This is a genomic window from Streptomyces chryseus (genome assembly GCF_014650755.1).
GTDB lineage: Bacteria > Actinomycetota > Actinomycetes > Streptomycetales > Streptomycetaceae > Streptomyces > Streptomyces chryseus.
The window spans coordinates 1-55,053 of record NZ_BMVO01000008.1 but is presented as its reverse complement, the minus strand read 5'-3'; the positions used below and the strand labels follow the sequence as shown (position 1 = coordinate 55,053).

Below are 55,053 nucleotides of genomic sequence, written 5' to 3'. Positions count from 1 at the left end.
GCGGAGGAGCTGTTCGACGAGATCGAGGAGATCGGGGTCCGTGACGGCGCGAACCTGACGGTCGACGGTTACGACTTCGCGCCGTCCTTCTCCATCTGGACGACGATCGAGGAGTGCCTGAACCCGCCGGTGATCTGGGAGAAGGACCGCGGCTGGTTCACCACCGCTCCCTTCAGCGAACCGGAGGTCTTCGACTTCCCCGAGGGCATCGGCCCGGTCGAGTGCGTCAACGTCGAACACGAGGAGGTGCTGCTGATCCCGCGCTGGGTGGACGCCGAGCGGGTGACGTTCAAGTACGGACTGGGCGACGAGTTCATCGAGACCCTCAAGACGCTGCACAAGCTGGGCCTCGACCGTACCGAGAAGGTGACCCTGCCCGGCGGCGCCGAGGTCTCCCCGCGTGACGTCGTGGCGGCCTGCCTGCCCGACCCGGCCACGCTCGGCGACCGTATGCACGGCAAGACGTGCGCCGGCACCTGGGTGAAGGGCACCAAGGACGGGCGTGCGCGCGAGGTGTACCTGTACCACGTGGTCGACAACCAGTGGTCGATGCGTGAGTACGGCTCGCAGGCCGTGGTCTGGCAGACGGCCGTCAACCCGGTCGTCGCCCTGGAACTGCTGGCGAACGGCACCTGGGCCGGCACCGGTGTCCTCGGCCCCGAAGCCTTCGCTCCCCGGCCCTTCCTGGACCTGCTGACCGAGTACGGCTCCCCCTGGGGGATGCGCGACCAGTAGATCCGACGCGGTCGAGCGCCCCGGCCACGCCACGGACCGGGGCGCCACGCCCCATCCACCCCCTCTCGTGCTTTCAAACTCAGCGCGGGGACCACCCAGCACCAGCTACGCCGACACCCCGAAGCGAGGGAAAATGAACGACGACATCGCGGGCGCCCAACCGCCCCGCGGACTGAAGCCCAATGCGATCGGCTTCACCGACGCGCTCGTCATCGGCCTGAACTCCACCTCCCCGGCGTACTCACTGGCCGCGGCCATCGGCCCGGTCGTGGCGCTCGTGGGGGTGTACGCCCCCGGCGTCATGCTCGCCGCGTTCGTACCGATGCTGCTGATCGCCTCGGCGTTCTTCTACCTCAACAAGGCCGACCAGGACTGCGGCACGACCTTCTCCTGGGTCACCCGGGCGATGGGACCGTGGGCCGGTTGGCTCGGCGGCTGGGCCGTCGCGATGACCGGCGTGCTCGTCGTCGGATCGCTGGCCGACGTCGCGGTCACCTTCGGCCTGCTCACCGTCGGCCTGGACAGCTGGGCCGAGAGCGATCTGGTGCGCCAGCTGCTGACCGTACTCCTCATCCTGGTGATGACAGCCGTGTGTGTCATCGGTACCGAGGCGTCGGCCAGGGTGCAGAATGTTCTCATCCTCGCCCAGGTCGCCTGCCTCCTGGTCTTCGCGGCGGTGGCGCTCTACCGCGTGTACGCCGAGACGACGTCGCTCGAGTCCCTCACCCCCGCGATCGGCTGGCTCGACCCGTTCGGTGCCGGAGGCGCGGCGCTGACCGGAGGACTCCTGCTGGGGGTCTTCATCTACTGGGGCTGGGAATCGGCGGTCAACCTCACCGAGGAGGTCAAGGACTCCGCCACCGCGCCGGGCAAAGCGGGCGTCTGGTCGACCGTCGTGCTCCTGGTGACATACGTGTCGGTCGCCTTCGCCGTCGTCGCCTACGCCGGCACCACCTTCCTGACCGACAACGCCGACGAGGAGGAAGCGATCTTCGCCCTGCTCGCCGGGGAAGTCATGGGCGGCTGGGACTGGATCCTGCTCCTCGCGGTCTCCACCTCCGCACTCGCATCGACCCAGACCACGATCATCCCCGCCTCCCGCACCATCCTGTCCATGTCCCGACGCCACGCCCTCCCCGCTCACTTCTCCCGCATCCACCCCCGCTTCCGCACCCCGCACACCAGCACCTGGTGGGTCGCGGCCGTGGCCATCGCCTGGTACCTGGCGGTCAACCAGATCAGTACCAACGCCCTGTTCGACTCACTGACCGCCCTGTCGCTGCTCATCGCGTTCTACTACGCCCTCACCGGCCTGGCCTGCGCGGTCTACTACCGCCGCCGGCTGACCGACAGCCTCCGTAACCTGCTCTTCATCGGGATCGGCCCGCTGATCGGCGCCGCACTGCTGATCTGGCTGCTCGTCGAGTCGGTCATCGACATGTCCGATCCGGAGAACTCCTACAGCGGCGTCTCCTGGTTCGGCCTCGGCCCGCCGCTCGTCATCGGCATCGGCATCGCGACCACTGGAGTGATCATCATGCTTGTCTGGCGCCTCCTCTCGCCCGTCTACTGGTCCGAACGCCCCGGTGTGGTCGCCCCCGACGCCAAGCCCGGAAAGGAGCGGTGACATGTCGGTCGTTCTCGGATACGACGAATCCAGTGGCGCGGCCCGCGCGTTGCGCGTCGCCATCGAAGTGGCGCACGCGTTCGACGAGCGGCTGGTACTGGTCTACGGCGCCGCAGCCCCCGGCGGCATGGGCGAGGAGTACCGGAGCCACCAGGAGGCCATCCGCCAAGTGGGCCGCACCGCGCTCGGCCGTGCTGTCGAGGCCGCCGACGCGGTGGGCGTGCCGACGACCGTGGAAATCCTCGATGAGAAACCGGCCCAAGCCCTCATCGAAGCCGCGACACGCCACCAGGCCCGGGTCATCGTTGTCGGGAGCTGGGGCGAGAGCCCCATGCGGGGTGCCCTTCTCGGTTCGACGCCGCACAAACTGCTGCACATGTCACCGATCCCGGTGCTCTGCGTCCCGACCGACGACTGATCGGCGGGTGGTTGCTCCGGGGTCGGCGGACGGCTTGTCCGAGGGCGGTGCGAGGATGGCGATGTGTTCCGGGAGACGACCGGAGCGAGGGCATGGGCGGGTTTCGAGCGGTCGGAGGCGGCATGGCCAAGGAATTCCAGGTGACTTACGACTGCGCCGATCCGGGCGCGCAGGCAGTGTTCTGGGCTGAGGCGCTGGGCTATCGCGTCCAGCCACCGCCCGAGGGCTTCCCCGACTGGGCGGCTGCGCTGACGGCTTGGGGCGTACCGCCTGAGCACCACGACGACCGGGCGGCCATCACGGATCCGGACGGCAAGGGGCCGCGGGTGTACTTCCAGAAGGTCCCGGAGGGCAAGACGGCGAAGAACCGCTTGCACCTGGATGTGCGCGCAGCACCCGGCCTGACGGGGGACAAGCGGATGGCCACGCTGGAGGAGGAGTCCACCAGGCTGGAGGGGCTGGGAGCGAAGCGGCTGTACCGGCTCGAGCCCAATGGCGTGGACGAGGGGATCATCGTGATGACCGACCCGGAGGGGAACGAGTTCTGTCTGGATTGAGGGCGGGGTGCTGGTGCGAGAAGGCTTCTCGAACCGGTCGGTAGGCTTGATCAGGGGAACCGGGCTCCGGATCGGGTGATCACTGCGGTGTCGGCGAATGAAGGACGGGCATCTCGGTGGCTCGGAGCTGCGGAGCTCAAGAGCACCAAGGAAGCCCCGCTGCAGTGGTGCCGCGTGACCACGTCCCTCACGAACAGGCAACCGCCATCCGTTCGCTGATCTCATTACCGGGCCTTGGCGCTCTGCGATCCGGGCGGACTGTGAACGACTCGTCAAACGGGAGACGCCCACGCATGAACACGCCACCATCGCCACCTGTAGCCGAGCGGAGTGAGGGATCACCCGTCCGGATCGGTGCTCTGGTTCCGCTGACCCGGCCTGGCTGGGTCGAGGCAGGCCAACACCTGCTCGCTGGGCTCGAACTGGCCGTATCCGAAATCAATGACGCCGGCGGGATCGTCGGAAGACCGCTCGAGCTGGTGGTCCGAGACACCGCGGCTGATCCACGGAGGGCTGCGGCGGCCGTGGATGAACTGGCTCGCCTGGGCGTGGCTGCCTTGGCGGGGGAGTATCACAGCGTCGTCGCTCGCGCCGCTGCCGTCAGGGCCGACGCCCTCGGTCTGCCGTTCCTCTGCTCGTCAGCGGTTCTCGACGCGCTCACCGAGCAGTCGACGCAGTGGGTCGCGCGCATCGCCCCGGCGCAGTCCCACGGCTGGCAGATCTACGCGGACTTCCTCCTCGGCGCGGGCCACGGTCGAATCGCCGTAGCAGCCGAGCCGAGTGTCTACTGGGCATCTGGAACCCGCATTCTGCGGGACTACCTCGCTCCACGCGGCGGCACCGTCATCGAACTCGACATGCGCGCGCTCACCCCCACGGCTGTGTGCGACGAACTCGTCGACAGTCGTGCGACGGCCCTCCTTCTTCTGGTCGGCCACCCGGAGCCGGCAGTACCGATCGTCAAGACCGTCCGCCGCGACCAGCGCCTCGCCGAGGTCATGATCGGTGCTCCGGCCGGGCAACCGGAGTTCCCCGAGTGGGCGGCGTTGCTGGGCGACGACGGCGCCGCCATCCCGTTCTTGCGCTACTTGCCCGAGCGCCTCAGCCCACTCGGTGCACGGGTCGAGACGGTTCTCCGGGAGCGGCTGGCCGAAGCGCCCTCCTTCGTCGCCTTCGAGGGCTACGACACGATCGCCGTCCTCGCCGAAGTGCTGAGCTCCCACGGCGCGGACCGGGCGCGCACCGCCGAGTCCTGGCCGCGCGTCGCGGTCGAAGGCACGCGTGGAAAGATCCAGTTCTCGCGCACGCCGGGCATCAGCGTTTGGCAATGGGCTTGGACGCCAATCCAAGTTGTTGATCGAGATCCGGCGGAACCCAACCGCTTTCGGGTTCTTCACGCTGGTTGAGAGCGCACGGAGGTCCGACTGCCCAGCTCTGACCTATGCCGAGGTCCATCCCCGGAGGACGGCGCCTGGCATCGCATCCAGTACCCCGAGCAGCTTCCGGAGGACGGGCCTGAAGGCGCGCTGCCTTGGTGGGCTCGGCGGAGGAAAGTTCTGCGCCCCTCACGGCTGTCCTGGCGAACGCCGAAGGCGTGATGCGGGTCAGAGGGACATGCACGCGGCAGCGGAAGGCAGACGAAGTCGATCTGCTGGCGGTCCATGGGGTTGTACTGCCGTCCAGGTCCTGGCCGACGAAGACGGCACGCCCGCCCCCGACCACGGTCGTTCGGGCCGGCCGTCACCGTATGCCTCCAGCGCCCAGTGCGAAGGTGACGGCCCGTGCCCACAGGCGGGCGGGGCTGTCGAGGGATCGGTCAGCCCTGAGGCTCCACATCCTTGGACAAGGGGACCTGTCCGGTGTTCGCTACGTGGCGCGCCGCAACCCAGACGGGCTTGTCCCGCAGCAGGTACCAGATGCCGTTGCCGTCGATGACCTGGGCATTGACCTTGCTCCGCAGGCCGATCTGGGCCCCGTGGGCGAGTGTTCCGGAGACTGCGGAATCGGTGCTGGGGTACTTGCGCAGATTGACACCGATGTCGCTGACGACAGTGCCGAACGGCTGCTGCGGGCTGGCCATCTCTCCTCCAGGTCGTTGTCAGTGCGGCTGTGATGACCCCACCCGGTGATCGGGCGCGGTGACCGCAGAGTAGATCGTCGGAACGCGGAAATGCTGGAGGCTGTCATATGCCCGTGGCCGGGTCGCCCGGCGTAGCGCGTGTGATCACCGTGCAGGACGCCCCGCTCCACATTGGTATGCACCTGATGATCACGTCTCTGACCGTGACGTTCACCCGGAGCCACGCTCGGCGGCATCGAGTCCGGCCAGCGGCCGGCTATCGGTCTTGCCGAGGCTGGTGGTCTCGTGCACGCGGGAAGGTGGGTACTGCTCGCCCGCCGTCAGGTTGCCGCCTTCTTCCAGGCGATGCTCCGGCCCGGCCGGTGGTCGGCTCGACAGTCGTGCTGGGAGGTGGCCCACCGATTCTCCGCCTGTACACGGTCCCGCTGTGTGAGAACAGCGATCGATGGGGTACATGCGCCGACATGACTTCAAAGCAGCCTCAGCCTTTGGCTCCGCGGGTGGTGCGGCAGTTGCGTCGTACTCGCTCGGTCTACGCGGCAGGTATCGCCCTGTGGGGGATAGGCGCGACTCTGGAGGTGTGGCAGCGTCCTGGAAGCCACCAGATGTGGGTGTTCTTGCTGTTCTTGATCGTCTTTACCGGGTTGTTGGTCGTGACGTCCTGGTGGTTGTGGCGCCATCAGGACGCCCTACGAGGCGTCCGGCGTGAAGCGCGCGTTGCGGGGGCACGACGCTGAGCGCGTGACCGGCGCCGCGCGCCGAACAAGCTTGGCAGGCTCCGGTGACGTGCCCGCACCGCATTGCCGCCATGCAACCTGAGTCTCGCTCTACCTGCGTCTCCTTGATCGTCGCACTGCTTGATCGGACACTCTCTCCCCCCGTGGGCACCTGACCAGGCACACTGGTGTTCGCGGGGAGCATGCGCCCCCGCGGGGAGGGAGAGCGCTGTGGATCCTGCTGGTGTGACCGTCGCCACCGCCGCGACCACCCCCGTCGCCGCCATGACCACGGATGCCTGGGGCATGCCAAACACGGCTTCGCCCGGCTGCTGAAGCTGGAGCGGCGTACCGAAGGAGCCGGCGGCGCCGAGGAGGAGTTGGAGCAGGCGCGCAGCACCGTCCTCGCCGCCCGTGACCACGGCGACGCGACGAGAGAACGCGCCGCGTTCGACCTCCTGGCGGCGCGGCTCGGCGCGGTCCTGAAGGCCAACGCGCACCGTGCGGACGAGGCGGAGGAGATCCTGCGCCACCTGCTCGCCGAGAACCTCACCGCGGACGCGCAGATCCACGCCCTCACCGAGGTGCTGAAGCAGCGCGGCAATACCGTCTACAACCAGTGGGTGGACAACGGCGGTGGCGGCGCCCAGGGGCCCGGGGGCCCGGGGCAAGTGTGACCCTCAACCATCACTCCTCGTCGTCGACCGGAGCGCCGCGGGCTCCGCGCTGTACAACCTCCTCGACGCGCTCCTGAAGACGAAGCGCTTCGAGAAGGCCGTTGCCGCCGGCCTAGGGGCCGCCGCCGCGTTCAGCGCGGCCGGCGCGCGGACGGCCGAGGTCCAGGCGCTGTTCCACCTGGTCATGGGCCTGCGGACGCCGGGCGGAAGAACCTGGCCCTCCCGGTACTCCGGCAGTACCTCACCACCTGCCGGCAGACCGCAGACCGCCCCCGTGAAGCTCAGGCCCTCCTCCTGCTCGGCGCGACGCTCGTCGATACCCGCCAGTACGAGGAGGCCATCGGCATCACCCGACAGGCGGCCGACCTCTACCGGGCACTCGGCGACGACCACGATGCTGCGCACCTGACGTTGAGCCACCGGCAGATCGCGCTGCGGGCGTTGGGCCGGAGTGACGGGCAGGCACATTGGCGCCGGGACAGGAAGGCCGACCGAGCTCGTCGAAGGCCAGCCGTCCCAGTGCGAGGAGAGTGCCCTGCCCGAAGACGAGCATCAGCCATGCCCCGTCGTGCCAGTACCAGTCCTCGGTCCAAGGCCGTGTGATCGCCCGGCGTCACGATGTGATGCGATACGGCGATGCCGATGCCGACCTGCCGCCGCCGGGGACACAAGAGCGGCGGCGCCGCCCGGAGCGTGGAGGCCAGCACCATCAAGGGAGCGACGAGGGGCAGGCTGGACATGGCAGCCCTCGCGATCGCTGGAAAGTGTCAGCAACCATCACACCGGTCGGCCCGGAGTGCCAGCCCTGCGTGATGTCGCCCGGATCACGATGCGGGCGATGCGGGCGATGCGGGCGTCGCCGGGCCCGGACCGACGACGGACTGATGCAAGCAAGACGCGCTAGGCGAACCGGGCGATCCGGGGTTCCCGACGGAGGCGATGGCCCGGAACCCGGCTTCGTTGGGATGCAGGCCGCCCTCGAACACGTAACTAGGCGCGGCGGGGCGGGATCGCCGGAGTGCGACAGTGCACGGTCGACGTCGAGGACGCAGTCGTACGCACCGCTGGCGCGAATTCAGTGGTTGACGGCGGACCGGACCTTCTCGCCCCGCTCGCTGTGGGCGGAGCCCCGTCCCTCACCGGAAACCGCGTAACAGGTCGAGGTGCCGACCACGGTCTCGGAGGCAGGTGTGTGCGGCCACCAGCACTGAAAAGGGTTTGGCGGAGGGCGTTCGTCGTGACAAGGTGATCAACAACGAAGGGGTGTAGCTCAGAGGCCAGAGCGCCGGTCTCCAAAACCGGATGCCGCAGGTTCGACTCCTGTCACCCCTGCCATTCACCGCCACGGTCGAGCCGTTTCTCGAACCAGTGGTGGGCGTACGGCTCGTCGTTGAAGGCGGGCACCTCCTGGAAGCCGCAGGAGCGGTACAGACCGACTGCGGCGGCGAGCGCCTTGTTGGTGTCCAGGCGCAACAGGTCGCGGCCGTGCCCGACGGCCCGCCCCTCCAGCTCGGTCAGGAACCGCCTGCCGAGGCCGAGCCGCCGGGCGTGCCGGGCAACCCACATGCGTTTGATCTCGGCCGGAGCGTCGGGCGGCAGCTTAAGACCGGCGCAGCCGATGGGTTCACCGTGCAGCCGGGCCACGAGGAACAGGCCGCGTGGCGGACGCAGTTCGCCTGCGTCGGGCAGCAGGCTCAGCGCGGGGTCGAAGCCGGCCTCGAAGCGTTCTTGCAACTCGGTGAAGTAGGACCGCAGGCAGTGCTCGGCGTCGGGGTGGCGGGGGTCGACGGCCTCCATGGTGACGGTCGCGGCGGTGAGCAACCGGTCGACTTCGGCCATGGCGGCCACGAGCCGGGCGCGCTGGGCCGCGTTGAGCGGCGCAAGGAGCGATCCGGCCAGCTCGTCGCTGCGGCGGTCGAGTACGGCGCGCTCAGTGCGGCCGGCGTCCGTGAGCAGCACGGTACGCACCCGCTTGTCGCCGGGTTGCGGCTCCATCGTCACCAGGCCGTCGCTCTCCAGGGAGCGCAACAGCCGGCTGATGTACCCGGAATCGAGTCCCAGGCGTTCGCGCAGCTGCCGTACGGTCTGGCCGTGCTCCCCGATCTCCCAGAGCAGCCGGGCCTCGCCGACGGGCCGGTCACGGCCCAGGAAGCGGTCGTGGAGCACGCCTACGCGTGCAGAGACGGTGCGGTTGAACCTGCGCACCGTGTTGATCTGCTCAGCACCCATTTGCCTGACCTTAGTCAGGAAATCTGTGTCAGGCCAGAGGCTGGGAGCGCTGAAGGGCGACGGGAGGGAAGTACGGCCTTCGGCCCGCGTCCTGGGAAGGCTCGTCGGTCCGGGCCGTCGTGCTCGGACGAGAAGTCCGGGCGGGCCCGTGCAGCGACCTTTACCCGCTGCGGCCGTGGCGGCTGGGCAGCCCGCATTGTCAGTGGCGGCTGGAATGCTGGAGGGATGAACGGCGACGAGCAGCTGCTGCGCGGCCGGGTCTACGGCCATGACCACGACGACCCTGACCCCGGCCCACGCCCCGGACGGACCTACGTCGAACTGACCGGCGGCCCCCTGGACGGGCTGCTCCTGGATGTCACAGGCTGGACGCCCGACGAGATCGACGCCGGAGCCGCCCTGACCACGGAGCTAGGACAGTTCCCCGGCGGCCGGGTGCTGTACGACCCGCGCCCCGGCGAGACGGGCCGCTTCCACTGGTCCGGCGACACACCCTGACTGACCGCGTCCGCGCGCCGCGCATCCATGCGTCCACGGCCCAAGCTGTTTTCGGCTGATCGGTGTGCGCGCTCAGGTACGCCGCGTGAACCGCATCGTGGAGTCCCGTAAACGGGGGCCACATCGATCAACCGGATCGGATGGCCGCCGCCAGGTGATGGTGCGGTGAGGCACCGAATCTCGCTGCGTGCCGTGTGTGAAACGCCTTACCGTGGCCGGGTGACGACTCAGATGATCATTCTCAACGGCGGTTCCAGTTCCGGGAAGTCCGGGATCGTTCGGTGTCTGCAGTCCGTACTGCCCGATCCGTGGTTGGCCTTCGGGTGCGACTCGTTTGTCGATGCCATGCCCGCGAGCATGCGCGCCTCGGGCGAGGGAATCGTGTTCGCGGCGGATGGCCGGGTGAGCGTCGGGGCGGACTTCCTGGCACTGGAGGCGGCCTGGACGGACGGCATGGTGGCGATGGCCCGTGCAGGCGCCAGAATCATCATTGATGACGTCTTCCTAGGCGGGGCGGCGTCCCAGCAGCGGTGGCAGAAGGCTCTGGGCGGACTCGTCGTGTTGTGGGTTGGCGTCAGGTGCGAGAGCGCGGTCGCCGCAGGCCGCGAGGTCGCACGAGGGGACCGCATCCATGGGATGGCCGCGTCACAGGCGGATGTGGTGCACGACGGAGTGCTCTACGACCTGGAGGTCGACACGACGCGGACCGAGTCCCTGGTGTGCGCCCGAACCATCGCCGCCCACGTCAGCTGATCGTCGGGTGGGTTCCCGGCTGCCCGACCGCAGCCCACATGCGTTCAAGCTGCGGCGGCCCTGGGGCGGCCTCCCCAGCGCGGTCATCGCAGCGGTCGCCTGCTTGAACATGACCGGCGGCTTCGATGCCTTCGTCTCGTCAGGATCCGCCAGGTGCAGAGCAGGTGATGGAGACAGCCGCTACCTGTTTCCTGCGGCTGGGATGGCTGATCCTGCTGAGTTGATGTCCCTGCGCAAAAGCACTTCGAGCCCGGACACTGTCGCCGTGGACGCGCCGTTTAGGGTGCGGCCATGATCTCGCACAGCTATCTCTCCGAACTCTTCTCGCTGGACGGCCGCGTCGCCGTGGTGACAGGCGGCAGTTCCGGCATCGGCCGAGCCATCACCGGAGCTCTCGCGCAGGCGGGGGCGAGCGTAGTGATCGTGGCGCGCAAGGAACCGGAGCTGACCGCCACGGTCGGCGAGCTGACGGCGGACGGGTGCCGGGCGGCTTGGGTGAGCGCCGACCTCAGCAGCAGGGACGGAGTGCGCGCGGCGGCGGAGCAGGCAGCCGAGGCGTTCGGTGAGCCCGACATCCTCGTCAACAGTGCCGGGGTCAATCTCCGGCCCCCGATGGGCGAGCTGGGCGAGGAGGTGTGGGACGCCACCATGGCGCTGAACCTGGAGGCGCCCTACTTGTTGGGCCAGCGGTTCGGGCCCGGCATGGCCGAGCGGGGCTTCGGGCGGATCATTCACATCACCTCCCAGCAGGCGCACCGGGCGTTCGTCCAGAGCGGTGCCTACGGAGTCTCCAAGGGGGCGTTGGAGTCGCTGGCCCGTTCGCAGGCGGAGGCGTGGTCGCCCCATGGCGTCACCTGCAACACACTGGTGCCCGGCTTCGTCATGACGCCACTCAATGCGCGGTTGTCGTCCGACCCGGAGAAGGTGGCGGCGCTGGCCGCGCGCACCATGGTCGGCCGCAACGGCCTGCCCGAAGACTTCGCCGGAGCGGCGGTGTTTCTTGCCAGCCGCGCCTCCAGTTTCGTCACTGGACAGGCCATCTTCGTCGACGGCGGGTTCTCCGTTCACTGATCCCAGCATCGCGGGGAAGTGAACTGCCCCCGGAACAGCACCAGGATGGGAACCGGAGTTTCTTCGGAGGTCGGCGTCAGAGCCTGGAACTCGCTTGTGTGTCCAGTTCTTCTGCGACTGGGGCACCAGCCCTGGGCGCCGAGCGCGGAGGTCGTCGCCGCTTGGCCTTTACTGTCGTTGCGCTACGCCGGTCTGCGGCGCAAGGCGCGGTGTACTGCCTGAGCACCTCGGCCCCGGGCTGCGGCCCGTGCAGGCCGCAGCGTGGGGCTCGCGGGGCAGCGGGGCTGTGTCCACCCCGCAGGTGCTGCTTCCCGCCGCAATTGCCCTGCGGGCGCCCGTGCGAAGGCCCGGAGAGGTATGTGCTCGCAACACCGGCCCTGATGGGGTCTTTGAGGTCCGCCAGGGCCGCTCCTCACCCCCACGCTTGCTCTTCGAACTGTGCAGGACAGATGGGGGAGCGAAGAGCGGTTCTTGATCACTGAACTGTAGATTCCGGCAATGACTGGTGACTGGCGAACGGATCGAATAGGGACTGCGCTGAGCGGCGAGAACCCAAGCGTGCTGCGGCGGTTGACGTCAGGGTTCGCGGTAATCGGGGATGTTCAGTTCCTGCCGGGGTACTCGGTTCTGCTCGTGGACGAGCCGGATGTACAGCGGTTGTCGGAACTGCCGAAGACCAAGCGGTTGTCGTTCCTGTCTGACATGGATCGGCTCGGTGAAGCAGTCGAGCGGGCCTGCCGGCGACTGGACCCGGCTTTCCGACGGGTCAACCTGGAGATCCTGGGGAACAGGGACCCGTTCTTGCACGCTCATGTTTGGCCGCGGTTCGACTGGGAGCCGGCCGATGTGGTGAGTGCTCCGGTGTGGCTCTATCCGCGTGAACGATGGAGTGACGAGCAGTTCCAGCTCGGTCCGCAGCATGACGTGCTGCGAGGTGTGATTGCCGGCGAACTGGACCAGTTGCGCCCGTGACCCGACGTCGTGGCCGCCGGGTCGGCGGTCCGGTGATCGGTGCCGGTCAGCCGAAGGTCACGGGTGCTGTCTGAGCGGGGCGGAGTGTGCAGGCGCCAGGAGTCTGGCCGGTGCAGCCCCGGTATGTTCTGGGGCGGAAGGGGTTGGCGGCCGCGTCGCAGCTATCGATGGTCTCGCGCTGTACGTGCAACGCGGTCTGGCTCACATCCGGTGCGCTCAGAGCCGGCCAGCCAGCCGTGCCCGTGCAACTGGCTGTCGGCGCCGTCCCAGTCGACACCGACCACGTCCTCCAGTTCCCGATGATCAGCCGCCAAACGTCGAGCTCCGGCGTGACGAACACCGGAAACGCTCCTGGCCTGTGTGGCAGCCGCCCGACGTGCGCCCTTTCGTCGAGCGTTACAGGGAACCGGTCGTGGAGGTCCAAGATCGCGAACAGGAGGGGCAAGCGACGCGAGCCTGCCCGCGTGGCGGCCGCCCCCCGGTAGTGTAAATAGTTGCCATGTGGCAATAATTTGGTGCGGCTCCTGCAGTCGTAGAAGACCCGTGTGGGGGCAACTGGGGACATAGGGCAAGTGCCCGCCTCCCTCGGCGGGGCGCCTGCCTATGCTGTCTGATCCATGCGCTTTCCTACGAAATGGTCTTATTGTGACGAACCTTCTGGCCGCAGGGCGAGCTGTACGGTCGGCCGCACCCCATGCGCTGTTCGACGCGATGCGAGCCGCCCTGGCCGAGTACTACGAAGCCGTCGACGTAGACCTGCTCATGGCCGACTACAGCCTCACCTGCCTGCAGCCCGTGACGGCTCTGCCCCATACGGGCCAACCGTTGCCGGTGGAATCCAGCCCCGAAGGCCGCGCGTTCGGAAGTCAGGAGCCGTTCGGGCAGTACGTGGCTCAGGACGGGTCCGTGGATCTGCATCTGCCGGTGACCGTCCGCGGAGACAGGCTCGGGATCCTGACCGTGCGTCTGCCCAAGCACAGATGCACGCCCGACACCGTTGAGGAACTCACCGAGCTCGCTGAAGTGCTCGGGCACGAAATCGTGGTCGCCGAGCGCGACACCGACGTGTACATGCAGGCCCGGCGGGCCAGCCGCCTCACCCTGGCATCGGAGATGCAGTGGCAGCTGCTGCCCGCCAGGGCTTGCACGCGCCCCGAGTACGCGATCGGGGCACAACTCGAACCCGCCTACGACATCCACGGCGACAACTTCGACTGGTCGAGTACGGCCGAGAACCTCACCCTCAGCGTCACGAACGGCATGGGTGACGGGATCCAGGCTTCCCTGCTCACCAACCTGGCCGTCAATGCCCTGCGCAACGCCCGCCGGGCCGGCATCGGCATCGCCGACCAGGCCGCCCTTGCCGACCAGGCGATCTACGCTCAGTACCGCGGAGAGGCGTACGTATCGACCCTGCTCCTGTCGTTCGAACTGGCCACCGGTCGCGGGCAGGTAGTGGACGCCGGATCACCTCAGCTGTGGCGGCAGAGGGACAAGGTAGTCGAGCATGTCGACTTCGAGGCGCAGCTCCCTCTGGGGATGTTCGATGAGACCGCGTATGTGGCGCAGGATTTCCAGGCGCTGCCCGGTGACCGCATGATCTTCGTCAGCGACGGTGTCTACAGCGCTCTCTCCGGAGCCGGCGAGGCGTACGGCGAGCGCGCCCTGGCGCGCGCCATCCAGTCTGTCGGCCTGTTGCCGGCGGCCGCGGTGCCGCGGGCACTCCTGCAGGAACTGGCGTCGTACCGCGACGCGGACGCCCAAGACGACGCGCTGGTTCTGTGCCTGGACTGGTTCGGCCGCACCGCCCCGTCCTCGCATCAGGCGGACTGACCTCCCTGGGTTGTTCGTTGCGAGTCAGGGGTTCCTGACGAGCCTTCGGGTACGGGGTGCGTGCCCCGGCCGTTCGACGGCGGGCCGGGTCAGAAGACCGCGATGCCGAGGGGGCGATGGCCCGCAGGGAGCCGGTGCGTCTTGCCGGCGGTGTCCAGGGCGGCGACGGTCGCCGTGGCCGCCACCGCGATCGGCATGGTGCGGAGCCGCGGCACGGGGCGGGATTCGGGAGAGCCGGGCTGAGCTGGTGTGCTGCTCGGCGTGCCCATGCAACCGTCCACCAGTGCGTGATTGACCCGCTGTCTTATGCGGCGCCGCGCCGCCGGCCCGGGCGAGCTACTCGTCCAGGTCCCCCCGTGTGCGTTCCATGGTCGGCGCGTCGAGGGCATCCCCTGTCAGTGCACCTGCCGCATGCTCCACCCGGAATGGCTGACTCCGGGGTCAATCGATCGCTTGACCCCCGACCAGTCGAAGCAAGACGCGCTCTGCCCGTCGCCACGAAGGCCGAGCCGTACCTCCTCATGGTCACCCGGCTGCATGCGCCGCCGGGCGCCTCGCGGCGAGGCCCGCATGCGCTTCCCATGAACGTGTGCCGCATGGTTATATTTGCTCCATGGCAACAATTGGCGGCAATCGAACTGAGTGGGATCCCCAGCCGGGCGTTGCCGCCGGCGGTTGGCGAAGGGAGGGGTCCGGGTGAGCGGTAGCGAGGTGGCGGCGCGGCAGTGCGTTGTCGGGGCCATGGAGGGCCGCGTCGACGAGATCGCGGACCGGTGGGTTCAGCTTCAGGCGCGGTGGGCCGCTCCGAGTACCGGCATACGGGAGAGTGAGCTGCGCGAAGAGGCTGACGCTCTGGTCGCTGCTGTCGCTACCGGCCTGGAGAGCCCCCTGCCGGTTGAGCAGATCGTCGCCTCCCACGTCGATCTCAACCGCACGGTCACCGAACTCTCTTTGCGCAGGGCCAGGAGCGGCGAGTCCCCGACGGCTACGTCGTTGGCAGTGCTCGCGCTGAAGGAGGCGCTGCTGGAAGCCGTGCAGGAGAGCACGCAGGACAGCGGCAAGCTGTTCTCCGCGGCACTGCTGATCAACCAGCTCATGGACGCGGCAGGTGCTCTGTCCTTCGACACCTACGTGGAGGGGCGCGAGGAGATCATCCACCGGCAGAGCAGGCAGCTGCTGGAGCTGTCGACTCCCGTGGTGCGGCTGTGGGGGAAGGTTCTTGGCGTACCGCTCATCGGCACCCTGGATACGGCACGGACGCAGGTGGTGATGGACAACCCGCTGCAGGCCATCCAGGATCAGGAGTCCACGGTCGCCATCATCGACATCACCGGCGTACCCACGGTGGACACGGCTGTGGCGCAGCACCTCATGCAGACCGTCCAAGCGGTGCGGCTGATGGGCGCGGACTGCGTCATCAGCGGCATCCGGCCACCGATCGCGCAGACCATCGCCCAGCTGGGCATCGACTTGTCCACCATCATGACCCGTGCGACCCTCGCCGACGCCCTCTCCGAGGCCGTCGAGCTGACCGCTGGATCCCTGCCTCCGTCCGACGCGCCGGTTGCGCGGTGAAGGGGCGAGTATCCACGGGCGTACCCATCCTGCGCCTGGGTGACGTCCTGGTGACGGGGCTGCTCAACGAGCTGGACGACAAGGTTGCCCTGGCCTTCACGCACGAGCTCACGCCGCGCATCTCGGCCGACCGAGTGCGCGGCGTTCTGATCGACATATCACCGTGATGGCCAGGCTGCTGGGCGCACGTGTGATCGTGGCCGGAATGCGGCCCCCCGTCGCTATCACGCTGGTCGAGCTCGGGATCGAACTCGTCGGCGTGGAAACGGCTCTTCACGCTGAACAGGGCATGGCCGCCCTTGGGCTGGCATCACAGTCCGCAGCCCCCGGAAGGGGCCCGACATGGCGCGACGCGCTAACACAACCCCTGCCGACGCCACTACTCCCGCCACCGTCGGGGCAAGTCTCACGCCGGGCGACGCCGTGAGCGAGCCCACGACTGTGGTGGCGCTGACCACCGAGGAGGACCTGCTCGCGGTTCGCCATGTGGTACGGGCCGCCACCCTCGCCGCCGGCTTCGGCCTCGTCGATCAGACCCGTGTGGTCACGGCAGCCAGCGAGCTGGCACGCAACGCCTACATCCACGGCGGAGGTGGCACCTTGACCATCGAGCATCCGCACCGCGATGGCACAAAGGGTGTGCGGTTGACCATAAGCGACGAAGGTCCGGGCATTGCCGATCCCGAGTCGGCGCTGGTCGACGGCTACACCACCGGGGCGGGGCTCGGCCACGGCCTGGGCGGCGCGCGGCGCTTGATGGACGACTTCGAGGTACACAGTCAGTCCGGCGCCGGGACGACAGTGATCGCTACTCGTTGGGCGCACCGGTGACACGGGCGGCCATCAGGCCGACCGCCTTCATGCGTATAGATCACCCCAGCGGTGGCCGGCGGGCCTCGAACGCGGCCCGCTCGACCGCCGAGCAGTACGAACTGACAGGAGCGATGCCCGATCAGGCCGCGGTCGTCGCCTCCGAACTGGCCCGCCACCGCACCCAGCACGCGAGGGGCGGGCCTCTCTACCTCCAACCCCTCCTGTACGGCGCAGGCCTGCAGATCCTCACCCCCGACCGCGGCCCGGGCACGCCCGCACCGCAACGCTGCCGCACCGGCGGCCACACCACCACCGGCACCGTGCAAGCCGGCATGGAGGCGGTCAGCCGGATCGCGACCGATCTCGTCATCCGTACCGAAGCCGGTACCGGCACTCCCGCTTCCGCCCGACTCGCCCTGCTCCGCCGGCCGCACCTCGGGCAAGAGGCGGGCCTGTGGGATCTGGCGGCCGTCGGGGAACGAGAGCGCGGTGACACCGGCGCCACCGCGGAACACGACAAGACCCGCACCGCGAACCTCGTCGACGGGCTCGGTCACGGGCCGCACCCTGCCGAAGTCGCCCAGATCCCCCTGCGCGCCTCCCACACTTCGTACTTCAGGCTGCGCCCGCCGCCACCTCTGCCGGCCGCGACCCCCGCCCACGTACACCGCTCGAGCCGGGATGATGCCACCGTGCTGAGCGTCCAGGCACACCAGGAATCGCGATGACAGGCCACCCCTATCACTCCATGCCGCCGCTGCGCTGGGCTGTGCGCCGCCTCGCACGCGCGTACCGGCTGCCGGTAGCCGTGAGAGCCCGCCTTGTGCTGTCGGTCACCGACCTGGCCGAAGACGAGCTACAGGCCGGCCGTCCCGTCACCCTGCACACCGCCCAAGAAGCGGGGGCGGACGCGGATTCGTATGTCCTGGCTGTCACGCTGCGGTGCCCGCGGGCGACTGGGCCCCTCGCCGCGTCAGGCCTGCCGCTGCCCGCCACGAAACCGTCCCCCGACTGCGCGACCTGGAGATTCACGATCCCGCTGCCACCAGCTCAGCCGGTGTCCAGCAGCCTCCCGGACGACGTCAGCAGCCGACACGATCCGTGGCCGGACCGGACGCCGGGGACGGACACCCAAGCCGTCGAGGAAGAACTGCGCGCGGCCTTCGCCCAGACCGACGCCTTCGGCGCCGAACACCGTCGCCTCAAGCACGAGCTCGCCGAGACCAACGCCGGCGTCCTCGCCCTCTACGTACAGCTGGAAGAAGGCGACGAACAACTGCGCCGCGCGCACGCCCTGATTCTCCAGGAACTCGAAGACGCGCTGCGCCCAGCGCCGCTGATCGTCGAAGGGCTCGAGCTCGCGGTGCATTACGAGCCCGCCGATCCCAACGCGCCCACCGGCGGCGACCTTTACGACTGGTTCATCCTGCCGGACGGCACCCTGCACATCACCGTCGTCGACGCACTCGGCCACGGACTGGGCAGCACCCGCAGCGCCCTCAACGTGACCCACACGGTGCGTACCCTGGCCCTCGAAGGCCATCCGCTGCAGTCGATCCTGGCCCGTACACACGAGATCCTGATGCCCTTGGCACCCGACCTCATGGCAACAGTCCTCCTGGCCAGGCTGGATCCGGCGACGGGGAAGCTGCAACTGGCCAACGGAAGCCACCCTCCCGCGCTGCTGCTCCGGACCGACGGAGAGGCGCGCTACCTCGAAGTGAAAGGAAGAGGCATCGGCTTCCCCCTGCCGGGCAGCGAGCAGGTCTTGCATGCCGAAATCCGCCCAGGTGACCTGCTCATTCTCTATACCGACGGTCTCACCGAAAGCCGCAGAGACCCCATCGAAGGAGAAGGACGCCTCATCGAGGCGGCGCGCCGGTACGCGGACAGCCCGCTGGCCGACATCCCCAGTTCCCTCGCTGCCGACATGCGCACCGTGGTCCTTCACCCGGACGACACCCTCGCCCTGGCGATCCGCACCACCCGAAGCGGTCCGTGATACAGCCCGCTACGCCACCCGGAACCACGGATGCCGATCCGCTGGTCCGCCGAGCACCGATTCCGCAGCTCAGTACGAGCCCGCAATCTCGATAGGAGGCTCTGGGGCTGCGCGAGTGCGGCGGCCTTTCGATTGCCGATTCCGGTGCGGGTAGCCGCACAGTCCGGATCAAGAAGTGGGGGAGGCGAGGCAGCCCCCCGTAACAGTAAAGGCGGCTGCTGGGGCGCTGGGCGAATGGGCGGAGCTGACAGATCACTCTCCCGGGTGAGAGAGTGGCGCAATGCCCCGCTCTTTGCCATCCACTGACCATGGACAGGTGGCTCACGCCGCATGCGCGGTGTCGGAGCTGCTTCAGATGCTTTGGGGGCGTGGACAGGAAGCCGCACCTTCCGGTCCTGTCTCGCCTTCGCAGCTGCGCGCGCTCACGACCCTTGAAGGGCAGGAGGGCGTCAACCTGCGCGCGTTGGGTGAGGCGCTGGGGACGCGGCCGTCATCTGTTAGCCGTCTGTGCGATCGTCTGGAAGCGGCCGGGCTCGTGGAGCGATATCCGAGCATGACCAGCCGCAGGGAAATCGAGGTGCGGCTGAGTAGGCGAGGACGCGCTGTCCTCGCCGAGTTCCGGGCGTTCCGGGCGCGTGAGGTCGAGACGGTGCTGCAGGAAATGTCCCCGTCGCAATTGGCGGCATTGGCCGAAGGCCTGGAAGCCTTCCAAACCGCCGCCGCACGCCTCGGCCTTGCTGTTGAGGACAGCGGGCACGAGCGTTCCGCCGACATCGCCTAGAACCCGCCACCCCGGTTCGGTTTCCCGCCGCGCCTGTCCGGCCTTACTGGCTGCCGCTGTCCTACGCCGAAACAGCGGGCCCAAGACTGCAATCGTTGCCTCATGGGTAATATTGCCACAAGGTAATGATTGGGTCCGTTCCGCAGTCATGGGTGGAGGGAGCGGCCGGTGGCGGAGGCAGGGGCAGTCACGTGATGCGGTGACTGGTTGACGCACGCGCGTAACCCGCCCGCCCGGGGCCCCTCCTGATGCCCACCCGGGTGCGGCAGGGGCAGGATGGAAGGTGTGGTGAACGAGCTGTGGCGACCTGCACCCGCGTCATCCGCGTGCAGCCTGGTGCTGGACGATGAGAGAAGAGACCATGACTGACCTGCCCAGTGGTTGGCTCGGTGCGGCCGAGAGCGCCCTGAGGGCGGCGCCGCCCACCCGCCTGTTGTCCACGGCGCGCTCCCTGCTCGCCGCCTACCTGGACGCCCGCGGGGTCAGCCTGCTGCTCGCCGACTACGGCCTGACGCTGCTCCAACCGGTGATCCGCCTGCCGGAAACGGGAGAGGCGGTGCCCGTACGCGGCGAGCACCCGGCCGGCCGCGCCTTCTCGACCCAAGCCGCGGTCGTGGAAGTAACCACGGAGCCCGGCATGGTCACCGCGCACCTTCCCATGACCGTGCGCGGGGATCGGCTGGGCGTACTGTCCGTGCATCTGCCGGAGCCGGCCAAGGGCACTCCAGGAGTGCTGGAGCTGGCGGCCTTCGCCACGGCGATCGGGCACGAACTGCTCGTCGCCGAGCGAGAAACCGACCTGTACCTCCTGGGGCGCAGGCGCAAGCGTCTGACCTTGGCGGCGGAGATGCAGTGGCAGCTCCTGCCGGGCCGCGGGTTCACCCAGGAGGAGTACGCACTCGGCGCCCACCTCGAGCCCGCCTATGCGATCGGCGGGGACAACTTCGACTGGACCAGCACCGACGACCACCTCACCATCACGGTGTCCGACGGCAGAGGGGCAGGGATCCAGGCAGCTCTCCTGACGAACCTGGCCGTCAGCGCCCTGCGCAACGCGCGCAGGGCCGGGATCTCCCTCGCCGACCAGGCCGCCCTTGCCGACCAGGCCATCTACGGTGAGTACGCTGGAGCGCTCTACTCGGCGACCCTCCTGCTGCGCTTCGATCTGGCCACCGGACAAGTGCAGGTGGTGGACGCGGGCTCCCCCCAGCTCTTCCGCCAGCGGCAGGACGTGGTGGAGCGGATCGAACTGGACACCCAGATGCCCCTGGGCATGTTCGAGGAAACGGAGTACTACGAGCAGTCGCTGGCCGTGGAGCCCGGAGACCGCCTGGTCGTAGTCAGTAGCGGCGTGCACCAGGCCCAGTCGCGGGACGGCAGGTTCTTCGGCGAAGACGCTCTGCGCGAGACCATTGCGGCCACGCGCAGTTCGTCGACGCACGAGACAGCACGTGCCGTGGTCGACGGCCTGGTGCAGTACTACGGCAGTCACGACCTCAAGCAGGACGCCGCCGTCGTGTGCATGGACTGGCACGGGAGGCCCAAGTCCTCGTAACCGGCTCGCACCGCACTGGCGGATCGCTTCGGCTATTCCCGCGCCTGGTCGGCTTCAGCGAGCTGAGCAGCCGTCGAGAAGGCCAGCAATCCGTTCAGGAGGTCCGCACGCTCGGCCGACGGCATGCGGCTGAGCACATCGCGAAACCGCGCGTGTCGGCGAGCGAGTAGAGCCTCCATGAGTTCGTTTCCCGCAGCAGTCAGGGCCAGCCCGATCTCCCGCCGGCTTGAGCGGCCGGGTTCGCGGCGCAACAGGCCGGCTGCTTCGAGGCGATCACACAGCCTGCTGACAGCCGGCGGGGTGGCACCGACTTCACGGGCCAGCCGCGTGAGGTTGATACCCGGCTCGCGCCGCGTGATCAGTAGGGCTTCCAGTTGGAGCGCCGACAGCCGGGGAGACGTGCCGTGAGAAGCCTGTTGCCATGCGGCCACCACGGTCTCCGCGGCCTCGGCCACCTGGACCGCCTGGTCGTGCAGGGGGTCCTCCGGTGGTCCCGCGCGGTCCATTCGGCCGTCACTCCCGTGAACAGTTGTGCACCCCTGCGGCAGGCTGACGCTCTCGCGGCACATGGGGCGTGCGGATCTCGTACTCGTCGTCTGCCCGCTCTGCCGAAAGTATCCCTGCCCACGCCTCATACTTGCTGGAACGTCGCGTCCGGAGCGGGAAGGTTGAGCTGTCTGGCCCCCGCGTCAGACGCCGTACGTGCCACCTTGTGCCCGTGTGTCTGCGGCGCACGCACCCGTGCCCATGTGTCTGCGGCGCACGCACTCGGTCGTCATACCGGACGAACACCCGTTGCCGCTATGCGCCATCCGCCTGCTGCTCCTTCGCATTCCCATGAGTCCGGGCCATCACGGCGTTGATCGTCTTGCCGGAGCCAGGGCCGGCTGCGATGGTCACGCTGTCGGTCAGACGGCGAACCATGTGCCAGCCGAAGCCTCCGCTGCCGTCGTTGAGGTCGGGGGCGACCTCGCGTGGGGGTGTGGGACTGGGATCGCTGACCGCGGCGCTCACCGTGTCGGGGCCGGCGGACAGTTCGAGCGTGTAGTGGCCGCCGCCGTGGCGCAGCGCGTTGGTGACCAGTTCCGACACCACCAGGACAAGGGTGTCCGCCACGTCCGCGCTCGGTGCCGGATCGAGGCTGTCGGCGAATGCGCGGGTGATGTCGCGGGCGCGATGGACGTCGGCCGTGCTGTCGCCCATCGTGAGATGCGAGGCAACCGTGTCGGTGATCTTTGTGTCGTTCATACACGTACACCCCACCTTGATCGGTTGTGCCGATGTGCTGAGTGCGTAGCGTGCCCGCTCAGTCGGCTTCCACACGGGTACTGGAGGGTCCCCGCTGATCCAGCGGGAGGAAATCTGCCATGGCGGCAGTAGACATTGCTGATCGATGGGGTACAGTTTTGCTCGTACCGCGACAGTAAGTCAGGGCGGCAGAGGCGAACTGCCGCGCAAGCAGGTGGAAGCAAGTTGTGGCACGGCGGCGGAATCTGAGGGCCGGATGCTCCAGGGTCCTCGGGTTGGTCGCCGGGCCGGCGGCCCATAGGGGCCCCGAGCAGTACCGCGGTTCCAGCAGTACGACGCGTTGATCGCATTGATCGCGAAGAGAAGGAGGCGGACACCATCAGGATCGCCCGGGCGAGGAACAGTCCGCTCGGGTACCGAAGGCCCCCGAAAGGAAGGTGGTCCCCGGTCACGCAGCAGCGATCCCCGCGACTTCGCCCGTCCCCCGGGGCGGAGACGCGGAAACAAGAGCCCGGCACAGTAGTAGCCGGTAGATGGTGTTGACCCCGGGCCCTGGTGCTGTCCAGCACCAGGGCCCCTCGCGTGTTCGGGCGGAGGGTGCGGGTGCCTGAGCAGCACGCACCCTGCACCAACTGGAGCACAGCCGCGTGTGCTGACGGACCCTGCTGAAAACGGCCACCCCCTGTTCGAGGTGACGCCGCACCAGCTCAATGGACCTCCCACCGATACGGCGCCTGACCTGCGGCGGGACGCCGCACCGAAAGCGCCGCCCGATGACCGGGATGGACCCGGCTGCTGCCCCCGGTCCGGCCGGACGCTCCCTTCGCTCCAGGCACCGCCCCGCAGCGTGGCGTGCGCGAGAGGGCCGCATAGGGAGACGATTGGTGAGACAGGGCCACGAACGCCATGCATGTCCTGGTCGGTACCAGGCGTCACGCCGGGCGGAGGCAGGAAAGGAGCCTGGGAGATGGACGGAGGCGAGCCCTCGCGGAGCGATCCCAACGCGGCAGGGGTTGCCGCGTCCGGGCCGGGTGGCCTGCTCGATGTGCTGGGAGTGGCGGCTGTTCTCCTCAATGCCGAGGGCAAGATCGACCTCTGGAGCCCGCAGGCCGAGGACCTGTTCGGTTACAGCGCCGAGGAGGCCCTCGGCGAGTTCGCCGGCCGGTTGCTCGTCAGTGAGGAGCACCGGGAGCTCGTGCTGGACATGTTCGCCGAGGTCATGGAAGGCGGCGGCAACTGGGCCGGGGTCTTCCCCATCCGGCGCAAGGACGGCAGCACGCGGCTGGTCGAGTTCCGCAACATGCGGCTGCAGGACGACCAGCGAGAGTACTGGGCCTTGGGTCTGGCCGCCGACCAGGCGACGCTCCGTGAGGTCGAACGGGACCTGGCCCTGTCCGCCCGGCTGGTGTCCCAATCACCCATCGGCCTAGGTGTGCTGGACACCGACCTTCGGTACGTCTCGGTCAACCCGGCGGAGGAGCGGATGAACGGCGTGCCTGCCGCCGAGCACATCGGCCGCCACGTCCGTGAGGTGCTGCCCTTCCTGGACGAGTCCTTCGAAGCGGCGATGCGCGAGGTCCTGGCCACCGGCGTCCCGGTCCTGGACCAGTACACCGCCGGCCGCACAGCGGCCGACATGGACCACGACCACGCCTGGTCGATCTCGTTCTACCGGCTCGAAGCCCCCAACGGGAAGGTGCTGGGAGTCGCCACCTCCAGCGTGGACGTCACCGAGCGACACCGCACCGTCGAAGAGCAACGCCATACCGCGCTGACCCTCCAGCGCAGCCTCCTGCCGCACCCGCCACCGCGGCGCCCAGGCCTGGAAATCGCCACCCGCTACCGCCCTGCTCAAGCCACCGTCGAGATCGGCGGCGACTGGTTCGACGTCATCCCTCTGAGCGGAGACAAAACCGCTCTGGTCGTCGGGGACGTCATGGGCAGCGGGGTCACAGCCGCAGCCACCATGGGCCAGCTCCGTACCGCCACCCGCACCCTGGCCGACCTCGACCTTCCACCCGCGAAGGTCATGCACCATCTCAACCACGTCACCGCCGGCCTGGGCGACGCCATCGCCACCTGTGTCTACGCCGTCTACGACCCCCACCAGGCGCGCTGCGACCTGTCTCTCGCAGGGCATCTGCCGCCGGCCCTCCTGCATCTCGACGGCGAGGCCGAACTGCTGGAACTGCCCACTGGCGCACCGCTGGGTGTCGGCGACGTAGCCTTCCACACCACCACCCTGAGCCTGCGCCCCGGCGACCAGCTCGTCCTTTACACCGACGGCCTGGTCGAAACCCGCGACACAGCCATCGACACCCGCCTGGACGTCCTCCTCACTCTCCTCGACGACCCCGAGCGCCCGCTCGAGGACACCTGCGACTGGCTGCTCCACGCACTGCGGCACCCCGAGAATCATGACGACGTCGCCCTCCTCATCGCCCAGACCAGGTGACAGGGGGCTGGCCCAAGCGGCAAGCGACAACCGCATCCGACGAGGCCGGCGGCCGGCCCCGCCACCGCGGGGTCCCAGCCCGCGGGCGCTGTCACCCGTTCGGTGGCGGCACAACCTTGTGGGGCTTGGGTGGTTAGGGCTCTCGCCCGGTCGGGTTCCAGGGGTCGGTGTGGCGGCAGTCCCGGAGAAAGTGCTGGTCGCGGCGGGGCCGGACCCGCGCGGGCTTCCCAGGGCTGCCGACATGGGGGACTGCTGACTGCCGGCGCAACGTACCTCTGCCTCACGCGAACAGAAATCTGTGCTCGTTGGAGTAGACATTGGGTGGTGGTGTGGTTATGGTTTCTCACGTACCTCAGTCAGAAGGGCTCGGCAGAGATGAACTGCCGGGCAGCAGTACCGCAGTTGCAGGGCGGTGCGGCGGTGGAGTTTCGAAGCCTGGCTTGTGCAGGATGGCGACGGGACTGACGGCCGGACCGGGTGGCCCGCAGTGATCAGGGGCCGCCGTGAGCAGGACCCGCATGACCAGTAGGTGCAGTTCGTAGTACCAGCAGCGTTGTTGTCAGAGGTTCCTCGGTAAAGGCGTCGGCTGCGGGCGCGCGTGCCGGGAGGTTCGGCGGTGGGGTTCCAAGCCAGAGCAGACGCAGGACGGGCGACGGGGCTGGCCGCCGAAGGGGTGGCGCTTTCGCAGGCCACCAGTAGTGCCGCGTCACCAGCAGGACCAGTAGTTCGCAGTTCCCGCTTGGCAAGTGATTGATCCAGAGGGAAGAACGGAGGAGCTTGACCCCATCAGGATCGCCTGGGCGGAAGTCCTGAGCCCGGGTACCGCAGAACATCGACAGTGAGGTGGTCTCCGGTCACGCATCCGCGATCCCCGCATCCCCGACGGCGTATCGGTCGGGTCTGCGGAAACAGGAGGCCGGCGCAGCACTGAAGCCGGCAGATGGTGTTGCAGTTCCCTCGGGGCCCTGGTGCCGATACGGCGCCAGGGCCCCTCCGCGCGCTTCCACGCGGTCACCCATTCCACAGAGAGGTGTCATGACAGCAGGCGACTCGTACGGCCGGCTCGATGACGACGACTACCCCGCCTACACCATGGGCCGGGCCGCCGAGATGATCGGCACCACCCCGGCCTTCCTGCGTGCCATCGGAGAAGCCCGCCTGATCACCCCGCTGCGCTCGGAAGGCGGCCACCGCCGCTACTCCCGCTACCAGCTGCGCATCGCCGCCCGAGCCCGTGAACTCGTGGACCAGGGCACACCCGTCGATGCGGCCTGCCGCATCGTGATCCTGGAGGACCAGCTCGAGGAAGCCCAGCGCATCAACGCCGAGTACCGCCGCGCCGCCGAATCGGCGAACCCGACGGCCGTGGCCTGAGACGGCTGAGAACAGCACCCACCAGCAGGGCGGCCACATGTGCGACGGCCGTCCTCGGCTGCGAAGTCGCGTTTACCAGTGACGCGGCACCGCCGAATGCTGGCCGCCCCAACTGAGTACGGGCTTGCCCAAGGTGCCCGGCGGCTCGTTGTCGTGTCGCCTTTCCCGCCGGGTGGATGGGTCGGCTCCGGATGAATACCGGCTGGCTGACTGCGGAGCGGCCAGCATGATGGGGCTGCGTGATCGTGAGGGAGCGTGCTGTTGAACTGGTCGAGCAAGCACTGCTGCGTACGCCCGGCCCCCGGTCCGCGAGATCGCGGGCCTGCGGCTCGACCCCTTCCGTCGGGAGGTCTTCCGCGACGGACGCTACGTCGCGCTCACCCGTATACAGTTCGCCCTGCTCGAAGTCCTCGTCGTCGCCGAGGGCGGGGTGGTCAGCGCCGAAGAGCTGCTGGAACGGGCCTGGGACGAGAATGCCGACCCCTCACCAACGCCGTGCACATCACCGTCTCCGCGCTGCGCAAACGGCTCGGTGAGCCATGGATCATCGCCACGGTGCCCGGCGTCGGCTACCGGATCGACATCCGTACGGACACCACCGACCCCGGAAGGACCACCACCGACCCCGGCATTACGCGTGCGTAGACGCCCAGGGCTCAGCGCCTGCCTGAAACTCACCCTCAGCTACGCCGGGTTCCTCGCCGTTGTCGGCGCTCTCCTGCTGGCCGTGGTGTGGGTGTTTCTGCTGCGCTACGTACCGGACGCCCCCAAGGGCCTTCTCGAGATCTCGCCCAACCGCTACCTCCTTGTGCGCACGTTCGCCTTCGCCGCGGCCGAGGCGAAGGTCTCCCTGCTCGTGTTCGGCCTCGTCGGGGGATGGATCCTCGCCGGCCGGATGCTCGCACCACTCACACAGATCACGGATGCGGCACGGATGGCCGGGAACGGATCGCTGCCCCACCGGATCCGCATGAAGGGCCGCCAGGACGAGTTCCGTGACCTCTCCGACGCGTTCGACGCCATGCTGGAACCAACTCGAGTCCCACGTCGCCGAGCAGCAGAGGTTCGCCGCGAACGCCTCCCACGAACTGCGTACGCCGCTGGCCATCTCGCAGACGCTGCTCGACGTCGCCCGCAAGGCCCTTGCGCGGGACCGAAGCGAACTCGTCGAACGCCTGCACGCTGTCAACACGCGCGCGATCGACCTCACCGAGGCCCTCCTGCTCCTCAGCCGCGGCGACCGCGGACACTTCGCCCGCGAGAGCGTCGGCCTCTCCCTCATCGCCGAAGAAGCCACCGAAACGCTGCTTCCCCTCGCCGAACAGCGCCGGATCACGCTCGACGTCACCGGCGGGGCGGCCCGGACCAGCGGCTCCGCCGAGCTCCTGCTGCGGATGGTGACGAACCTCGTCCAGAACGCCATCGTCCACAACCTGTCCAGCGGCGGCACCATGACGGTCCACACCGAGGCGCACGGCGACACGAGCGTGCTGCGGGTCGAGAACACAGGCCGTCGGCTCCCACCGGCACTGGTACCGACCCTCACCGAACCCTTCCAGCGCGGAACGGAACGCGTACGCACCGACGAGCACGCCGGCGTCGGCCTCGGCCTGGCCATCGTGCACAGCATCGTCCGCGCCCACGACGGGACCCTCGACCTCGTCCCCCGCCCCGCCGGCGGTCTCCTCGCCACGGTCCGGCTTCCCGGCACGCCATAGGCATGTTCGGAACGGCGAGCCGGCCCTTCGCGGCCTCGTCGCAGACCGCGTCCGGAACGCCGCAGTCACCGTCCGCAGTGCGCCACGTCTCGTGCAGCCGAAGCAGGCGGAGCAGACCGGGCCCGCCGAGGACCGGGGGCCGATCGCGTGGGCGTCGGTCACTGACGCTCGTCGTCCGAAGATCACCGGCGCGTGCGCACTTCGAGGGGCGGCCGACGGCGTACAACCTGCCCGCCGACCGGGAGTGCCTGGACACACGCGAAGGCGGGTCGTACTGCAACACCATGACCGACACGCTCCGGGTAGGGGAGTTCAGCAACTGCACGGGCCGCCTCGAGCTCGTGGCAGTTGGGCATCCGGCAACGCGACAGCCGTCACCTACGACGCCGTGAACGCGGAGTACTGCGGCGGCGCCTGTCAGCGCCCTGGCCAGGGTCACGCCTGCGGCCGAGGTGCCGCAGGCGCAACGGCCACCGCGTCGCGGGAAAGCCTCACCGGCGGCAGGGACCGTCGGTTCCTCAGGGCTCAAGCGTCGCGGTACTGGTCGCGATTTGCTGGGAGTTGTCGGAAGCCGGCTGACTTGTAGGTGGCGACGGCGCCGACATGGGAGCTCGGGGTGCAGACGATGGCGCTCGACGAGCCCAGCTCCTGGAGTGCGGCCGCCGCGGCGACGGTGACCGCTGTGCCGTAGCCGTGACCGCGATGCTCCCGGTGCACGCCCATCGGCTCGAGCAACCCGGGCTTCCCCGGACCGGCCGACCACACGGATACCGCCGCCACCGCGTTGCCCTGGTCGTCGTAGGCGACCAGACACCGGGCGCCGGTGTAGGGCAATCCGGCTGCCATCGCGTGCCAGTGCTCGTCCGTGAACGTCGATGACTGGAATGACGCCCGCTGTACCGCGGCCCGCACGTACGCCTTCTGCGGCCCGATCACCTCGATCCGCACGCCCGGGTCCTCCACCGGATCCGTGAGGTCACGGCGCAGCGGGGTCCACGGCTCGTCGGAGATCCAGCCGTTCTCGCACAGCAGATCCTGGACCAGCGGGCCGCTGGGCGCCTCGACGAACGCCTTCCCTTTCATCAGTACGCCGCGCCCCGGCTCGGCCACGTCCTGACCGCCGCGGCCGTCGCCTCTGCCCCGAACCGCCAGAACCAGCCCAGGTCCCCGGGATGCAGTCGCATCGGTGCCCCGTCGCACTGCCACTCCCGTAGGACGCCCACGGCCTCGCGCAGCCCCTCGGCTCCGGGTCTTCCGCACACGATCGCCATACCCGCGATCAGACGCCACTGCGCCCACGGTCCGCACCCGGTTTCCCGTCGGCTGGCGTGAGTTGGCACCAGTTGCCACAGATCCGGCGAACCGTCGCGTTGAGGTGATCTGCCGTCAACTCTGTCGGCCTAGCGCGGCGGTGACGCGAGGGGCCGTGAGGGTGTCGTCGGTCGGGAGGGCTCGCAGGCGTGGTGGCTGCGGCTCTCGGTGAGCAGCAGTACGGCCGTCAGGGCGACGAGCGCCGCGGCCGAGACGTGCACGCTCATGGCCGTGGCGAGGGTGCCTCCGTGGGTGACCACGGCGAGTGCGTCACCGAGGGGGATGACGGTGGTGGTGAGTACGACCCAGCCGAGTGCCCGTCTCTGTCCCCGGGCGAGCAGGATGAAGACGATCGTCGCGGTGGCGACGTCGCGAACGCCTTTGACCATGAAGTAGCCCGAGGCGTTCCCCGTAGGCCACGGTTCGATGCCGAAGCCGTCCGGCGCTGCGCCCGGGTTGAGGAGGAAGTTCAATCCGAAGAACAAGGGGGCCAGGCCGGTGACGAGCGCCAGACCGGTCGTGATGCGCTGCTTGGTCACAAGTTCTCCTTCGAAAGGGTGCCGCGGTGGCGGCGTCGGTCACGTCAGCAGTTCGCGCGTGCGGTCATGACCGGGTGCCGGAGCGCCGCGGCACGCGCCGCGACCACACGTGGGCCAGCGCCAGCACGCTCAAGCCGAGCATGAGGGCGCCCAGGGGGACATGGAGCGACGGCATGTGCGCGATGCCCAGCACCACCTGCACCGAAGCGAGTACGAGGAAGCCCGACGCGTACAGGATGGGGCGGGGCGCACCGCCGCCCGGCTTCCAGGCCAGTACAGCGGCGAGTACGTACACCATGGACGCGCCGTACATCACACGCGATCCGACGTCGTGCAGCACCGCACCGTGGGACGAGGACAACAGCATTCCGGCGGTGACCGCCTGGAAGAAGAGGGACACCGTCTGCAGGGCGATCGCGGCCTGCATGAACGTGAGCTTGCCCTGTACCGCTGCCGTCTGTGTGGCCATGATGTGGCCTCCTCTTCTGCCTCGCGGCGGTGGATCGGTAGTGTCCTGGTACTCCGACGACGTGGGCCCGCGACATGTGAGGCCAGGCGCCGACCTCACATGCCGGTGCGGTGTCTCGTCGAGGTGGCGAGAGCGGAAGCGGACGAGAAGAACCAGGGAGCCGTCGCGAGCATGAGCACCCCATCCGAACTTGGGCATGACCGGCCCGAGCCGGCCCTGAGCGAGATCGTCGGCGAGCGACGACACCTGATCAATCTTGCCTACCGGCTGCTCGGTTCGCTGGCCGAGGCCGAGGACGCCGTGCAGGAGACCTACACCCGCTGGTACGCGCTGTCGCGGCCGCAGCAGGAGGCCATCGAGTCGCCCGGCGCCTGGCTGACGACGGTGGCCGGGCGCATCTGCCTGGACGTGCTCGGCTCTGCGCGGGTCCGGCGCGAGCGGTACGTCGGCGAATGGATACCCGAGCCGCTGCCCGACCGTACGGAATGGCCCGGCGGGCCGGCGGGCGGCAGCGGATCGGAGCGGGCCGACCCCGCCGACCAGGTCACCCTGGACGAGTCGGTGAACATGGCCTTCCTCGTCGTACTGGAGGCGATGACGCCGGCCGAACGCGTGGCGTTCATCCTGCACGACGTCTTCCGGTACCCCTTCGCCGAGATCGCCGACATCGTGGGCCGGACGCCGGCGGCCTGCCGGCAGTTGGCGTCCTCGGCCCGTCGGCGTATTCGCGGCACGCAGGCTCCGCCGGTCGCACCGGCCGGCCAGGCCGGTCTGGTGCGGCGCTTCAAAGAAGCGTGGGAGGCCAAAGACATCGAGGCCCTCGTCGATCTCCTGGACCCCGACGCCACGATGATCGCCGACGGCGGGGGCCTGGTCGGCACCGTCCTCCGCCCGGTCGAGGGCGGCGAGCGCATCGCGCAGTACTTGATCCACATCGCCGACAAGGCCCCTGGGCTGACGCTCCTGGAGCGGACGGTCAACGGCGGGCCCGGCCTGGTCGCCCAGCACGTCGGCGTCACGGTGAGCGTGGCAGCGTTCAGCCACAGCGGCGGCCGCGTCACTCGCATCTGGGCGATCCGCAACCCGGAGAAGCTTCGTCCGTGGACGGAGGTCGGGCAGCGGTGACGTGACATCAGGCGGCGCCCGGGGGCGGCACGCAGCCCGGCCGGCTTCTGTTTCCAGCCCCGGTCCTGTCCTGATCCCCGCCCTTTGGCGCAGCATCGAGGATTCACCGGAGTGTGCTTGCGCCCGCCTCACCGACGCACTGCCCCCTACGGCCCTAACGCTGCTGCCAGTCGTGGTCTCGCAGTACGGCCCCGAGTCGGCGTGCGCCCTCGTCCAGTTCCGTGAGGTCCGGGGTGGCGGCGAAGCTGAGGCGGAGGTGGGCTGCGGGCGGCTCGGTGGCGAAGTAGCGGTTGCCTGCGCTCACTGCCACGCCCTGCTGCCGGGCGGCGGCGGTGAGCGCCGTGTCGTCCACGCCGGGCGGCAGCCGGAGCCAGAGGTGCAACCCGCCGGCGGGAGCGTGGGTAAGGTCGCTGTCGGCATCTCGTGGGCCAGCGCGGCAGTCAGCCGTGAGCGGCGCTCCCGCAGTTCGGCGCCGAGGGTACGGACGTGTCGGTCCCAGGTGGGGGAAGTGAGCAGTTCCAGTGCCGCTTCCTGGAGCGGGCGGCTGATGAAGAAGTCGTCGACCGTGCGGACCGCCCGCATACGCTCCGTCACCGGGCCGCGGGCGACCAGGACCTGCCGCCGCCGTTCAAGGGCCAGGACCGTGCCGGTCGGATTGTGGAAGGTCGGCCGGCAGTACAGCAGCCGTGTCCCGGTCATCGCGAAGGCGTCGGCCAGCAGGTCGGGCCGTACGCCGTCGGTGTCGATCGGTACGGGCACCGGGCGGAGTCCGGCGGCGCCGGCTGCGGCCAGCGCGCCCGGGCAGCTGGGCGACTCCACCAGGACCGGGCTGCCCGGCCCCTCCTGCGCCAGAAACGGTGATGAGGGGACCGGCAGCAGCGCGCCGAGGCCGGGGAGCGGGGCGCACCGGCAGCCTGTGACGTTGGTGGGCCGGCCCGAGATTGCCCGGGCATCAGGCGCGGGGCCGGGTCATCCCGCAGGGCGGCGTCCGTCTCCGCGCACCAGCACGAACCGGTCTTCTCGCGCCACGCCCGACCGTGAGCCCCGGAAGCCTTCGAGACGAGTGCTCCGTTGAACGGCATGTCGGCGAGGGGCGTCAGCTGTTGGCCAGGGCGCGGCCGAGGAGGGGGAGCAGGCGGTCCCAGTGGCGCTGCAGTGCGGCGGGGTGGAAGGCGTCGGTGTCGGACATGGTGAAGCCGTGGAGGGTGCCGGGGTAGATCTCGGAGGTGTAGTCGACACCTGAGGCGTCCAGCGCCTGGTTGAGCTCGCCGAGTGCCTCGGGCGTCAGGTCGGATTCCGCGTGCCCGAGGTGGACCCGGGCGGTGAGCTTGGAGAGAAGACCACGCAGGCTGTCGGGCCCGTCGGCGCCCACGGGGCCGTGGAAGCCGGCGGCGGCGGCCACTTGGCCGGGGTGGGCCCCGGCGGTCTGCATCGCCAGGAGGCCGCCGATGCAATAGCCGGTCACCGCGACCGGTCCGGCGCCGACCTCGGGCAGGGCGGTGAGGAACTTGAGGTAGGCGTCGGCGTCGCTCAGGACACGTTCGGTGGTGTGTGCCTCGATCAAGGGCATCAGCCGGGCGATGACCGCCGGCCGGGCCTCTTCTCCGATGTGCTCGGGAAGCTCGATCACCGGGGCCGGGCCGTGCCGGTAGAAGAGGTTGGGGACGAGTACGTAGTACCCGTGCCCAGCCAGTTCGCGGGCCATCTCCCGCAGCACGGGCCGGATGCCGAAGCCGTCCGCGTACATCAGCACCCCCGGGTGCCGCTCGTCTTGGTCGGGGAAGGCGGCGAAAGCGTCGGCCTGGCCGTCAGTGGTGGGGATCTCAAGTGTCCTGGTCCTGGTGGGCAAGAGCTTCCTTCCTTGCGGTTCACTCGACAAAACGTTTGTGGCACTAACGGTTCCGGCGCGAGTGAACGTACATCGTTAGTCGAACTAACGCAACGGACTAGGATGGGAGCCATGACCAGATCCGAAGCCGTGGACACTCCCGACGACGGCGTACTCAAGACGCCCGACAGGCTGCGTCGGCAGGCGAGCCGACTGTTGTCGCAGCTGACCACACGGTCGGACCGGTTGATCACCGAGGGGCTGGCCCAGGCCGACGCCCGCAAGTGGCACTACGCCGTGCTCGCCTCACTGCAGGACTTCGGGCCGGGGAGCCAGGCGGCGCTCAGCGGGCGCACCGGTATCTACCGCAGCGACATGGTCAGCGTGCTCAACGAACTGGCCGAGCGTGACCTCGTCGAACGGGCGCCGGACCCCGACGACCGGCGCCGCAACGTCATCACGATCTCCCGCCGAGGCCGTCGTCACCTGCGTCTCCTCGACAAGGTCCTGGACGACCTCCACCACGAACTGCTCGCGCCGCTGAGTCCGGCCGAACGCGAAGAGTTCCTGCAGTTGCTCACCCGCCTGCTGGACCACCACACCTCCCAGCCCTCCTGAGCCGCGTGGAGGCATCCGACATCAAAGGAGGTGGGCGCGATCCGGAACGTACCCACGTCAATGAGGGCAGGGCGCCAGCCGGACGCGGCTGAAGCACGACGAAGCCCCTCCCAGGGACGCGAGGGCGCGCTCACCAGCAGGTGATGCCGTACGCGAGAGGGGAGGGGCAGGGTCCCCGAGTCCGGCCCTGTCCCGCCGGGGGGAGAGGTGACAGGTTGAGGCTGTGACGCAGCCGCGCTGCCGAGGCCCTTCGGCCAGGGCAGCCGACTCAACGGGGAGCTGTCGAACTCGGCGACACCTCGCCGGCGTCGGCTCGTACGCCCGCTGCCTACGCCCGCTGCCTACGCCCCGGCCTTCGGCCGGTAGGTGCACACGTGCACTCCCGTGCCGCTGACGACCGTGGAGACCAGTTCGAACGTGCGGAGGTGGCCGTCGGTCGGGTAGATCGTCTTACCGCCTCCGACGAGCACCGGCAGGATCATGAGCCGGAGTTCGTCGACCAGCCCCTCGGCCAGCAGGGTCTGAGTGAGGGACGCGCTCCCCATGACCACCAGGTCGCGGCCTTCGGCCTCGCGCAGCTTCTTGATCTGGTCCAGCGCCTGGTCGCCGGGGATGCGCGTGGTGTTGTTCCACGTGAGCTCGTCCTCGCCGAGGGTGCTGGACACGACGTACTTGGTGACGCTGTTCATGTGGTCGGCGAACGGGTCGCCGGCCCGGGCCGGCCACGCCGCGGCCATGGTCTGCCAGGTACGGCGCCCGAACAGCAGGGCCTCGGTGTTGCCCTGCCACTCGGTCAGGGTGCCGCCCATCACCTCCGGGTCGAAGAACGGGTGGCTCCAACCACCGTGGGCGAAGCCGCCGTCGGTGTCCTCGTCCGGGTGCCCCGGGGCCTGAACGACACCGTCCAAGCTGATGAATTCACCCATCGCAATGCGCATGCGGATGTCTCGCTTCCTGATCCGTGGGGTTCAGAGGGGATGGACCGTGGCGGTGTTGACGGCCTGGAGGCTCATGTCGGACTTGGTACCGCTGGAATCCCTGTCGTTCGCGACAGAAGAAAAGCTATGGTGCGTTCGGAGGTCCAGCAACCGATTGGCTGCTGCTTTTCCGCATCGAAGCAGGTCAGTTGAGAGAAATCATTGCAATGGACTTGTCGCTGAACGCAAGGGCGGCCGTTGTTCATTGCAATGATCAGAGCGTGAACGCTCAGCGCCGGCCGGTGTGGACTACTTCGCCTTGTCCTCCGCGAGCGTGTGGGCGACCAGGGCGTTGGCGTGGCCGTGGCCCAGGCCGTGCTCGGACTTGAGCCACGAGACGAGTTCCATGTGCTTGGTCAGGGGGGAGGACCGGATGAGGCCCTTCCATTCCGCGATCGGGCGGCCGTACTTCTTCTCGATCGAGGGGAAGTACGCGGCGCCCTGCAGCGAGTCCGTCATGTCGTTCATGCCTTTCGTTGGTTGCTCGGTGTGAGCTTGGGTGTGTGTGCTTACGTGTGGGATGCCCGGCGGTCCGGCTGGCGGCGCGTCAGCCGGACCGCCACCGTGGTGAGTGCGGCAAGGCCGAACGCCGCACCCGCGGTGAAGGACAGTACGGAGGCCGCGGACCCGGCGAAACCGGCGAGGACGCCCACGGGGGCGAGGCGGCAGGCGATCGCCCAGCCCCGCTGCCGCCGACCGGCGAAGTGGCGGGCCAGGACGAGGAACGCGGCGCACAGGGCGAGGTAGCCGACCATGCCGGCGGTCATGTGGACCGCGCCGTGAACGCTCAGCGCGGGGGTGGCGGAGTCCGGGGTGCCGGCCGGGAAGCCGGCCCCCGGGTCGGCGGCGAACACTCCGCTGACCAGGAAGGAAGTGCCGAACACGCCGACCAGCCAGGGCGCCGCGCGGTGGCCGGGGCCCTTGTCCAGTGCGCGCCGCAGTCCGACCGCACCGGCGATCATGAGGGCGCCGGCGACGAGGAAGCCGGCCACCTGGATCCAGCCCAGGTCGCCGAGGCTGAGCTGGCTGATGGCGTTGCGAGTGAAGTCGAAACCCGCACGCGTGAGGCCCTGGACGAGCCCCACGCCCAGGAACAGCGGGCCCGCCGCGGCGCCGCAGGCCAGCAGCACCCGCCCCGCCGGCCGGGCCGCGGGCGCGGATGCGGTGGGTACGGCAGAGGTGGGGGCGCTGATCGTGTGGGTCATGGCGTGCCTTCCTCGTCTGCCGCGCCCACTCGGAGGGCCGGGAGCGCGGCACTGGAATCTCGTTGCTTGTATGACCGTGAGGGACGACCGAGCTCATCGGCCCAGCCGAAGAGATGTGGGTCACATGGGCATGCTGCTTCATGGTCCGCGCAGGTTGGGGTGAGGTGGGCGCAGTCGGTGCCGCATCGGCGTCCGGGCTCGGCTTCCCGAGCATGGTCATGCGAGGCGGGGCGACTGGTGCGTCCTGCTGCTACGAGCGCGGCGGCAGCAGCCGGCGCGGCAGCGACAGCCGGCTGCACCTTCAAGGCGCACGAGGCTGAGGTGTTCAGCCCGTCGTGTGCGTCGGCTCGGCCGCCTCGGCCTGCCCGCTGCAGAACACCTGCTTGACGAGCCTTTGGGTCGCCTTCCGGAACGCCTCTGCCATGGACGGTGCGGCGTCGTCGACGTAGTTCACAGCGGCGGTCAGGGTCTTGCTGCCGTCGTGCTGTACATCAGCGCCGCGTGGCCCGCCATGCCGCCGTTGTGGGTGATGACGGGGCCGCCGTGCTCGCCCGCGTCCTGCACCATCACCCCCAGGCCGTAACCGGCCTTGGGGTGCGGCGTGCACATCTCGCTCAGCAGCGGGGCCGCCCGCAGCTTGCCGCCCATGAGCGCGGAGATGAACGTGTGCAGGTCCTGGAGGGGCGAGATCATGTCACCGCCGGTGGATATCCATGACTCCACGCGCAGGTCACAGTCCTCCGCGCTGTCAGGAGGCATGGGCTACCACACGGGAACGGGCGTACGCGCGAGCGTGTGAGGACTGATGCACACAGTCAGCGACATCCGGGCGACGCTCACCGAGCCGCCCGGTCCCACCCGGCACCCAGCCGTGGTCCGGCGACACAGGCCGGCCGCGGACGAGACTTCGCGACAAAGGGACGTTTCGCATCCCGTGGACGCCGGGCACGAGAACCCTCAGTTCCCCATCACGGCCTTGGCTCCATACTGGGCGGGCCCCGATCATCCACAGAACGGTTCCATGGCCAAGAACAGCAGCTCATCGACCGTCGTCCCCGACACCGCGTGGCTGGGACGCGGGCGCCACCTCGGGCCCGAGCCCGAGCAGGACGTCCGGCGCAACCTGACCGCCCTCAAGGCGGCCGGTGTGCTCGACGACTTCCTGGACCTCGACCCCGTCGAGGCTGCCCGCTCGACCGCCCTGTACCCGCGGGACGAGTCCGCCGACCCCGGCCCGTCCGCCCGTCGCCTCTTCGAGGCCCGTTGGCGTGTGGCCGATGGCATCACGGTGCGTGCGCAGCTGACCCTGTACGACCCGGAGGCCCGCCGCAAGGAGGACGAGGGCACCACCTGGATCCTCGCCGCCGAGGCAGAGCTGACATGGGACCCGCGGTGGCCCTCGCCCGCCACCATGTTCTGGCCCGACAGCGACCGGGTCGCCTGGGACCACGACACGGTGCCGGGCGTCCGCCTGCGGGCGGCGAACCACCTGCCGAAGGACGACGACGAGCTGCGGCATCGGCTTCGGGACTGCTCTCGCACGAGCTGGTTCATCCACGTCGTGGTGCACGAGGCGATGACGCCGGACGCGAGAGGGCAGCAGCCGGTCTCGACGTTCCTGCCGCCGAGCCTTCGGCACCGGGTGGTCGAGCACCGGGCCACGCCGGAGCAGGCGCAGATCGCCGACTTCGCGTTGAAGCGGGAGTCGCACGTGCGCCTGCCGCGCGGCGGCGCCGTCGTCCTGCCCACGGAGCCGCAAGGTCCGGATTATGACGCGGAGCGCTCCACCGTGCGCAATGTCTTTCTGGACGGCTCCGAACCGACGGAACTCCTCGACGCCATCATGACGTTCGCCGCGCTGCCGCGGCCGCTGGCCTACGACGCCGAGCGAGCCCTGACGCGACTGCGCCAGGGCTGGCACCTGCTGACCCCGGAGGAGGAGCTGGTCCACGCCCGGACCATGGTCGCCACGTACGCCGAGCAGCTCGATGCCATGACGAAGTCCTGTGACCTCTACCGGGAGGCGGCCGAGGCGGCGCATGCCGCGCTGGCCGAGGTGACCGGCGGCGACGGTGTGCCCCGTCCGCCCACGCCCGGACCGGTCAAGGCGGGCGGCTCACCGCTGACCGCCCTCACGAAGGCATTCGGCCGCTTCCGGGACCCGAGCACGTAGAGCACGCCGGCGTCATCGCACCGGGAGAGGCCCGCGAGCCCCCGCGCTTCGATCTTGCGTGCGGCGTTCAGCATGCTGCGTGTGGACATGCGAAGCAGGGGGCTCGATCCGGTGATGAGCCCCGCCTCGGTTGTCGGGCGAGCGCGGCTCGCCGACGAGAGCGGGGCGGCCGGAGGGGAGCCGGCCATCGCGGTCGCGCACCTACGACACTCGTTCCTCCTGGCCATGCAGAGCGGCGTGCATGGAGCGACAGTGGTCCGCGGAGCGGCGACGCATCCACAGAACCCAGAAACAGAAGCAGATCACGCCTACGGTGAAGACCAGCGGAAACCCCAACGAGCCGGTGGCCGCCCCGAGAACGAGCATCCCCACCGCGACCAAGCCCATGAAGCCCAGCCAGTACGGCAGCCACCGCTCTCCACGCTCCATTTGCCGCAGCTGTTCGGTCACCAGCCGCCGCATGGTCGCCTGCTCCTCGGGCTCGCTCGGCACCTCACGATGCCGGATCTTGCGGTTGAGCTCGGCGAGTGCGCGCGGGTCGGTGCCCACTGCGCGGCCGACCTTGCGACGCTGCACGGCCAGCACCGTAACGACGACGGCGGCGTAGAGGCCGCCCTGCGCAACCCAGTAGACCGGATGCTCGTCGCGGCGGAACAGGGCGGTGATTCCTGTGCCCAACAGGAAGACCAGGGTTGCCTGCCCAGCCAGACTGCGGTCAAGCCAATCCTTGAAGGCGCCCACAGCACGTACCTCCTCGACAGCTACGGACTACCGCTCCTCTGCCCCAACTACCCCGTCGCCACAGGGGTATTAGCCGGCACTCGGCCCTACAGCCAACCTGCCCTCGCACAAGCCGACGACCAGCAACGCACGTCAACCGCTGCTTCTGACACTGACCTCGGCTCCCACCTCACCGGCGTGCGTCACCACGGCAGACGGCGAAGCCTCAACGGGAGGGAGGCACACGCAACGGCAGATGCCGGGCGAAGAACGACCGTACGAGGTCGCGAACGGCGGGCACGGTGACGCGCGGGTCTGCCCGGCCGGCCATGGCCGCGCGCCCGGCAGCGGTCATCAGGCCGGCCTTGTGGAGCTGGGGGACGAGAGCCGCGTAGTCGGTGAAGACCCAGTGCGCGGTGTCGTCGAGCTGCCGCCGGGTGACGGGGCCGGTGTGGGCGAGGAGGGCTGCCCAGGACCGGTCCAGCCGGGCGTCGCGGAAGCCGTCGGTGCCGGCCAGGAGCAGCGGCCGGTCCGTTCCGTGCCGGGCCACCGGCAACAGTTCGCCGTCCATCTGGTCGAGGTACCCCTCCAGGTTGACGGCGGCGGTGATCCGCCGGTCCTCGTGAAGCGCCTGCGCGGCCGCGGTGCCGCCCGCCGAGTGCCCGTAGACGCCGACCCGGTCCAAGGCGAGGGTGTCGAGGACGAAGCGGAGGTCGGCGACCCGAGTGTCGATCATGGTGCGGAAGGTCGCCGCGTCGAGGTCCGGGCGCAGCACGGTCGTCCGAATCCGTTGGCGTCCCGGCCGCTCGTCGGGGAACTCCACCTCGCTCGCATCCCCGGGGTGGTCGACGGTGACGACGGTCCAGCCGTACGAGGCGAGGTCGATCGCCAGTGAGCTGCCCATCGTGCGGGCGTCGCCGCCGCCGGGGCTGTAGAGCAGCACGGGGCGCCGGCCGGGCAGCGCCGGGGCCCCGGCCCGGGCATGGGTGAGGGTGGCCGCCCAGTCGACCCCGGCGGCGGGCAGGTGCGGACGGATCAGGGGGGCGAGTGCGGCGAACTCTCCGGCGGCGCCGGGCGTGAGGTGTGGAAAGCGCGGGAAGCCACGGCCGGGCACGGCCGGCCGCAGGACGGTGACCATGAGCTCGCGTACGCCGATCCCGGGCTCCCACGGGTCGTTGCGGGAGCGGTCGACGAGGTGGCGGACCCGGGCGCGGACGGGGTACGGGCCGGTGGGCGCGGGCAGCCGCAGAAGGGGCGCGTCGGAACGCCCGGAAGCCGAGGCGGAGCCGGGGGTGGGCGTAGCGAGGAACAGGGTGGCGGCTCCGGCGAGGGCGCCCTTGGCGAAGGAACGGCGGCCGGGTGAGAAGGAAATGGTCATGGACGGCATCCTGGGGGCGGGCGCGGCGCCGGGGCGAAGCTTGCGGCTGGGCCCGAAACGCTTGCGCGGAACAGGGAGATGTGCGTGATCCGGATCCATTTCACCTCGGACGATTTCGCCCGGGTACGGTTCGCGCGGCGGCCCTCGCCCGTACCCGAGCTGCACGCGGCCCTGATGATGCTCGGCGCCCCGCACGAGGAGCTGCTGTTCGGGCGCTGGCGGAGCAGACTGCTGCGGAGCCTGCCGGGCGCGGTCGAACCGCTCGCGGACCTGGTCCCGGACGGGTCGGCCCCCGCCTTCCTCGACGTCGCCGGCGACACGCTGGACGAGGGGGTCGCGCTGATCAGGGCCGCCCACCCGGAACTCGTGCGGGCCGGGATCGAGCAGGTGTACGCGCGACGGCCCGCCCCGCCGTGGATCCGCGCCCTGCACGGCGGCGACGCCGACGCCTGGCGGACGTTGGACCGGGCGCAGCGGGCAGCGTACGAGACGGTACTCGCGCCGGTCTGGCCCCTGCTCCAGGACCTGCACCGGACCGAGTTCACCCGCCATGCCCTTGCCGTGGCCGAACTGGGCATCGGAGCCACCCTGACCGACCTGGTACCGGGGTCACGGCTGCGCGACGGAGTCTGGGAATGGCCCCTACCCGACTTCCCTGGTGTGCGAGAGGTACGGCTCGGCGGGCGCGGGTTGATTCTGCGCCCGACTTTCCACTGGCGTCGCGGGCCCCTCATCCAGGACCACCCGGACCGACCCACGGCGCTGGCCTACCCGGCAGGCCGGGGACTGCCGCCCGCTCCGGACAGGGCCGGCCCACCGGACGAGCCCCTCGCGGGAGTCCTCGGGCGCACCCGGCTCACCCTCCTGCGGGCCTTGGACGACGCACGTACGACCACGGGCCTGGCCCGCCGTATCGGCGTCAGCAACGCCACAGCGTCCGCCCACGCCTCGGCGCTACGTGCCGCTGGTCTCCTCACCACCACCCGCACGGGCCGTTCGGTGCACCACGCGCGTACGCCCTTGGCGGATCTGCTGCTCACCGGCGGCACGGCCGACAGATGACCCCCGGCAGGGTGACGCGCTTGTCACACGCCTGGCGCGGGCGCGGGATGTGACGAGGCGGCAGGAGGGCAGGAGAACAGCTCCTGGGAGGCGATGGCACGCTGTACTTCTCCTCACCCTCTGGTGCGGCACGAGGACGGCCGTCGACCCGCGCACCTTGTGGGCACTTCGCGGGCGACGGGCTCCGGTCGCACCCTTCCGGCCCGAGAGGAGTTCGTTCCCAAGGCCCCGGTGACCTGCTACGGCTGCTCCGTTATGTCCCCGACCTGCTGGGCGATGTCCTCCAGCACGGCCTTCGGGTCGGCGGACGGCGCGACGGCCTTGCCGATGTTCCGCTTGATGGTGTTGCTGACCTGCAGCCAGGACGGTTCGTTGACCGGGTAGAGCTCGGCACCGCGCAGTGCGTTCAGGAACTGGGCGCCGCTGGGGTCGGCCGCCGCGTCCTTGGAGGTTTGGGTGGCGGACACCGTCGAGGGCAGCAGGTGGTAGCGCCCGGCGAAATCGTTGAGGTTCTTGTCCTGGTAGACGAATTCCAGGAAAGAGCCCACCAGTTCACGGTTGTCGTCGTGTTTGAAGGCCATCATCCAGTCGGCGACGCCCGCCGACGGAAAGGTCTGCCCGTCTCTCGGCGTGTTCGCCACCGGCATGCTCAGGGTGCCGACTTTCATGCCCTTCGCCCTCGCCTCGTGGAGAAGCGAGGGGTAGCCGTTGAGCATGCCGACCTCGCCGCGCAAAAAGGCGGCGAAGGCGTCCTGCCGGTTGAGCTCGGCCGGCGGAACCGGGCCGGTCAGGCCGGGCGCGACCAGATTCTCCTTGAGCCAGCGGAACGTCTGCGTGTTCTGCTCGGACGCGATGCTGTAGCCCCCGCTGCCGTCGGCGTACCCCCCGCCGTTGCTCAGTTCCCAGATCAGCGCTTCGGCGTGCGCCTCCTCGGGGCCGAGCGGCAGGGCGTACGGGTAGAGCACGCCCTCCTGCTTCAGCGTCTCGGCCGCGTTCTTCAGGCCGGACCAGGTCTTCGGCGGCTCCGCCGCGGCATTGTCGAACAGCTCCTTGTTGTAGAAGAGCAGCCGGCTGCTGGCCACGAAGGGCAGGCCGTAGAGGGTGTTGCCCACCGAACCCGCCTTCGCGAGCGGCGGCAGGAAGTTCGCCTCCGCCCTGACCGACAGCAGTTCACTGGCGGCGTAGAGGCGGCCCTGCGCGGCGAAGTCGGAGTACGCACCCATCAGGGCCACGTCCGGGGCATTGCCCTCCTCGACCATGCGGGTCACCTCGCGGTCGACGTCGGCCCACGGGTAGAGCGTCACCTCGACCTCCTTGCCGGGGTGGGCGGCGGTGAAGGCGTCGGCCAATTTGTCCCAGTACGCCTTCGAGCTGCTCGCCGGACTGTTGCCGTACTCGGCGGCCACCAGGCGCAAGGTCGTCCCGCTGCCGCTGCTGGACGAGCCGCAGGCGGTGACGAGGGACCCCAGTAGTCCGAGCGCGGCCACCGAGGCGGTCGCGCCGATGATTCTTGGTCTCAAGGATCTTTCCTCTTGATCTTTATTTGGACAGTGCGTCCGGAATTCTCTCCTGGCTCGGGTCGTATTGCGCCCCCTGAGTAAAGGTTGTGGCCATTGCTCCAACTGCACGTATTGCGACTGGTGTTTTCCGATATGCCGATACCAATTCCGACGCGCGTAGAACCCTCCACGATGTCCAACACGACGCCCGCATGGAGCATTGACGCAAGGACGGACAAAGGAGTGCTTGTGCCCCACCGCCCGGTACGGGGTCTGCTGTGGCCGCCGGTGCCGGCCCGCACCGGTTGCGCGAGGGGCTCGTCGGCGTACGGGGCCGGCTCGGCGGGTCTCCGGATTGCGGCCTTCCTGCCACCGCGGGCAGGTGCCGAGCCGAGGACCGTTCCGCCGTCGCATACGAGCAGCGGGGCGCGGTAGGCCCTCCCGCCCAGCGGGACCCCGCGTTCGTGCTTGCGCAGCGAGGCGTCCGGGATTCGGCCGGCACCCAGAACCGCTTCGCCGACCGTCACCTCGGTGGCAGTCGGATCCATTCGTGTCCTTCGGATGATCCAAGGCGTCAGAATGGTGCGATGGACCACCATTACGTGGGCATACCGGAGTTGACCGGAGTTCCCCGTGTCGCTGTCGTCATCGACGTCATGCGCGCCTTCACCGTGGCTGCTTGGGCCTTCTCGCGTGGCGTCGAGAGGATCGTCCTGGCCTCGACGGAGAGTGAGGCACTTGCCTTGAAGGAGAGCCGTTCGGGCTGGCTGGCGTTGAAGGACGGGGCTCCAGCGGCGGGATTCGACGCGGTGAATTCACCTGGCTTGCTCAGGTCTCGCGATTTCGCCGGCCGCACACTGGTGCAGAAGACGAGGGCAGGGACCGTCGGTGCTCTGGCCGTCGCGGACGCGCCGCTGGTCCTGTGCGCGAGCTTCGTGGTGGCCGGCCCGACCGCACGGTTCCTGCGGGCCGAGGGTTCCGGCCCGGTGACGTTCGTTGTCACCGGCGAGGGGGGCCGGGCCGACGAGGACCTGGCCTGCGCTGAATACATAGGTCGATCCATGGCCGGAGTCGATGTCGAGGCGGCCCCGTATCTCCACCGCGCGAGGACTTCTCGTGCCGCGGCCGATCTCGCCGGCGGGCTGCGGAGCGGATACCACCCGGACGACGTCGATCTCTGCCTGGAGATCGACAGATTCCCCTTCGCCATGGTGGCTCGCCAGGAGGAGTCTCTCACGGTGCTCCGTCCCGTTGCGGTGCCTGACTGCCCCGTCCCGTCTCCGCTGACCTGCTGAACCTTTGGACGCGTTGGGGGGGAGGGCCCATGCGATCAGGGCGGACTCCGCCCCCCGGGAGCTATGTCCGGGCGTCGAGGCGGTGCTGCAGCGCCCCGTCCGGGCCGAAGACGTCCATCAGGTAGCCCCGTCTCAGCGAAAGCCCTTCCTCGCGCTCCAGGTACCCCGCGATCGACCCCTTGAGGTGATCGAAGATTTCGGCATCCTCATCCGGGTTGTGCGTCCACACGGTCAGCAGCGGTGTGCCGTCAGGACCGGAGCTTCGCTGGATCCCGTACACATCCTCCTCGCCACCGGACTGACGGTAGCGCTCGGCCAGTTGGGCTGCGGGATCGGGCGCCACGGTAGAGGTGACCGTGGGGCCGGGTGGGACAGAGGGGCGAGCGCTGTCCGCGGTACAGCTGGACAGCAGGGCGGCACATCCGGCACAGATCAGTACTGTCCAGCGGGCGAAGATGTTCATGACGCCATTCTCACTGGCGTGCGAATGATCGACTCAGCCCCCTGCCCATGAGGCGGATGCGGGTCTGCGGACTGCTACGGGGTGACGCCACCGAGGTGCCTGGCGGCAGTCGTCTCCGTGACCAATTCACGGCAGGCCGGCCTCTGAAGCAGGGCGGACGCCGCCACTGCCGTGCGGAGTCCCCGAGCCGTGCGCCGGGAGGCGCCGTACGGCGGGGACGCGGAGCAGTGCGAGTGCGGCGGGGACCGCGACAGCCGTCATGGCGTACAGAGTGGGCCGCACGCCGACGGACTCGGACACCGGCCCGGCCAGCGTCAGGCCCAGCGGCATGAGTCCTGCGGACAGCAGGTAGTCGTAGGAACTCACGCGGGACAGGGCCGCTTCGGGCACGTGGGCCTGCAGTGCCGTCTCCCACAGGACGAAGAAGAGGGAGACAGCGACCCCGGTGACTGCTTCGAGGAACGCGATCAGGGCGAGCGAGGCACCTGATCCGATGATGATCGCCTGACAGGAGGCTACGGCGAGCGCCGCAGCGGCCAGGGCCATGGGGCGCGCGACCTTGAGCCGGTAGGCGCATACATCACCGACGATGGATCCGATACCGAAGGCGGCGACCACGACCGACCAGCTCGCCGCACCGCCCCACTCACGCTCGGCAAGGACAGGTCCCAGCACGAAGACCGACGGCAGCACCACGACGTGGTAGACCGCCATCGCAGCCATGCCCGACCACAGCCAGCTCCGGCTGCGCACCTGCGCCCAGCCCTCGCGGAGTTCCCTGAGGAAGGTCCCCCCAGCAGCGATCCGCACTGTCTCGGATGCCGTCTCGCGAGGCTTCAGTCGGGCCAGGAACGCGGCACTGACCGCGAAGGTAAGGGCGTCCAAGGCCAGGGCACCGCCGGGGCCGACCCACGCGACCAGACCCCCCGCCAGGGCCGGCCCGAGCACCAGACCGGAGGACTGGACGAAACCACGCAGAGCATTGGCTTCCCGCAGTCGGTCAGGCCTGACGACAAGTGGCATCAGCCCGGTGGCAGCGGGCATGAAGAACGCGTCCGCCGCGCCGAAAACGATCATCAGCAGGACCAGATGTCGAACTTCGGCAACACCGGTCAGAAGCAGCCCGGCGAGGAGTGTCTGAACAGCGAACCGCACCAGGTCGGAGATGAGCATGATGCGGTGCCGCCGGAAGCGGTCCGCCCAAACCCCACCGACCAGCGTGAACAGAAGCATGGGCAAGAGCCCCGCGGCCGCCACCAGCCCGACGTCGGAGACAGACCCGCCCACCGACAACACGGCGAAGGGCACAGCCACGAACGACACACGGTCGCCCAGCACCGACAGGGACTGCCCGACGAACAGGCGGGCGAACTGGGGCTCGTCACGCAGCACGCCAGGGATCAAGGATCTCATGCGGCCGCCGTTCACGGACAGGAGGCAGTATGCCCAGCGCCCGATGGTAAGGAAGGCCATCCTTGCGAGTCACCTGAGTTTCGGTGGGGCAGAGCCCGTTCAGGGTTTCCCGTAGGACGCGGACGGCGGCTGCGGCTGCCTCCCCCTGCGCGGTGTGCGCGTTGCCGGGCATCGTCGTCCTGCTGGACGGGGCCGGGGGATTGACGCGCGGCCTCCGCGCCTGCTCCGCCACAGCCGTGAGGGGTCGACGGTGTCACAGGCTTGGCTCGATGCCCGGCGGTTCAAGAGGTCGATCATCGCACGCGAGTCGTATCGGTTCTTCTCTCCGCCTCTTGGCGAGCTGAAGTCGGCGGCTGAGGCGACGGACAGCGGCGGGACACCAGGCATCCAGCCAGCGCGGCGGCGACGCCGGCCAGCCCGGCCGCCGCGAAGCCCCCCGCCGGCACGGAGACGTCGATCGCCACCCCGACGACCGGGGACCCGAGCGCGAAACCCGCACTCTGCGCCGTGGATTGCAGACCTGTCACCTCACCCCGCACGCCGGCCGGTGTCAGCCGGCTCACCGCCTCGGCCACCGAGGAAAGGGTCGGGGCGGCGAGAAACACGGTGCCGACAACAGCCACGCACAACCAGCGCCAGTCGTGGGCAAGCCCCGCGGGAATCGTCACGAGCCCGAGCAGGCCGAGCAGCACCCACGTGGGCGGCGGCCGGGGCAGCGCTCCGTAGATCAGCCCGCCGGCGACAGAGGTCACGCCGAGCACGGCCACCACCACGGCGGCCCAGGACACCTGACCTGCTTCTTGGAGCGTGGCGACGATGGCGAGGTCGACGCCGCTCAGCAGCATCGTGGTACCGAACGCCATCGTCAGTACGGCGATCATGCCGACGCCCAGCCACTCCCGTCGTGGAGGCCGCCCGACCGCGCCGACATCCGCCTCGTCCTCGGCACGCAGCGGCGGGTTGAGCAAGGCGATCCCGGTTCCGCCGGCCACGATCGCGGCACCGAGCCCCCACGCCACCACACCGGGGGACACCTTCGCGGCGCACAGGATCACGACCGCCGGGCCCACCATGTACGACAGTTCGCCCTGCACCGACTCCAGCGCGAACGCCGCCCGGCGCTGCTCCGCCGTCGTCATCGCGGCGATCGCCTGCCTGGTCACCGGCTGGGCGGGCACCATCAGCAGACCCGCCGCGAAGGCACCACCCAGTAGGGCCGTGTACGGCAGGATCGGCACGCTCAGCCAGAACACGGCCTGCGCCAGGACCGTTGTCAGGAGCACCGTGCGCAGTCCCCGCCGATCGATCACGCGGCCGAGCAGTGGCCCGCCCAACGCCAGCCCGGTGGTCAGAGCCGCCGCCGCACCGCCGGCTGCCACGTAGCTCATGTCCAGGCCCAGCACGACGTACATCGTCAGGGCCATCACGACGGCCGTGATCGCGGTACGGGCGAGAAGGGAAACGCCCCACAGCGGTGCCAGCCCCGGCACGGCGAGTATCTGTCGGTATCCGGTCACCTGCGTGACGCTAGATCCTGCTCCCCGCCATCGGTAGTGCTTCATTTGCTGGCACCGGCATAATGGTTCGTTATGGCCAGGGATCTTGAGACCGCTTTGCTGCGGTCCTTCGTCACCGTCGTGCAGGCGGGCAGCATCAGCCGTGCCGCGACCGCGCTCGGACAGTCCCAGCCCGCGCTCAGCCAGCAGGTGCGCAAGCTGGAGAGGGCCATCGGCCGGCCGCTGCTTCACCGATCACCGTCCGGTGTCTCGCTGACCCGGGCGGGCGAGGAACTATTGCCGTACGCCGAACGCATCCTCTCCCTCTCCGCACAGGCACTCACTGAGACCGGGCGCACACTCACCGGCCGCTGCGGCGTCGGGTTGCTCGAAGACCTCGCTGCGTCCCAGCTCCCCCAGGCCCTCGCCGACCTCGCCCGGCTGCACCCCGGCGCAACCCTGGAAGTGCTCAGCATGTCCAACGCCGCCATGCGGGAGGCGTACGACGCGGGCCGCGTCCACCTCGTGCTCAACGAGGTGCAAGCCGTTCCCGGACCGCCACGCTGGACGGTACGCCGCCCACTGGTCTGGGCGATCGGCCACGGTGTGGACGTGGCCGCCGATCCGCTGCCGGTGGTGCTGTTCTCGAACACGTGCTCCTGGCGTACGTCGGTGCTCGAAACCCTGGAGCGTGCCGGCCGGCCCTGGCGGGTGGCGTTCGAAAGCAACAGCCTGGCCGGTGTGCTCGCCGCGGTACGGGCGGGGCTCGGTGTCGCGGCGCTCATGCCCACGAATCTGGAACCGGCCATGGCCGGCCACGACGCGGACGCCCTGCCCACCCTGCCGGACGTCGAACTCGGCCTCGCACGGCACCCGAGGTCCGAAGGTGATCCACTGATCGATGCCGTCGAAACGGCGCTACGACGCACGATCTGAGGTTCGCGGCCGGTCGGCCCGCATGCCCGGGTGCCCCGTGCAGGTCTTCGTGCGGAACGACCGCGGTCTCGGCGACGTACCTTCGTAGCAGCCCCGGAGGTCCGCACCTGCGACCATGGAAAGGGTGATGGCATCGTCCTCGCTCCCGCTGGGTGAGGCTGACCGGAAGGCACTCCGAACATGACTGGGCAACGCGACCGTTGGGCGGAACTGACCGGCGGACAAGCTGGAGAGGAGTACGCTCAGCGTTTCGCGCAGCTCGCCGAGTCAGGTCACGACGTTCACGGCGAGGCCGCCTTCTGCGCCGCATTGCTGCAGCCCGCCGCCCGGGTACTCGACGCCGGCTGCGGCACCGGCCGGATCGCGATCCGGCTCGCGGAGCTGGGCCACGACTGCACCGGTGTGGACGTCGACTCCTCGATGCTCGCCGTCGCCCGCCGCGCAGCCCCCAGGCAGGAATGGCTCCTCGGCGACCTGGCCCGTCTGGACACCCTCGGCCTGAAGCCGGGCTTCGACCTGGCGCTCGCCGCCGGAAACGTCATCCCCCTGCTGGCCCCCGGCACCGAACCCGCCGTCGTCCGGCAACTGGCAGCCGCACTGCGCCCCGGCGGTCTGCTGGTCACGGGCATGGGCCTGGACGCGGCACACCTGCCGCTGCCGGAACCGCCGCTGACCCTCGCAGAGTTCGACCACTGGTGTACTCAGGCCGGACTGACCCTGCGGCAGCGCTACGCCACCTGGAGCGGCGAGCCGTACTACGAAGGCTGCGGCTACGCAGTCAGCGTGCACTCCGGCCCCGCCACGTGAGTCCGAGCTCATCCGCGAACGCGTCACATCCGTGGACGACCTGTTCGCTCACGAATTGGCGGGGTAAGGCGCGTTGCGGAGCGCACTGGACGAGTGAGGGCAGCTGTCGCTCAGCCGTCTGGGAGGCATCGGTGCGGCGTCCTGTCCGATGTGTGCGGGAGGCGGCAGCACCCGGTCCGGCACGCTCTGCGCCGGTCTATTGCATGTTGTACCGGTGCGGGTGCCCGGGCTCGGTGGGGCAGGCGAAGATGTTCAGCAGGCCGTCTCGGCCGATCTCGAGCTTCGTGGGGCAGCGGTCCCGCAGGTGCTCTGCGACGTCCCACTCCTCGGTGGGCATCCAGCTGCCATGGGCGCCGTCCCACTCACGACTGTGCACGGTGAGCAGCAGGACCATCGGTGCGGCACACGCTTCGCAGTTCATCGGGTAGAAGTCGGTCGTGTGCCAGGAGGGGAACCCACCCACCCGGCACCCGTGCGGAATCGACAGGTCGTGCTGGTAGGTCACCAGCTCGTCGTGGTGCTCGGCCTCCTCCAGTTCCCGTGCCTCGTCCCAGGCGTCGATCTTCTTCCCGAGCCTGGCCGGGAGCGAGCCGGCGTCGGGGTAGGTGACGACTTGCTCGGGATGCAGCACGCATGGCTCGGCGACCGAGCCCCCGAAGCCGACCACCGTCGGCTGCGGCGGAGCGTGCAGCGGCACGGAGACCTGGTCGGAGTGGCGCCAGCGTACGTGCGGGGCCAGGCCGTAGCGGGTGGGGCCGTGTGCCTCGAACGGGCACCAGAGCACCTGGAGCAGGTCGCAGCCGTCCGGGCCCGGCAGGAGACCGGGCACGTCCCGCCGGTACACCTGGGCCAGGGCGACCAGTGGGATCGGATCGGTGTCGGTGACGTCCGGGACGCGATGCCTGCGCCCGAGCTCCGTGAGCAGGGCGCCTTCCTCGGCGGTGGGCCGGTCACGGGCCCAGGCGTCCGCGAGCAGCCGGCGGCTGCGACGGATGTCCGCGACGCGGTATCCACGGCTGCGTTTGTGCGGCTCGGTGCACACCGGCCACGGTTCGTCGGCCGGCCACAGCAGAGGGCCGCCGACCGAGCTGACCGACGCATCCGGGCGACCCGGGCGCGGATGCAGTCGCGTCGTCTCGCCCCGGAACGCGCCCAGCTTCGGGAACAGCTTCTCGACGTGCATCGGGCGCGACGGCGTAGTCCTGGTCATGGCGGAAACCCTAAGTCACCACGTCGGCCCGGCTCAGAAGTGCCCTGCGACCTCCGTGCCGAGCCCGCTGGACCGCCACGACTCCGCTCCTGTCCCTGCCGCGTGTGGCTCCACCCAGCCGTGCAAGGCGCCCGTCATCGCTCGGCCCCTCCGCTTTCCGCGGCACCACGATGAACGCCGTGCCTTCGGCCAGGTCGACGTACGACCGGGGTGGCGCACCGTCGCTCTCGTCGTCCCGCCGCAGCAACTCCACCCGCCGCTGCTTCAGTTCCACCGTCTTGTTTCCGTTCACGACAGCGGTGAATTCATCGAAGACCACGTTCGACAACGACTGCCCCGCGCGTCTGCGTAACCACGGGACCAACCCCAGCCCCGTGAACCATCGCCAGGCGCTCTCCGTCAGGGCGAAGAGAACCATCAGGCACACGAACGCCGGGAACGACATGAGCCACATCGTCACGGATGCCTCCTCCTCGTCCTCATCCCACGGGCACTGCGTTCTGCCCGGAGCGGTACAGGGCGTACGGTCCCTTCCTCCGCCGCCGGGGGACTCATCCCGCTAGGGCCATGGGCCCACTGTTCCGGATCTCCAGCGCGCAGGAATCAGGCCGGCGCATGATCCGCCTCCCCCATGTGGCGGAGGCGCCGCCCAGGGAGACCCACCGCGTGAAGGAGCGCCGAGCAGGCCGGCATCGGTCGACCGGCCGGCCTGGGTTACGACGCCGGGGCGGTGGGCTGCCTGTGTTGCTGGTCCACCACCCAGCCCTCACCTCGGCACCGCCATCCGGCGCCCGGCCGTCAGCGCGTCTCGCGCCTCCTCGCCTGCGGCCTGCGGCCTGCGGCCTGCGGCCGGTGCTCAGCGACCTTCCTGCATGGCGTGCTGTCGGCGCACCATCTCGGTGATCCAGACGGGGGCGAACGGAGAGGTGCAGCCCGGGGGAGTCGGGTAGCCCTTGAGCGCGTGCAGGCGCTCACCGATGTCGATGGCACGGGTGCGGTACTCGGCGTGCTCGATACCGATCTGTGCCAGGCAGTGGTTCATCGCCCACTGCAGGCGGTCCGGGGCGTTGCTCATCTCCGTCTCGATGACGTCGAGGAGCCCCGCGAGGTCGAGGCTCTCGGGCTTCTTCGCCACGCGTTCAGTGGTCAGCGCCCAGCCGGCACTCGTCACCACGGGATCCGGGTCGGCGGACCAGGCCAGGCGCAGCTCTTCGGAGTGCGGGTTCTTCTTCACCACGTAGTTCACGAGCCAGTCGTGCAGCTTGGGCGTGCGCGCTGTGCGCGCCATGGCGTCCAACTCGTCACGCCCGTACGCCCTCGGGCGGCAGACTCGGATCGCCAGCAGCCTTGCCGCGGTGTCATCGGTGTCCCACAGCTGATGCGCGAGCTCTTGCTGCGTCTTGAGCCGCTTCGCGAGCGCGCGCAGCTTGCCGAGGTTCACACCGTGATCGTCACCGTGTTTCTCGTTCACCTTCCGTGCTCTCGGGCCCTCGAGTTCGGCCAGCTCCGCCATCACCTCGGCGACCGTCGTCCCGGTCGGCGTCGTTTCGGCCACCTCGGTCTCCCGTCCCTCACGTGCGGCGATCAACCTACGACGTGGCCGGGCAGTCTGTCGTACACACCGGTTCCGCGGCAGCCCACGTCCAGTCTCGACCATCCGGCCCGTGCCCATGGCGTCGACCTGGGAAGGCGCGACGCGCCTCGTCGCCGTGAGCGCTTGATCCGTACGTGCGTGACTGCTTCGACGGCGTCGAGCCATTGGTGGCCCACGTGGTGCCGTGCTGGGCTAGTAGTGGCGCCATCAGTGTGCCATTATGGCACCACGGGCGGCGTGGTCCGCGGCCGCGCAGGCCGAAGGGCGCGCGTTCACGCAGTGAGCGACGAAAGGGGCGGATCATGGAGACAGCAGAGAGACAGGAGCAGTCGGCGCCCGGGGCCATCACCGCCTTCGCCCGCTTCGCGCTCTGCGGCGGCGGGGTGGGGGTCGCCTCCAGCTTCGCCGTCGCGGCTCTCGCCTCCTGGATGCCCTGGGTCTTGGCCAACGCCGTCATCACCGTGGTCTCCACGCTCCTCGCCACCGAACTGCACGCCCGCTTCACGTTCGGTGCGGGCGGGCGTGCGACCTGGCGCCAGCACGCACAGTCGGCCGGCTCCGCGGCGGCAGCGTACGCGGTGACCTGCTTGGCGACGCTTGGCCTGCACCAACTGATGGCGGCACCCGGTGCGGTGCTCGAACAGGTCGTCTACCTGTCCGCCGCCGCTCTGGCCGGCGCCGGCCGCTTCGCGCTGCTGCGCCTCGTCGTCTTCGCACGGAACCGCCCGCCGGCCGCGACCACCGCCCGCCCCGTGCACACGACCGTGGCCCGTGCGTCATCGGACCCGGCCGACCCCGCATCGCTCTGCCACGCGGCGTGACGCTGTCGCACCGGTCGTCCACGGGCGCGTCCAAGCGGCCCCCACCCACCTGCGTGCTGCCGGTCTCGCGCCCTGGTCGACCTGCGGTTTCCGGGCAGCGTCACCGGGCCGGGATCGGCTGAGTGAGGTTCACCGGGTTGCCGTCGGGGTCCTGGATGTGGGCGACGCGCTGTCCCCACGGCATGTCGTTGGGGCCGCCGCGGACCGAGCCGCCCAGCGTCTCCACCCGGCCGAGCGTCTCGTCGACGTCGCCGACAGCGATGCTGAGCAGGATCCGCGGTGCCGCCCCGGTCCCGGGGTCCGCCTTGGCCACCAGCCCGAGGTCGGTGTCGCCGATGCGCAAGCCGAGGTAGAAGGCCGGGCCTTCCGCCGGTACCCGGAAGATCTCCTCAGCGCCGAACAGTTTGGTATAGAAGCCGAGCAGAACGTCCTGGTCGGCAGTAATGATCACTGGCTGGATGGTGGACATGGCACTCCTGTAGAGAACGGTCGTGTCGCCGGGTAGACCGTTTGAGGACGGTGAACTCATCGGCAAACCACCCCGCCGGACGATCTGCGTCACAGGCTGCCGCCCACCACCAGCACGAGCCCCCCGGAACACGGTCACGCCACCCCGCTGACCTGCCACGTCGAGACGGCAGAGCTGTAGTGCTTCAAACGAATCGGCCCAGGTGTCCTGCCGTACCCTCTGGGTCGCTTTGTCGGCGTCCGACGCGACCGTCGACCCGACGTCGGCCGTACGCCTCGCACGGGCAGTGAAGGGGCTGGGCGGCAGTCGGCCGCCGGCGCTTCTCGCCACCGGCGCCCCGGTCTGGGACGGCGAGGACGGCCTCTTCGACGTGCGCTGCCTCGACGACCTGGACCTGTTGCCGAACCTCAAGCTCTTCACCGGGGGCGCGCGCCGCAGCACATGATTCCCGACGCACTGGAGATCCTCGCGGCCAGGGGCATCGCCGCAGCTGCTCGGGCCTTGCGATGGAGGGCGAGAGCAATGCGGTGGGAGTCCCGCGCCAAGGGGCCGCGTCGGAGAGGCGCGTCCACGGGGTGAACGGCATTCGGGACGGCACGGGTTCGAGTCGAGAAAGCCGGCGGCGCGAGCCTCGGAAGGCGGCGGAGAACGCCAACGGGCGGCGTACGCCGACGTCGTGTCGGGTACGCCGCCCCTGAGCGGGACGGGCCGGTCGGGCCGCCGGGCTCAGGCGGCTGACCGGTCCTTCTCCCGTTACTTCGGGTCGCGGTTGAACTTCGCCGTCGACCAGAAGTAGCCGAGCACCGCGAGACCCAGGCACCAGGCCACCGCCAGCCACCCGTTGTGGCCGATCTCGGTACCGAGCAGCAGGCCGCGCAGGGTTTCGATGGCCGGAGTGAACGGCTGGTACTCGGCGAACGGCTGGAACCAGCCCGGCATCGCGTCGAGCGGCACGAAGGCGCTGGAGAGGAGCGGCAGGACCATCAGCGGCAGGGCGTTGTTGCTGGCCGCCTCGACGTTCGGACTGGACAGGCCCATGCCGACCGCGATCCACGTGAGCGCCAGGGAGACGAGCGCCAACAGCCCCACGGCCAGGACCCACTCGAGGGCGGTGGCACCCTTGGCCCGGAACCCGATGGCCACAGCGACGGCCCCGACGAGGACCACACTCATCACGCACTGCACGACGCTGCCGACGACGCGCCCGATGAGTACCGACCCGCGGTGGATCGCCATCGTACGGAAGCGGGCGATGATGCCCTCGGTCATGTCGTTGGAGACGGACACCGCGGTCCCGATCGTGGTGCCGCCGATGGTGAGCAGCAGGATGCCCGGGACGATGTAGGCGATGTACGCGGAGCGATCCGCACTCCCGCCGTCACCGATGCCCGCGCTCATGGCGTCGCCGAAGATGTAGACGAAGAGCAGCAGCAGCATGATCGGTGTGAGCAGCAGGTTCAGCGTCAGGGACGGGTAGCGCCGGGCATGCAGGAGGTTGCGGCGCAGCATGGTGGACGAGTCGCGCACGGCGAGGGACAGGGAGCTCATCGGACAGCCTCCTTGGGCTGGGCGGGCACGCTGGAGCCGGTCAGGGCGAAGAACACGTCGTCGAGGTCGGGTGTGTGCACGGTGAGCTCGTCCGCCTCGACGCCGGCGGAGTCGAGCCGGTCGAGGACGGAGCGCAGCGCGCGCTGGCTGCCGTCGCTGGGGATCTGCAGCGTCAGTGCCTCGTCGTCGCGGGTGATGTCGCGCAGCGCGGCGGCGGCGCTCTGGTAGGCGGCGGGGTCGGTGAAGCGGAGCCGGACGTGGCCGCCGGGGATCAGCCGTTTGAGCTCCTCGGCGGTGCCCTCCGCGGCGATCGTGCCGTCGTTGAGCACGGCGATACGGTCGGCGAGTTCGTCGGCCTCCTCCAGGTACTGCGTGGTGAGGAAGACGGTGACGCCGCCGGTGACCAGTTC

54 protein-coding genes, 1 tRNA gene and 5 pseudogenes (1 of these 60 only partly in view) are annotated in these 55,053 nt (G+C 69.5%); 32 read left to right on the top strand and 28 right to left on the bottom strand.

Annotated features, from left to right (window positions below; translation table 11 throughout):
- The 5 genes from IE185_RS14950 to IE185_RS14930 form a co-directional block, all read left to right on the top strand.
- Positions 1–735, top strand: partial view of a saccharopine dehydrogenase family protein gene (locus tag IE185_RS14950; RefSeq protein WP_138896097.1) — the 3' portion only. 477 nt of this gene lie to the left of the window's left edge; only the last 735 of its 1,212 coding nucleotides appear in the window; the start codon falls outside the window, past its left edge; the stop codon is at positions 733–735.
- A gap of 133 nt (positions 736–868) precedes the next feature.
- Positions 869–2,362: an APC family permease gene (locus IE185_RS14945; RefSeq protein WP_189715319.1), complete on the top strand. Its 1,494-nt coding sequence runs from the start codon at positions 869–871 to the stop codon at positions 2,360–2,362.
- Between the two features lies 1 nt (position 2,363).
- Positions 2,364–2,780 carry a universal stress protein gene (locus tag IE185_RS14940; protein ID WP_138895178.1) on the top strand — a complete coding sequence of 139 codons (417 nt, stop codon included), beginning with the start codon at positions 2,364–2,366 and terminating at the stop codon, positions 2,778–2,780.
- 122 nt (positions 2,781–2,902) lie between these two features.
- Complete coding sequence (locus IE185_RS14935; RefSeq protein ID WP_138895177.1) at positions 2,903–3,337, top strand: VOC family protein; 435 nt, start codon at positions 2,903–2,905, stop codon at positions 3,335–3,337.
- 293 nt (positions 3,338–3,630) lie between these two features.
- Positions 3,631–4,743, top strand: a complete 1,113-nt coding sequence (locus IE185_RS14930; protein ID WP_138895176.1) for an ABC transporter substrate-binding protein — start codon at positions 3,631–3,633, stop codon at positions 4,741–4,743.
- Between the two features lie 410 nt (positions 4,744–5,153).
- Here the strand turns inward: IE185_RS14930 and IE185_RS14925 are convergent, their stop codons facing one another.
- On the bottom strand, positions 5,154–5,417 hold the full coding sequence (locus tag IE185_RS14925) for an SH3 domain-containing protein (protein WP_138895175.1): 264 nt from the start codon (positions 5,415–5,417) through the stop codon (positions 5,154–5,156).
- A 919-nt stretch (positions 5,418–6,336) separates the two neighbouring features.
- On the opposite strand from IE185_RS14925, the gene IE185_RS14920 reads away from it, so the two are divergent.
- Positions 6,337–6,810 (top strand): hypothetical protein, encoded by a 474-nt coding sequence (locus IE185_RS14920; RefSeq protein WP_170198290.1) that lies wholly within the window; start codon positions 6,337–6,339, stop codon positions 6,808–6,810.
- Between the two features lie 3 nt (positions 6,811–6,813).
- On the opposite strand, the gene IE185_RS14915 is transcribed toward IE185_RS14920, so the two are convergent.
- Positions 6,814–7,203, bottom strand: a complete 390-nt coding sequence (locus IE185_RS14915) for a hypothetical protein (protein WP_138895172.1) — start codon at positions 7,201–7,203, stop codon at positions 6,814–6,816.
- Positions 7,204–8,069: 866 nt separating this feature from the next.
- Between IE185_RS14915 and IE185_RS14910 the strand changes: the two genes are divergently transcribed.
- Positions 8,070–8,145, top strand: a tRNA-Trp gene (locus IE185_RS14910).
- On the opposite strand, the gene IE185_RS14905 is transcribed toward IE185_RS14910, so the two are convergent.
- Complete coding sequence (locus IE185_RS14905) at positions 8,134–9,039, bottom strand: bifunctional helix-turn-helix transcriptional regulator/GNAT family N-acetyltransferase (protein WP_138895171.1); 906 nt, start codon at positions 9,037–9,039, stop codon at positions 8,134–8,136. The genes IE185_RS14910 and IE185_RS14905 overlap by 12 nt on opposite strands.
- Before the next feature lie 225 nt (positions 9,040–9,264).
- Between IE185_RS14905 and IE185_RS14900 the strand changes: the two genes are divergently transcribed.
- The 5 genes from IE185_RS14900 (at position 9,265) to IE185_RS14880 (ending at position 14,166) form a co-directional block, all read left to right on the top strand.
- A complete protein-coding gene (locus IE185_RS14900) occupies positions 9,265–9,537 on the top strand; it encodes a hypothetical protein (protein ID WP_138895170.1) in 273 nt (90 codons plus the stop codon).
- A gap of 219 nt (positions 9,538–9,756) precedes the next feature.
- Entirely contained in the window at positions 9,757–10,290 is a 534-nt protein-coding gene (cpt, locus tag IE185_RS14895; protein WP_229843514.1) for a chloramphenicol phosphotransferase CPT, read from the top strand.
- Positions 10,291–10,581: 291 nt separating this feature from the next.
- On the top strand, positions 10,582–11,361 hold the full coding sequence (locus IE185_RS14890; RefSeq protein ID WP_138895169.1) for an SDR family NAD(P)-dependent oxidoreductase: 780 nt from the start codon (positions 10,582–10,584) through the stop codon (positions 11,359–11,361).
- Between the two features lie 498 nt (positions 11,362–11,859).
- A complete protein-coding gene (locus IE185_RS14885) occupies positions 11,860–12,333 on the top strand; it encodes an HIT family protein (protein WP_138895168.1) in 474 nt (157 codons plus the stop codon).
- Between the two features lie 603 nt (positions 12,334–12,936).
- Positions 12,937–14,166, top strand: a complete 1,230-nt coding sequence (locus IE185_RS14880; RefSeq protein ID WP_138895167.1) for a PP2C family protein-serine/threonine phosphatase — start codon at positions 12,937–12,939, stop codon at positions 14,164–14,166.
- 89 nt (positions 14,167–14,255) lie between these two features.
- Here the strand turns inward: IE185_RS14880 and IE185_RS14875 are convergent, their stop codons facing one another.
- Positions 14,256–14,435: a hypothetical protein gene (locus tag IE185_RS14875; protein ID WP_138895166.1), complete on the bottom strand. Its 180-nt coding sequence runs from the start codon at positions 14,433–14,435 to the stop codon at positions 14,256–14,258.
- 427 nt (positions 14,436–14,862) lie between these two features.
- On the opposite strand from IE185_RS14875, the gene IE185_RS14870 reads away from it, so the two are divergent.
- The 7 genes from IE185_RS14870 to IE185_RS14840 all read left to right on the top strand — a co-directional run bounded on the left by IE185_RS14870 (position 14,863) and on the right by IE185_RS14840 (position 20,892).
- Complete coding sequence (locus tag IE185_RS14870; protein WP_229843513.1) at positions 14,863–15,741, top strand: STAS domain-containing protein; 879 nt, start codon at positions 14,863–14,865, stop codon at positions 15,739–15,741.
- Positions 15,738–15,908 (top strand): STAS domain-containing protein, encoded by a 171-nt coding sequence (locus IE185_RS33130; protein WP_229843512.1) that lies wholly within the window; start codon positions 15,738–15,740, stop codon positions 15,906–15,908. The genes IE185_RS14870 and IE185_RS33130 overlap by 4 nt, the downstream gene beginning before the upstream one ends.
- Positions 15,909–16,164: 256 nt before the next feature.
- Positions 16,165–16,572 carry an ATP-binding protein gene (locus IE185_RS14860; protein WP_229843511.1) on the top strand — a complete coding sequence of 136 codons (408 nt, stop codon included), beginning with the start codon at positions 16,165–16,167 and terminating at the stop codon, positions 16,570–16,572.
- Positions 16,573–16,685: 113 nt separating this feature from the next.
- Complete coding sequence (locus IE185_RS14855; protein ID WP_189715316.1) at positions 16,686–17,282, top strand: ATP-binding protein; 597 nt, start codon at positions 16,686–16,688, stop codon at positions 17,280–17,282.
- The gene (locus tag IE185_RS14850; RefSeq protein WP_138895163.1) at positions 17,279–18,556 is read left to right on the top strand and encodes a PP2C family protein-serine/threonine phosphatase; all 1,278 of its coding nucleotides are present in this window, start codon (positions 17,279–17,281) and stop codon (positions 18,554–18,556) included. Before IE185_RS14855 ends, IE185_RS14850 begins: the two co-directional genes overlap by 4 nt.
- 280 nt (positions 18,557–18,836) lie before the next feature.
- Entirely contained in the window at positions 18,837–19,337 is a 501-nt protein-coding gene (locus tag IE185_RS14845; protein WP_138895162.1) for a MarR family winged helix-turn-helix transcriptional regulator, read from the top strand.
- A gap of 361 nt (positions 19,338–19,698) precedes the next feature.
- Positions 19,699–20,892 (top strand): PP2C family protein-serine/threonine phosphatase, encoded by a 1,194-nt coding sequence (locus IE185_RS14840; RefSeq protein ID WP_138894857.1) that lies wholly within the window; start codon positions 19,699–19,701, stop codon positions 20,890–20,892.
- Between the two features lie 32 nt (positions 20,893–20,924).
- Here IE185_RS14840 and IE185_RS14835 read toward each other — a convergent pair whose 3' ends face one another.
- Both IE185_RS14835 and IE185_RS14830 read right to left on the bottom strand, forming a co-directional pair.
- Positions 20,925–21,398 carry a MarR family winged helix-turn-helix transcriptional regulator gene (locus IE185_RS14835; RefSeq protein WP_167518843.1) on the bottom strand — a complete coding sequence of 158 codons (474 nt, stop codon included), beginning with the start codon at positions 21,396–21,398 and terminating at the stop codon, positions 20,925–20,927.
- A 295-nt stretch (positions 21,399–21,693) separates the two neighbouring features.
- Positions 21,694–22,140, bottom strand: a complete 447-nt coding sequence (locus IE185_RS14830) for an ATP-binding protein (RefSeq protein WP_138894859.1) — start codon at positions 22,138–22,140, stop codon at positions 21,694–21,696.
- A gap of 967 nt (positions 22,141–23,107) precedes the next feature.
- Between IE185_RS14830 and IE185_RS14825 the strand changes: the two genes are divergently transcribed.
- The 4 genes and pseudogenes from IE185_RS14825 to IE185_RS14810 all read left to right on the top strand — a co-directional run bounded on the left by IE185_RS14825 (position 23,108) and on the right by IE185_RS14810 (position 27,687).
- A complete protein-coding gene (locus tag IE185_RS14825; RefSeq protein WP_138894860.1) occupies positions 23,108–24,595 on the top strand; it encodes a SpoIIE family protein phosphatase in 1,488 nt (495 codons plus the stop codon).
- Between the two features lie 1,035 nt (positions 24,596–25,630).
- Entirely contained in the window at positions 25,631–25,969 is a 339-nt protein-coding gene (locus IE185_RS14820; RefSeq protein WP_138894861.1) for a MerR family transcriptional regulator, read from the top strand.
- 286 nt (positions 25,970–26,255) lie between these two features.
- Positions 26,256–26,614, top strand: a pseudogene (locus tag IE185_RS14815) (winged helix-turn-helix domain-containing protein); the annotation flags it as partial.
- Positions 26,607–27,687, top strand: a pseudogene (locus IE185_RS14810) (sensor histidine kinase). The pseudogenes IE185_RS14815 and IE185_RS14810, both read left to right, overlap by 8 nt.
- 525 nt (positions 27,688–28,212) lie before the next feature.
- On the opposite strand, the pseudogene IE185_RS14805 reads toward IE185_RS14810, so the two are convergent.
- The 3 genes and pseudogenes from IE185_RS14805 to IE185_RS14795 all read right to left on the bottom strand — a co-directional run bounded on the left by IE185_RS14805 (position 28,213) and on the right by IE185_RS14795 (position 30,006).
- A pseudogene (locus IE185_RS14805) lies at positions 28,213–28,958 on the bottom strand (GNAT family N-acetyltransferase).
- A gap of 129 nt (positions 28,959–29,087) precedes the next feature.
- A complete protein-coding gene (locus IE185_RS14800; RefSeq protein ID WP_138894862.1) occupies positions 29,088–29,537 on the bottom strand; it encodes a DUF4267 domain-containing protein in 450 nt (149 codons plus the stop codon).
- Positions 29,538–29,601: 64 nt separating this feature from the next.
- Positions 29,602–30,006: a hypothetical protein gene (locus IE185_RS14795; RefSeq protein WP_138894863.1), complete on the bottom strand. Its 405-nt coding sequence runs from the start codon at positions 30,004–30,006 to the stop codon at positions 29,602–29,604.
- Positions 30,007–30,177: 171 nt separating this feature from the next.
- Here IE185_RS14795 and sigJ point away from each other — a divergent pair, with 171 nt between their 5' ends.
- Positions 30,178–31,131 (top strand): RNA polymerase sigma factor SigJ, encoded by a 954-nt coding sequence (sigJ, locus tag IE185_RS14790; RefSeq protein WP_138894864.1) that lies wholly within the window; start codon positions 30,178–30,180, stop codon positions 31,129–31,131.
- Positions 31,132–31,285: 154 nt separating this feature from the next.
- Here sigJ and IE185_RS14785 read toward each other — a convergent pair.
- Positions 31,286–31,980, bottom strand: a pseudogene (locus IE185_RS14785) (aminotransferase class I/II-fold pyridoxal phosphate-dependent enzyme); the annotation flags it as partial.
- 247 nt (positions 31,981–32,227) lie between these two features.
- Entirely contained in the window at positions 32,228–32,980 is a 753-nt protein-coding gene (locus IE185_RS14780; protein ID WP_138894865.1) for a dienelactone hydrolase family protein, read from the bottom strand.
- A 111-nt stretch (positions 32,981–33,091) separates the two neighbouring features.
- On the opposite strand from IE185_RS14780, the gene IE185_RS14775 reads away from it, so the two are divergent.
- Positions 33,092–33,577, top strand: coding sequence for a MarR family winged helix-turn-helix transcriptional regulator (locus tag IE185_RS14775; protein ID WP_138894866.1), 486 nt, complete (start codon positions 33,092–33,094; stop codon positions 33,575–33,577).
- A gap of 341 nt (positions 33,578–33,918) precedes the next feature.
- On the opposite strand, the gene IE185_RS14770 is transcribed toward IE185_RS14775, so the two are convergent.
- The 5 genes from IE185_RS14770 to IE185_RS14755 form a co-directional block, all read right to left on the bottom strand.
- Positions 33,919–34,515 (bottom strand): dihydrofolate reductase family protein, encoded by a 597-nt coding sequence (locus IE185_RS14770; RefSeq protein ID WP_138894867.1) that lies wholly within the window; start codon positions 34,513–34,515, stop codon positions 33,919–33,921.
- A gap of 288 nt (positions 34,516–34,803) precedes the next feature.
- Positions 34,804–35,013 (bottom strand): DUF4287 domain-containing protein, encoded by a 210-nt coding sequence (locus tag IE185_RS14765; RefSeq protein ID WP_069930188.1) that lies wholly within the window; start codon positions 35,011–35,013, stop codon positions 34,804–34,806.
- 50 nt (positions 35,014–35,063) lie between these two features.
- Positions 35,064–35,759 carry a DUF998 domain-containing protein gene (locus IE185_RS14760; RefSeq protein ID WP_138894868.1) on the bottom strand — a complete coding sequence of 232 codons (696 nt, stop codon included), beginning with the start codon at positions 35,757–35,759 and terminating at the stop codon, positions 35,064–35,066.
- A gap of 325 nt (positions 35,760–36,084) precedes the next feature.
- Positions 36,085–36,213, bottom strand: a complete 129-nt coding sequence (locus tag IE185_RS33690) for a hypothetical protein (RefSeq protein WP_268245847.1) — start codon at positions 36,211–36,213, stop codon at positions 36,085–36,087.
- A gap of 8 nt (positions 36,214–36,221) precedes the next feature.
- Positions 36,222–36,518 (bottom strand): beta-lactamase family protein, encoded by a 297-nt coding sequence (locus tag IE185_RS14755; protein ID WP_229843510.1) that lies wholly within the window; start codon positions 36,516–36,518, stop codon positions 36,222–36,224.
- A gap of 262 nt (positions 36,519–36,780) precedes the next feature.
- Here IE185_RS14755 and IE185_RS14750 point away from each other — a divergent pair, with 262 nt between their 5' ends.
- A complete protein-coding gene (locus IE185_RS14750) occupies positions 36,781–37,932 on the top strand; it encodes a hypothetical protein (RefSeq protein ID WP_138894869.1) in 1,152 nt (383 codons plus the stop codon).
- 201 nt (positions 37,933–38,133) lie between these two features.
- Here IE185_RS14750 and IE185_RS14745 read toward each other — a convergent pair whose 3' ends face one another.
- Together IE185_RS14745 and IE185_RS14740 are read right to left on the bottom strand one after the other, a co-directional pair.
- Entirely contained in the window at positions 38,134–38,673 is a 540-nt protein-coding gene (locus tag IE185_RS14745; RefSeq protein WP_138894870.1) for a hypothetical protein, read from the bottom strand.
- Between the two features lie 205 nt (positions 38,674–38,878).
- Entirely contained in the window at positions 38,879–40,030 is a 1,152-nt protein-coding gene (locus IE185_RS14740; RefSeq protein ID WP_189715314.1) for an alpha/beta fold hydrolase, read from the bottom strand.
- A gap of 78 nt (positions 40,031–40,108) precedes the next feature.
- Here IE185_RS14740 and IE185_RS14735 point away from each other — a divergent pair, with 78 nt between their 5' ends.
- A complete protein-coding gene (locus tag IE185_RS14735; protein WP_373303725.1) occupies positions 40,109–41,092 on the top strand; it encodes an ArsR/SmtB family transcription factor in 984 nt (327 codons plus the stop codon).
- Positions 41,093–41,331: 239 nt separating this feature from the next.
- Here IE185_RS14735 and IE185_RS14730 read toward each other — a convergent pair whose 3' ends face one another.
- The gene (locus IE185_RS14730; protein WP_229843509.1) at positions 41,332–42,612 is read right to left on the bottom strand and encodes an ABC transporter substrate-binding protein; all 1,281 of its coding nucleotides are present in this window, start codon (positions 42,610–42,612) and stop codon (positions 41,332–41,334) included.
- Positions 42,613–43,178: 566 nt separating this feature from the next.
- Between IE185_RS14730 and IE185_RS14725 the strand changes: the two genes are divergently transcribed.
- Positions 43,179–43,886, top strand: coding sequence for a 2-phosphosulfolactate phosphatase (locus tag IE185_RS14725; RefSeq protein WP_138898536.1), 708 nt, complete (start codon positions 43,179–43,181; stop codon positions 43,884–43,886).
- Positions 43,887–43,947: 61 nt separating this feature from the next.
- Here IE185_RS14725 and IE185_RS14720 read toward each other — a convergent pair whose 3' ends face one another.
- From IE185_RS14720 to IE185_RS14710, 3 genes are all read right to left on the bottom strand, one after another.
- On the bottom strand, positions 43,948–44,349 hold the full coding sequence (locus tag IE185_RS14720) for a hypothetical protein (protein WP_189715312.1): 402 nt from the start codon (positions 44,347–44,349) through the stop codon (positions 43,948–43,950).
- 126 nt (positions 44,350–44,475) lie between these two features.
- The gene (locus IE185_RS14715; RefSeq protein ID WP_170198392.1) at positions 44,476–45,762 is read right to left on the bottom strand and encodes an MFS transporter; all 1,287 of its coding nucleotides are present in this window, start codon (positions 45,760–45,762) and stop codon (positions 44,476–44,478) included.
- Positions 45,763–46,055: 293 nt separating this feature from the next.
- Entirely contained in the window at positions 46,056–47,324 is a 1,269-nt protein-coding gene (locus IE185_RS14710) for an MFS transporter (RefSeq protein WP_229843508.1), read from the bottom strand.
- Between the two features lie 27 nt (positions 47,325–47,351).
- On the opposite strand from IE185_RS14710, the gene IE185_RS14705 reads away from it, so the two are divergent.
- Together IE185_RS14705 and IE185_RS14700 are read left to right on the top strand one after the other, a co-directional pair.
- The gene (locus IE185_RS14705) at positions 47,352–48,194 is read left to right on the top strand and encodes a LysR family transcriptional regulator (RefSeq protein ID WP_138898208.1); all 843 of its coding nucleotides are present in this window, start codon (positions 47,352–47,354) and stop codon (positions 48,192–48,194) included.
- A gap of 180 nt (positions 48,195–48,374) precedes the next feature.
- A complete protein-coding gene (locus IE185_RS14700; protein ID WP_138898209.1) occupies positions 48,375–49,001 on the top strand; it encodes a class I SAM-dependent methyltransferase in 627 nt (208 codons plus the stop codon).
- 196 nt (positions 49,002–49,197) lie between these two features.
- Here IE185_RS14700 and IE185_RS14695 read toward each other — a convergent pair whose 3' ends face one another.
- The 3 genes from IE185_RS14695 to IE185_RS14685 all read right to left on the bottom strand — a co-directional run bounded on the left by IE185_RS14695 (position 49,198) and on the right by IE185_RS14685 (position 51,724).
- A complete protein-coding gene (locus tag IE185_RS14695) occupies positions 49,198–50,211 on the bottom strand; it encodes a hypothetical protein (protein ID WP_189715309.1) in 1,014 nt (337 codons plus the stop codon).
- A 10-nt stretch (positions 50,212–50,221) separates the two neighbouring features.
- On the bottom strand, positions 50,222–50,656 hold the full coding sequence (locus IE185_RS14690) for a DUF6191 domain-containing protein (protein ID WP_189715307.1): 435 nt from the start codon (positions 50,654–50,656) through the stop codon (positions 50,222–50,224).
- A gap of 411 nt (positions 50,657–51,067) precedes the next feature.
- Positions 51,068–51,724 (bottom strand): DNA alkylation repair protein, encoded by a 657-nt coding sequence (locus tag IE185_RS14685; RefSeq protein ID WP_229843537.1) that lies wholly within the window; start codon positions 51,722–51,724, stop codon positions 51,068–51,070.
- 383 nt (positions 51,725–52,107) lie between these two features.
- On the opposite strand from IE185_RS14685, the gene IE185_RS14680 reads away from it, so the two are divergent.
- Positions 52,108–52,626, top strand: a complete 519-nt coding sequence (locus IE185_RS14680; RefSeq protein ID WP_138898283.1) for a GtrA domain-containing protein — start codon at positions 52,108–52,110, stop codon at positions 52,624–52,626.
- Between the two features lie 100 nt (positions 52,627–52,726).
- On the opposite strand, the gene IE185_RS14675 is transcribed toward IE185_RS14680, so the two are convergent.
- Positions 52,727–53,095 (bottom strand): VOC family protein, encoded by a 369-nt coding sequence (locus IE185_RS14675; protein ID WP_138898282.1) that lies wholly within the window; start codon positions 53,093–53,095, stop codon positions 52,727–52,729.
- Positions 53,096–53,324: 229 nt separating this feature from the next.
- On the opposite strand from IE185_RS14675, the gene IE185_RS14670 reads away from it, so the two are divergent.
- Complete coding sequence (locus tag IE185_RS14670) at positions 53,325–53,540, top strand: DUF6892 domain-containing protein (protein ID WP_138898281.1); 216 nt, start codon at positions 53,325–53,327, stop codon at positions 53,538–53,540.
- A gap of 308 nt (positions 53,541–53,848) precedes the next feature.
- Here the strand turns inward: IE185_RS14670 and IE185_RS14665 are convergent, their stop codons facing one another.
- Together IE185_RS14665 and IE185_RS14660 are read right to left on the bottom strand one after the other, a co-directional pair.
- Positions 53,849–54,643, bottom strand: coding sequence for an ABC transporter permease (locus tag IE185_RS14665; RefSeq protein ID WP_138898280.1), 795 nt, complete (start codon positions 54,641–54,643; stop codon positions 53,849–53,851).
- Positions 54,640–55,053 (bottom strand): annotated as a pseudogene (locus IE185_RS14660) (ABC transporter); the annotation flags it as partial. The pseudogene IE185_RS14660 and the gene IE185_RS14665, both read right to left, overlap by 4 nt.

Excerpts from the sequence above, each read along its gene's own strand:
- IE185_RS14945 (WP_189715319.1), top strand. The coding sequence starts at position 869 with ATGAACGACGACATCGCGGGCGCCCAACCGCCCCGCGGACTGAAGCCC.
- IE185_RS14940 (WP_138895178.1), top strand. The coding sequence starts at position 2,364 with ATGTCGGTCGTTCTCGGATACGACGAATCCAGTGGCGCGGCCCGCGCG.
- IE185_RS14935 (WP_138895177.1), top strand. The coding sequence starts at position 2,903 with ATGGCCAAGGAATTCCAGGTGACTTACGACTGCGCCGATCCGGGCGCG.
- IE185_RS14930 (WP_138895176.1), top strand. The coding sequence starts at position 3,631 with ATGAACACGCCACCATCGCCACCTGTAGCCGAGCGGAGTGAGGGATCA.
- IE185_RS14925 (WP_138895175.1), bottom strand. The coding sequence starts at position 5,417 with ATGGCCAGCCCGCAGCAGCCGTTCGGCACTGTCGTCAGCGACATCGGT.
- IE185_RS14920 (WP_170198290.1), top strand. The coding sequence starts at position 6,337 with ATGCGCCCCCGCGGGGAGGGAGAGCGCTGTGGATCCTGCTGGTGTGAC.
- IE185_RS14905 (WP_138895171.1), bottom strand. The coding sequence starts at position 9,039 with ATGGGTGCTGAGCAGATCAACACGGTGCGCAGGTTCAACCGCACCGTC.
- IE185_RS14900 (WP_138895170.1), top strand. The coding sequence starts at position 9,265 with ATGAACGGCGACGAGCAGCTGCTGCGCGGCCGGGTCTACGGCCATGAC.
- IE185_RS14890 (WP_138895169.1), top strand. The coding sequence starts at position 10,582 with ATGATCTCGCACAGCTATCTCTCCGAACTCTTCTCGCTGGACGGCCGC.
- IE185_RS14885 (WP_138895168.1), top strand. The coding sequence starts at position 11,860 with ATGACTGGTGACTGGCGAACGGATCGAATAGGGACTGCGCTGAGCGGC.
- IE185_RS14880 (WP_138895167.1), top strand. The coding sequence starts at position 12,937 with ATGCTGTCTGATCCATGCGCTTTCCTACGAAATGGTCTTATTGTGACG.
- IE185_RS14875 (WP_138895166.1), bottom strand. The coding sequence starts at position 14,435 with ATGGGCACGCCGAGCAGCACACCAGCTCAGCCCGGCTCTCCCGAATCC.
- IE185_RS14855 (WP_189715316.1), top strand. The coding sequence starts at position 16,686 with ATGCCCGATCAGGCCGCGGTCGTCGCCTCCGAACTGGCCCGCCACCGC.
- IE185_RS14850 (WP_138895163.1), top strand. The coding sequence starts at position 17,279 with ATGACAGGCCACCCCTATCACTCCATGCCGCCGCTGCGCTGGGCTGTG.
- IE185_RS14845 (WP_138895162.1), top strand. The coding sequence starts at position 18,837 with ATGCCCCGCTCTTTGCCATCCACTGACCATGGACAGGTGGCTCACGCC.
- IE185_RS14840 (WP_138894857.1), top strand. The coding sequence starts at position 19,699 with ATGACTGACCTGCCCAGTGGTTGGCTCGGTGCGGCCGAGAGCGCCCTG.
- IE185_RS14835 (WP_167518843.1), bottom strand. The coding sequence starts at position 21,398 with ATGGACCGCGCGGGACCACCGGAGGACCCCCTGCACGACCAGGCGGTC.
- IE185_RS14830 (WP_138894859.1), bottom strand. The coding sequence starts at position 22,140 with ATGAACGACACAAAGATCACCGACACGGTTGCCTCGCATCTCACGATG.
- IE185_RS14825 (WP_138894860.1), top strand. The coding sequence starts at position 23,108 with ATGGACGGAGGCGAGCCCTCGCGGAGCGATCCCAACGCGGCAGGGGTT.
- IE185_RS14820 (WP_138894861.1), top strand. The coding sequence starts at position 25,631 with ATGACAGCAGGCGACTCGTACGGCCGGCTCGATGACGACGACTACCCC.
- IE185_RS14795 (WP_138894863.1), bottom strand. The coding sequence starts at position 30,006 with ATGGCCACACAGACGGCAGCGGTACAGGGCAAGCTCACGTTCATGCAG.
- sigJ (WP_138894864.1), top strand. The coding sequence starts at position 30,178 with ATGAGCACCCCATCCGAACTTGGGCATGACCGGCCCGAGCCGGCCCTG.
- IE185_RS14775 (WP_138894866.1), top strand. The coding sequence starts at position 33,092 with ATGACCAGATCCGAAGCCGTGGACACTCCCGACGACGGCGTACTCAAG.
- IE185_RS14770 (WP_138894867.1), bottom strand. The coding sequence starts at position 34,515 with ATGCGCATTGCGATGGGTGAATTCATCAGCTTGGACGGTGTCGTTCAG.
- IE185_RS14765 (WP_069930188.1), bottom strand. The coding sequence starts at position 35,013 with ATGACGGACTCGCTGCAGGGCGCCGCGTACTTCCCCTCGATCGAGAAG.
- IE185_RS14760 (WP_138894868.1), bottom strand. The coding sequence starts at position 35,759 with ATGACCCACACGATCAGCGCCCCCACCTCTGCCGTACCCACCGCATCC.
- IE185_RS14755 (WP_229843510.1), bottom strand. The coding sequence starts at position 36,518 with ATGCCTCCTGACAGCGCGGAGGACTGTGACCTGCGCGTGGAGTCATGG.
- IE185_RS14750 (WP_138894869.1), top strand. The coding sequence starts at position 36,781 with ATGGCCAAGAACAGCAGCTCATCGACCGTCGTCCCCGACACCGCGTGG.
- IE185_RS14740 (WP_189715314.1), bottom strand. The coding sequence starts at position 40,030 with ATGACCATTTCCTTCTCACCCGGCCGCCGTTCCTTCGCCAAGGGCGCC.
- IE185_RS14735 (WP_373303725.1), top strand. The coding sequence starts at position 40,109 with ATGTGCGTGATCCGGATCCATTTCACCTCGGACGATTTCGCCCGGGTA.
- IE185_RS14725 (WP_138898536.1), top strand. The coding sequence starts at position 43,179 with ATGGACCACCATTACGTGGGCATACCGGAGTTGACCGGAGTTCCCCGT.
- IE185_RS14720 (WP_189715312.1), bottom strand. The coding sequence starts at position 44,349 with ATGAACATCTTCGCCCGCTGGACAGTACTGATCTGTGCCGGATGTGCC.
- IE185_RS14715 (WP_170198392.1), bottom strand. The coding sequence starts at position 45,762 with ATGAGATCCTTGATCCCTGGCGTGCTGCGTGACGAGCCCCAGTTCGCC.
- IE185_RS14710 (WP_229843508.1), bottom strand. The coding sequence starts at position 47,324 with ATGAAGCACTACCGATGGCGGGGAGCAGGATCTAGCGTCACGCAGGTG.
- IE185_RS14705 (WP_138898208.1), top strand. The coding sequence starts at position 47,352 with ATGGCCAGGGATCTTGAGACCGCTTTGCTGCGGTCCTTCGTCACCGTC.
- IE185_RS14700 (WP_138898209.1), top strand. The coding sequence starts at position 48,375 with ATGACTGGGCAACGCGACCGTTGGGCGGAACTGACCGGCGGACAAGCT.
- IE185_RS14695 (WP_189715309.1), bottom strand. The coding sequence starts at position 50,211 with ATGACCAGGACTACGCCGTCGCGCCCGATGCACGTCGAGAAGCTGTTC.
- IE185_RS14690 (WP_189715307.1), bottom strand. The coding sequence starts at position 50,656 with ATGTCGTTCCCGGCGTTCGTGTGCCTGATGGTTCTCTTCGCCCTGACG.
- IE185_RS14685 (WP_229843537.1), bottom strand. The coding sequence starts at position 51,724 with ATGGCGGAGCTGGCCGAACTCGAGGGCCCGAGAGCACGGAAGGTGAAC.
- IE185_RS14680 (WP_138898283.1), top strand. The coding sequence starts at position 52,108 with ATGGAGACAGCAGAGAGACAGGAGCAGTCGGCGCCCGGGGCCATCACC.
- IE185_RS14675 (WP_138898282.1), bottom strand. The coding sequence starts at position 53,095 with ATGTCCACCATCCAGCCAGTGATCATTACTGCCGACCAGGACGTTCTG.
- IE185_RS14665 (WP_138898280.1), bottom strand. The coding sequence starts at position 54,643 with ATGAGCTCCCTGTCCCTCGCCGTGCGCGACTCGTCCACCATGCTGCGC.